The organism is Dysgonomonas sp. UBA7710 (assembly GCF_002482385.1).
GTDB lineage: Bacteria > Bacteroidota > Bacteroidia > Bacteroidales > Dysgonomonadaceae > Dysgonomonas.
The window spans coordinates 57,672-115,342 of record NZ_DLFW01000018.1; the positions used below are offsets into that span (position 1 = coordinate 57,672).

The 57,671-nt window shown below is 42.2% G+C and carries 29 protein-coding genes (2 of these 29 cut by a window edge); 15 read left to right on the top strand and 14 right to left on the bottom strand.

The features are described from left to right. The 9 genes from B3317_RS05690 to B3317_RS05730 all read right to left on the bottom strand — a co-directional run. Positions 1-326, bottom strand: partial view of an ABC transporter ATP-binding protein gene (locus B3317_RS05690; RefSeq protein ID WP_291109492.1) — the start only. 1,504 nt of this gene lie to the left of the window's left edge; the window shows 326 of its 1,830 coding nt (coding positions 1-326); it begins with the start codon at positions 324-326; its stop codon lies beyond the left edge, outside the window. A gap of 599 nt (positions 327-925) precedes the next feature. After that, the gene (locus tag B3317_RS05695; RefSeq protein ID WP_291109494.1) at positions 926-2,980 is read right to left on the bottom strand and encodes a beta-L-arabinofuranosidase domain-containing protein; all 2,055 of its coding nucleotides are present in this window, start codon (positions 2,978-2,980) and stop codon (positions 926-928) included. A gap of 118 nt (positions 2,981-3,098) precedes the next feature. Further along, a complete protein-coding gene (locus B3317_RS05700) occupies positions 3,099-5,576 on the bottom strand; it encodes a glutaminase family protein (RefSeq protein WP_291109496.1) in 2,478 nt (825 codons plus the stop codon). Positions 5,577-5,586: 10 nt separating this feature from the next. Beyond that, positions 5,587-7,389 (bottom strand): glycoside hydrolase family 2 protein, encoded by a 1,803-nt coding sequence (locus B3317_RS05705; protein ID WP_291109498.1) that lies wholly within the window; start codon positions 7,387-7,389, stop codon positions 5,587-5,589. Between the two features lie 509 nt (positions 7,390-7,898). Continuing rightward, a complete protein-coding gene (locus B3317_RS05710) occupies positions 7,899-10,598 on the bottom strand; it encodes a cation-transporting P-type ATPase (protein WP_291109500.1) in 2,700 nt (899 codons plus the stop codon). Between the two features lie 399 nt (positions 10,599-10,997). Next, entirely contained in the window at positions 10,998-12,290 is a 1,293-nt protein-coding gene (gene tyrS, locus B3317_RS05715; protein ID WP_291109502.1) for a tyrosine--tRNA ligase, read from the bottom strand. Positions 12,291-13,377: 1,087 nt separating this feature from the next. After that, the gene (locus B3317_RS05720; RefSeq protein ID WP_291109504.1) at positions 13,378-13,635 is read right to left on the bottom strand and encodes a hypothetical protein; all 258 of its coding nucleotides are present in this window, start codon (positions 13,633-13,635) and stop codon (positions 13,378-13,380) included. A 125-nt stretch (positions 13,636-13,760) separates the two neighbouring features. After that, positions 13,761-17,738 carry a hybrid sensor histidine kinase/response regulator transcription factor gene (locus B3317_RS05725; RefSeq protein WP_291109506.1) on the bottom strand — a complete coding sequence of 1,326 codons (3,978 nt, stop codon included), beginning with the start codon at positions 17,736-17,738 and terminating at the stop codon, positions 13,761-13,763. Between the two features lie 26 nt (positions 17,739-17,764). Continuing rightward, on the bottom strand, positions 17,765-18,898 hold the full coding sequence (locus tag B3317_RS05730; RefSeq protein ID WP_291109508.1) for a glycoside hydrolase family 43 protein: 1,134 nt from the start codon (positions 18,896-18,898) through the stop codon (positions 17,765-17,767). A 276-nt stretch (positions 18,899-19,174) separates the two neighbouring features. Between B3317_RS05730 and B3317_RS05735 the strand changes: the two genes are divergently transcribed. The 5 genes from B3317_RS05735 to B3317_RS05755 all read left to right on the top strand — a co-directional run bounded on the left by B3317_RS05735 (position 19,175) and on the right by B3317_RS05755 (position 25,994). After that, positions 19,175-19,867: an NUDIX hydrolase gene (locus B3317_RS05735; protein ID WP_291109510.1), complete on the top strand. Its 693-nt coding sequence runs from the start codon at positions 19,175-19,177 to the stop codon at positions 19,865-19,867. Positions 19,868-20,051: 184 nt separating this feature from the next. After that, positions 20,052-20,735, top strand: coding sequence for an L-ribulose-5-phosphate 4-epimerase (locus B3317_RS05740; protein ID WP_291109512.1), 684 nt, complete (start codon positions 20,052-20,054; stop codon positions 20,733-20,735). Between the two features lie 67 nt (positions 20,736-20,802). After that, positions 20,803-22,305 carry an L-arabinose isomerase gene (gene araA / locus B3317_RS05745; RefSeq protein WP_291109514.1) on the top strand — a complete coding sequence of 501 codons (1,503 nt, stop codon included), beginning with the start codon at positions 20,803-20,805 and terminating at the stop codon, positions 22,303-22,305. Positions 22,306-22,474: 169 nt separating this feature from the next. Beyond that, the gene (locus B3317_RS05750; protein WP_291109516.1) at positions 22,475-24,142 is read left to right on the top strand and encodes a ribulokinase; all 1,668 of its coding nucleotides are present in this window, start codon (positions 22,475-22,477) and stop codon (positions 24,140-24,142) included. A gap of 106 nt (positions 24,143-24,248) precedes the next feature. Beyond that, positions 24,249-25,994 (top strand): sodium:solute symporter, encoded by a 1,746-nt coding sequence (locus tag B3317_RS05755; RefSeq protein WP_291109518.1) that lies wholly within the window; start codon positions 24,249-24,251, stop codon positions 25,992-25,994. 907 nt (positions 25,995-26,901) lie between these two features. On the opposite strand, the gene B3317_RS05760 is transcribed toward B3317_RS05755, so the two are convergent. The 3 genes from B3317_RS05760 to B3317_RS05770 all read right to left on the bottom strand — a co-directional run bounded on the left by B3317_RS05760 (position 26,902) and on the right by B3317_RS05770 (position 32,463). After that, complete coding sequence (locus B3317_RS05760) at positions 26,902-29,820, bottom strand: calcium-translocating P-type ATPase, PMCA-type (protein ID WP_291109519.1); 2,919 nt, start codon at positions 29,818-29,820, stop codon at positions 26,902-26,904. Positions 29,821-30,014: 194 nt separating this feature from the next. Continuing rightward, the gene (locus B3317_RS05765; protein WP_291109521.1) at positions 30,015-31,862 is read right to left on the bottom strand and encodes a 4-hydroxy-3-methylbut-2-en-1-yl diphosphate synthase; all 1,848 of its coding nucleotides are present in this window, start codon (positions 31,860-31,862) and stop codon (positions 30,015-30,017) included. Positions 31,863-31,989: 127 nt separating this feature from the next. Continuing rightward, positions 31,990-32,463 (bottom strand): PaaI family thioesterase, encoded by a 474-nt coding sequence (locus B3317_RS05770; RefSeq protein WP_291109523.1) that lies wholly within the window; start codon positions 32,461-32,463, stop codon positions 31,990-31,992. A gap of 164 nt (positions 32,464-32,627) precedes the next feature. Between B3317_RS05770 and B3317_RS05775 the strand changes: the two genes are divergently transcribed. Then, positions 32,628-33,815, top strand: a complete 1,188-nt coding sequence (locus B3317_RS05775; protein ID WP_291109525.1) for a class I SAM-dependent rRNA methyltransferase — start codon at positions 32,628-32,630, stop codon at positions 33,813-33,815. A gap of 80 nt (positions 33,816-33,895) precedes the next feature. Here the strand turns inward: B3317_RS05775 and glyA are convergent, their stop codons facing one another. Both glyA and B3317_RS05785 read right to left on the bottom strand, forming a co-directional pair. After that, positions 33,896-35,176 carry a serine hydroxymethyltransferase gene (gene glyA, locus B3317_RS05780; RefSeq protein WP_291109527.1) on the bottom strand — a complete coding sequence of 427 codons (1,281 nt, stop codon included), beginning with the start codon at positions 35,174-35,176 and terminating at the stop codon, positions 33,896-33,898. 629 nt (positions 35,177-35,805) lie between these two features. Next, the gene (locus B3317_RS05785; RefSeq protein ID WP_291109529.1) at positions 35,806-40,035 is read right to left on the bottom strand and encodes a hybrid sensor histidine kinase/response regulator transcription factor; all 4,230 of its coding nucleotides are present in this window, start codon (positions 40,033-40,035) and stop codon (positions 35,806-35,808) included. Between the two features lie 218 nt (positions 40,036-40,253). On the opposite strand from B3317_RS05785, the gene B3317_RS05790 reads away from it, so the two are divergent. From B3317_RS05790 to B3317_RS05830, 9 genes are all read left to right on the top strand, one after another. Continuing rightward, on the top strand, positions 40,254-41,225 hold the full coding sequence (locus B3317_RS05790) for a glycoside hydrolase family 43 protein (protein WP_291109530.1): 972 nt from the start codon (positions 40,254-40,256) through the stop codon (positions 41,223-41,225). Positions 41,226-41,316: 91 nt separating this feature from the next. Next, positions 41,317-42,861 (top strand): alpha-N-arabinofuranosidase, encoded by a 1,545-nt coding sequence (locus B3317_RS05795; RefSeq protein ID WP_291109531.1) that lies wholly within the window; start codon positions 41,317-41,319, stop codon positions 42,859-42,861. Positions 42,862-42,887: 26 nt separating this feature from the next. Next, positions 42,888-44,372: an arabinan endo-1,5-alpha-L-arabinosidase gene (locus B3317_RS05800; protein ID WP_291109533.1), complete on the top strand. Its 1,485-nt coding sequence runs from the start codon at positions 42,888-42,890 to the stop codon at positions 44,370-44,372. Positions 44,373-44,513: 141 nt separating this feature from the next. Then, complete coding sequence (locus B3317_RS05805) at positions 44,514-46,313, top strand: LamG-like jellyroll fold domain-containing protein (RefSeq protein ID WP_291109535.1); 1,800 nt, start codon at positions 44,514-44,516, stop codon at positions 46,311-46,313. 21 nt (positions 46,314-46,334) lie between these two features. Then, positions 46,335-49,481 (top strand): SusC/RagA family TonB-linked outer membrane protein, encoded by a 3,147-nt coding sequence (locus B3317_RS05810; protein WP_291109537.1) that lies wholly within the window; start codon positions 46,335-46,337, stop codon positions 49,479-49,481. Positions 49,482-49,487: 6 nt separating this feature from the next. Further along, a complete protein-coding gene (locus B3317_RS05815; RefSeq protein WP_291109539.1) occupies positions 49,488-51,263 on the top strand; it encodes a RagB/SusD family nutrient uptake outer membrane protein in 1,776 nt (591 codons plus the stop codon). 30 nt (positions 51,264-51,293) lie between these two features. Continuing rightward, positions 51,294-54,515 carry a SusC/RagA family TonB-linked outer membrane protein gene (locus B3317_RS05820; protein WP_414647451.1) on the top strand — a complete coding sequence of 1,074 codons (3,222 nt, stop codon included), beginning with the start codon at positions 51,294-51,296 and terminating at the stop codon, positions 54,513-54,515. A gap of 115 nt (positions 54,516-54,630) precedes the next feature. Further along, complete coding sequence (locus B3317_RS05825; protein ID WP_291109543.1) at positions 54,631-56,424, top strand: RagB/SusD family nutrient uptake outer membrane protein; 1,794 nt, start codon at positions 54,631-54,633, stop codon at positions 56,422-56,424. 41 nt (positions 56,425-56,465) lie between these two features. Continuing rightward, a protein-coding gene (locus B3317_RS05830) for an arabinan endo-1,5-alpha-L-arabinosidase (RefSeq protein WP_291109545.1) crosses the window boundary here: on the top strand, positions 56,466-57,671 show its 5' portion. 684 nt of this gene lie beyond the right edge of the window; the window shows 1,206 of its 1,890 coding nt (coding positions 1-1,206); its start codon is at positions 56,466-56,468; the stop codon falls past the right edge of the window.

The following is a 57,671-nucleotide window of genomic DNA, read 5'->3' on the forward strand; positions in this document are numbered from 1 at the left end:
GTTCCTGTTTTCAAGATAGTCATTATTACCAGAATCAAACCCAGAATAAGCAGGACGGCAGCTCCCGAATGAGTATCCATAGTTTGGGAAAGGTAGTAGTATGCATTGTTTTCTAAAATCTTAAAGTTGAATATACTGGAAGAGTCCATTGGCATATATTCATAGACTTTGTCGTTCACCTTGAACAGGATCTGAAGGATTGGAACAATCAAAGCAAAGGAGAATACATTGAGGAATGCGCTCAGTATATTAAACAAGATATTGAGTCCTACTTGCCTTTTGTATGGCGGAACAAACCGCCTGATCAGTGAAATAAAATCGTTCATCAAAAGATGTTTAGTTAATAAAAAGTATAGCCTCAGGAGAGGCTATTGCAAAAACGGGTGCAAGTTAGCTATAATTCTTCTCTTAATGAATATCTTTTGCCTATTTTCACTAATATGACGAACAATTACAAAGAAAATTAGCAACCTTTTTTACTCTGAAAGGATAATCAGTTCTTTCTATATTTGATGTATAAAAGGCAACACTTTTTTCAGTTAACAGTAAACAGTCATCAGTTAACAACTTTTATCCCGTTTCTTGTCTACACGCGCTCGCGCAGACGTCCCGTCTGTGTGTTGCGTAGCAAACATTTTTGCCCTGTCAACAAGACACGGACTGGAAGTCCGCGCCAGCGGGGGCCCGCATGGCGCAGTAACTTGTAACTCTTAAAAAAGTAACAAAGGTTACAGCTTTTACGCATTTCAATTATTGAATCCTTAAACATTAAATTTTTAAATCCTAAATCCAATACTTCAAAGAACTATCAACTAAAGGCGATCTGCCAAATACATAGATAAAGATTTTTGATAAAGTTAAATAAAAACGGGACTATCTTACTATAGATAGTCCCGTTCCGAATAAAACTCAAATAAATACAAAGTTACTCGTATGATGCCGGGAAAGAAGTTATCCTTAACCGGGCTGTACCCATAGGTACGAGCGTAATATCATCCACCCGGGATGATTTTTCACAGTCTTCGTTGGGCAATACTCCACATAACTTATATTGATCTAATTTCCAAGACGGTACTTGTCTCCCTTTTGCCTTTATTACAAGAGGAGAGTTTTGCTGGGTAAAAGGATAGTTATCCGCAGGCCATGCCCTCTTTTCAACAACAAGGTTGCTGAATGGTTTCTCCGGATCTAAAACCAAGGCGTAATTCCATGCTGTCTTGGGATATATTTCGTATGACGGCCATTTGGACGGGTCGGCACTTTCCTGCCATTTCGAGTCCCAGATGGCGCTTTCTTTACTATCCACTTTCTTGTATTCTTCATCAATATTGAGAGATAAAGTCAAAGGACCGTAATTAACGCTTACGCTATTTTTGTTCACCTGCCATGTTTTCAGCGAGAATTCCATCGGATAGGTAACTTTTACGATATCCCCATTGCTCCATTCACGGTTAATACACGCATATTTACCTGCAACCAGATCGGCAGAGATTTTCTTACCGTTTATTTCCAGTTGTGCATCCTTTGTCCATGACGGGATACGAAGATAGAATGGAAATCTCACCTTCTTCGGTGCGCTTACTTTAAACTGGATTGCTCCGTCAAACGGATATTGCGTATCTTCACCGATAGTGATCTCAGTGCCGTCACCTACTTTTACTTTTGCCTCGCAGGCTGCATAGATGGCTGCTGCAACGCCATTATCAGGAGTAGCAAGAATCAGGTTCTCTATAAAATAAGGCCAGCCTTGCGCGTGATTGTGCTGACAGCAACGGCTGCTGAACGGGTTCATTGCAAGAAAAGGCCCTCCGTTGTCAATACCCGGTTTGTGGTTTTCCGAATCGCTCTGCACATGGTTCGGACAGGTAATATAACGTAAAGATTTCAGGTCGGGCATCATGGACGCGGGATAGGAATTGAACGCGATATTTTCGCAATGTTCCGCCCACAACGGGTCTCCGGTGTACCACAACATCATTTCATCCGAAGCCATTTGTTCTACAAAACCGCATGTTTCCGTACCCTGACGGGGATCTATATACCCCATCCGGGCATTCTCATCTGCGCCGAACATACCCCCCGATACTTGTCCGAATGTGCGGCGTATAAGATCATGTACGTTGTAGGTGGCGTGAAGATGCGCCGGGTCTTTGGTGAGCATATAGTAGGTCGCAGGTTCCCGGAAGCCTTGCGCTATATTTACGTTATGCCAGTTAGGAAGACTGGAATCGAGCATCCAGTTAGCAGTATTGCGGTGTATTTTGTGAACCAGTTCCAAGAGGAAAGAGTCTCCGGTGATATTGTATAGCCAATATACGCTATAAATATTGTCCCCTCCTCTGGAATTTTCCCAGTAGTCTTTCAGGAATTTTTCGTCAGGAACAGTCAGTTGCCATTTGAAATAGTTGGTCATCAGGTCTATTACGCGTTTGTCATTCGAATATTCGTAATAGGATTGCAGGCACCATAACATTATCATGTTGGCCCAAAGCTCCCTCTTCCCGTCTCTTTCATTGACCGGACCGAAATATCCGTCGGCTTGCTGGCTTTTTATGGCTGCTTCTATCCATATTTTCGTTTCGGCAAGCATTTTCGGATCATTAAGAATGTAGGCCATATTGCCATATCCTTTGAGCCAGTAAGGGACTTCTTCCCATCCGTACTCTCCTCCGGCATTGAGCCACGCATTGTTCTTTTTGTTGAGCCATGCGCTGATTTCGCCCAGTTGCCCGGCTAGTCCGTCGCGCTGTAGTTCGAGCATACGTTTTGTCCAGCCTTTAGGTTGTACTTTTCCGACAGGTAATTTTATAAAATTATTAGGTAGTAAAGGAGCCCTGTTACTTGTATAATGACTGTTAAGGGCCTTTACTGAGGGGCGGTTTACGATTGTAACATCAGTGTCACCTCCCGATGCAGAAATACTATTACTGCATAAAAGGAGTATGACTGCGATTAAGCTGTTTAAAAGACCATTTTTCATATGTATTATTTAAAATTTATTTTATATAACCGGTAATGTTTTGCTGAAGAAAAATAATTGTACCGGACTGTCACAGCCCAGTACAATGTAAAAGTATTTATTTAATTACTATAGAAAATTATTTTGTCATTCTGTCGTTCAGCATTTTAATGTAATATCCGCCGACTACCGAGCGGGCTTTGAATCCGACATGTGTTTTACTGTCCGTATTGTACCAGTCGGTCATAGGTACACGGTCGGTCGTTTCATTCATAAATTTATGCAATGGAGTGATAAATTTCAGGAATGTCGCGTTATCATCAGCCAATGTCGCAGTCCAGATGATCCAGTCGGCCTTCGTATAGTTTTTCCTGCTGTCGAGCGGCAAACCGTATTCATTCTGTTTGGTCAGATAATAAGGAAGTTCTTTCTGAGCCACAGATTCAGGGAATATATTCAATTTGAGTATCTTGTTCCATATCAAATTGTATTTCTGGCTCCATGTTCCCGGCTGGTCGAATGTCAGGCGGTAGTGGTCGCCATCATCAGCCATTTTCATCCATTCCTGCGCCATTTCCTTAGCTTTGGCTGTATATTTTTCAGCGATGTCTTTCTTTCCGAGCATATCTGCCAGGTACCCGTAAGAAGCGATACCCATAATTGCTTTCACCGAAAGGTTTACATTGTGGGCGAAGTGACCGGCAAAGTCGTCGGTACAAAGTTGATTTTCCGGATCGAGTCCTTTTTCTACAAGGTAATCTGTCCATGTGGTCAGTACATCCCAGTGTTTTTCAGCATATTTTGCATTTCCTTCCACAGCAGCTATAGCGGCAGTCAGAGCAAGCATGTTACCACCTTCTTCTACAGGCATGTCACCACCGTATGTTTGTCCGTTAGCCCAAGGATATGTGCCAACATCGTGTGCAGGAAACGGTTTAACCCATTTACCACTTTCGCTGTAATAGAAGATATGGTTGAGCAAACCTTTTGCCAGTTCCGGATTGTAGTACAGGAATAACGGAGCGGAAGGATAAGTTACATCTACCGTTCCGATAGATCCGTTACTATTGTTTTCTTTAGATAGAAATAACAGGTCTCCGTTTGGCGCTTCTACAAGCTTATGGGCGGATATGGCCTGACGATAAGCCAGCGCACACAATTCGGCATATTCTTTTCCTCCGGCCTGAGCGGCTTCATTCATCAGTTTGAAGTCGAAGTCGCTGCATTTGTTGCTTAGGCTGGTAAACTCTTTATTGGCTTCAACAAAAGCCTGCTCTATAGATTTGTCGCCTTTCTTATTCCAGTATGGGCGAAGATTTTCTTCAAAATACTGGATAGAATAAATATCGTCGTATCCGATAAGTACTTTTCCTGACGCGGATTTACCGCTACCAAGAGTCTGCGATATAGCCAGGCTGGCATTGTCTTTAGAACTTACATCCCCTGCAAGTTTTCCGTTCTTTACAAAATCGTTTCTCATCTGATAAGGGTCACCTACATTATATGTAGAGTTGTTTTTCTCTCCACTTAGATAGAAATAACCCCAGTCGATACGGATATCGTCACCTCTTTTTCCCAGGACTTTCTGGTTGGTGCTTCCTGTTTTGAGGAACAGCAGCCCGTCTTTTTCAAATCCTTCGGCTTTACTTTCCTGAGATGGAATATTTAATGCCCAGTTTGGTGCGGCTTCGAAATAGATTTGAACGTCATGTTCCTTACCATCCAGTGAATTGATATCATACGAAATATAATTTACCGGACGTGATACGAGATTCAGGTCATCCATGAGCAGTGGTGCAAGGAAAGAGAGTTTCAGTTCCACATTTCCACACTCGAAAGTATAATGGGTCTGGGTTGCCTGTACATCAGCCGATTTCTGTACAGCTGTTGTACTCAGGAATGTTTCAATGTCATCTTCCACATAGATGCCAAAATCCACGAGAGCTCCTCCCATTTTGTTGTGACAATGTGCTGCAATGACATTCTTGCCTGCTTTTAGCGTACTTTTCACTTCATCGCTGAGTGTGATCTGTACATCTTTCCTCCATTCATATCCCGTCTTTACCACCTGTATGCCGTTGATGTACAGTTCGAAGATATCGTCATGTGAATATATAAGGAATACTTTTTTATCGGACAGGTCTTTATCCAGATTTATATTCCGGCGTACCCATATGTCTTTGGTTTCCCATAGCGTGTTTACATTGGTTTCCTCCGGCGTACCGAATGCGGCTTGTCCTTCTTTCCATGCATTATCGTTAAATTCGGCTTTTTCCCAGCCTTTAGCCGGAGCATTGAATGTATATTTGCCTGTCCAGGCTGTTGTTACAGACATGCCTGCTACAGCTTTTATAGGAGTTTGTTCTACGCCCATAAAACGATATGCTTCTCCATCGACACGTATCACCCCTAATAGAGGGAATTCCTTGCCTGTCCAGTGTTTCACTGATTCATCATACAAATTATCGGTTGCCGACCACGCTGAGGTGTAAGGGTCAATCGTTACCAATGGGTAAGCGGGCGCCCGTAAATCGTTTTTAATAATCTGTGCCGGTTCTTTAGTGCCGCCGCAACTGAATAGCCCGGTGAGGCATAAGAGATAAAGTAAATTTTTCATTTATATATATTTATTTCAATGAATTACATATTTCCAGGTTAATTTGTCTTAGTCGGGGTTCTTCCAGTTTGATAACCTTACGGTCGTATGTCATCAATCCGTTTACCTCTCCTTCTACATCGGTTGTCTGGGTATAAACTGCGGCTGTGAATCCTCTTTTGATAAAGCCTTTCAATGCTTCTGCATATTTGATATATTCATCCGTAACTTCTTTCGAATTTTTAAACTGAACATATCCCCAGTTTTTGTCAGTCTGCCAAAGGTGATTTTCGAGAGGTAAGCCGATACCACCGTATTCTCCCAGTACATTCGCTCTTTTGGCATCAAAAAGATACATATCCGGTCCCGGATAGTTGTGCAGGTCTATCATATCTCCTACATGGTAATGATTACCGCCACTGGCAGGATTTACCAGACGGGAAGGGTCGTGATTCTTTGTCCATGCCACAATTTCAGGCGTTTTGAATTGTCCCCATGCTTCATTAAACGGAACCCATGCTACAATTGAAGGATATGAAATCAGATAATCCATTATTTCTCTCCATTCTTTGCGATATATGTTTTCAGACTCGATAGAGCGCTGTACTTCCACGCCATCGAAATATTTTTGGCTTTGCCACTGGGGAGACGGCCCTCCATTAGGCATATCCTGCCATACAAGGATTCCCAGACGGTCGCAATGTGTGTACCAGCGAGCAGGCTCAACCTTTACATGCTTGCGGATCATATTGAATCCGAAATCCTTTGTTTTCTGAATATCATATGCCAGCGCTTCATCGGTAGGAGCAGTATATAGTCCATCAGGCCACCAACCCTGGTCTAACGGGCCGAACTGAAAATAATCTTTGTTATTCAACTGAAAACGGTAGATACCATTGGTGTCTCTTTTCGATGAGATTTTACGCATGGCAGCATAGCTTTTCACTTTATCAGCCGCCTTGCCATTATTGTATAGGGTAACTTCCAAATCATACAGGAACGGGGATTCGGGAGACCAAAGCTTTAAATCGGGAATGTTTATATCAGTAGACTGTCCTGCGGCAAATTTGCTTGTTGCTACAGTTTTCGCTCCGTCTTTTACTGTCACCTCTACTATATCTCCGGTGGTAGTGCCTTCTGTACAGATGTCAATTGATAATTGGTTGTTGTCTATATTTGGAATTGTTTTGATGGCTGCAATGTGCTTTTGCGCCACAGGTTCCATCCATACAGTCTGCCAGATGCCCGATACAGGAGTGTACCAGATGCCATGCGGATTCTTGATTTGTTTTCCCCTGGCCTGGTCGCCGTCATCTGTAGGGTCCCAAACTTTGACTACCAGTTTTTGATTTCCGGAAGTCAGATAAGGTGTGATGTCGAAACTGAACGGAGTATATCCTCCGGTATGGGAACCGATTTTGATGTCATTTATAAACACTTCGGTTTTCCAGTCTACCGCGCCAAAATGCAATAGGATATTCTTTCCTTTCCAATTTGAAGGAACGGTAAAAGTACGTTTATACCATAGTTCTTTTTCTTTACCCAGTTCTTTTTGCACTCCGGACAAACTTGACTCCACAGCAAAAGGAACTAATATCTGTCCGTCGAATTGCTGAGGCTCTTGTTTGCCTACAGGCAGTATAGCATATTCCCATAACCCATTCAGATTCGTCCAGTCTGAGCGCTCCATGATCGGGCGGGGATATTCAGGTAATACATTGTTCGGATTAAGGGTTTCCGCCCACTTGGTTTTAAGTTTATCTCCTACAGGCTTCCATTGAGCAAATAAACTGGTGCTCGATAAGACCAAAGCTAAAATAAGAATCTTCTTCATTTAAATAAGGTGTTTACTTTTAGGTATTATACAATATGATTTTATCATTGAATTAAATTTGATATTACTTACTATAATCTATTATGTTTTCTGATATATGCAGGCATTTACTACTCCTTCGTTTTATGGTTTTACATCAATCCTTTATCTGGATGCTTTATCTATTTTCTCATTTAACTGAATATTACAAATGTACTCTGATGTACCTGAAAAGGCTGAAATTTATTGTTCAAAAAATATAAATATCAGGTCACAACCCCTTTTGAATCGGTTAATTAGCATATAAAAAATGAAAAAGGGGGCATTTTCTTTGTTTTTTAATAAAAATGATATACTTTTGTACCGCCTTTTTAAGGTAATAGGATTGTCTCATGGTGTAATGGTAGCACTGCAGATTTTGGTTCTGCCTGTCTAAGTTCGAATCTTAGTGAGACAACAGGATAAAAAGATAAAACTGTATATTTTGCAATATACAGTTTTATCTTTTTATGTGAGATTGTGGATCTGAATTATTTATGTGTCTTTTTATCCATTAGTCTCATGACCCATTTTTCGCCCTCTACTATGATAAAGATGATAAGTCCAAAAACGAACGGATATATCCAGAAATGTAATGGTAACTTAACGGTACCGAAAACTTGGTTCATAAACGGGATATATGTTATGGATAGTTGCAATAAGATAAGCAACCCCGAGACAACAAATACTGCTTTGTTACCGAAAAAATCTCCATAGAAAGCAGACTTGCGGATGCTACGGCTATTATACAAGTGAAACATCTGGGTGATTACAATTGTCTGTATTGTTACAGTTCTGACAATATCTTCACTTACACCATTATTCAACAGATATAGATTCAATAACAAGGTCCCTCCCCCTATAAGAACAGATACGAACAAAATACGCCATATAAAGTATCCGTTTAATAATGGAGTTTGGGGAGAACGCGGCGGTTGTTTCATTGTATCCGGCTCTAGTTTTTCAAATGCAAGGGCCAGAGAAATAGTCACTGATGTGACCATATTAACCCAAAGTATTTGTATAGGAGTGAGCGGCATAAGCGTTCCGAACAGGATGCTGGCTATAATCAGAAAACTCTCGGCCCCATTAGTAGGCAATATGAACAGGATTGTCTTCTTGAGATTATCATATACCCGTCTTCCTTCCTCTACCGCAGCAGCAATAGTAGAGAAATTGTCATCGGCCAATACCATTTCCGCTGCATCTTTGGTTACCTCTGTACCTTTTATACCCATCGCTATACCTACATCTGCTTTTTTTAACGCCGGGGCATCATTTACTCCGTCTCCCGTCATAGCACATATTATATTACGGGCTTGCAAAGCTTTCACCAAACGCAATTTGTGTTCGGGACTGGTACGTGCAAAAATGTTATATTCGACAGCCGCTGATTCTAATTCTTCATCAGTCATCTGTTCAATGGCTTTCCCTTCCAAAGCCTTGATTCCATCACCAATTCCCATTTCCAGTCCTATCGATTTTGCAGTCTCGATATGGTCTCCGGTTATCATTTTTACGGTTATACCGGCTTCAGAACATTGCTTTATTGCTTCAATAGCTTCCTCTCTGGGTGGGTCAATGATTCCCGCTAGCCCGAGGAATGTGATGCCTTCGTGTAAATCTTCATGCGACAGGTTTTTCTGGTCTTTAGCTACGATTTTGTATGCTCCTCCGATTACACGCTGCCCTTTTCCGGCTAATCCGGTTATTGCATCCTCCCAGCTTTTACGATCAAATAGTTTTTCTCCACTCAAAGACAATTCTTTTCCGGCCATATCCAGAAGACGGTCGGGGGCACCTTTTATGTATATAATATTTTTATCTTCTGCTTCAACCAGAGTTGCCATATACTTATACTCCGAGTCGAACGGAATCGTTGCAATTCTATCTGTTTCGTGATGATCTACAGCCGCTTTCTCATACAAAGTTATAAGAGCGCCTTCCGTCGGATCTCCTTTTATATACCAGTTATCCTCTTCATCTTTACCCAAAGAGGCTTCATTGCATATATAAAAACAGCCTATCAGGCTATCCAGTACCGATTCAGTACTGAAATCAACTATTTCATTGCTCTTCACTACATCTCCAACGGGGGAATATCCTGTGCCTGTTACATCAAACTGATCATCACCGGTTACAAGAGTCTTGACCGTCATCTCATTTTTAGTCAGAGTTCCGGTTTTGTCAGAGCATATGACTGCGACCGAACCCAGCGTCTCTACTGATGGCAATGTCCGGACTATAGCCTTGCGTTTAGCCATATTTTGTACACCTATAGCCAATATTATTGACAAAATAGCAGGAAGTCCTTCAGGAATAGCTGCGATCGCAAGTCCGATTACAGACATTAACAACTCGCCTGTATCATAATGGCGATAAAAATATCCGAAAATAAAAACTACTACTGCAATGGCAATTATTACGAAAGATACGGTTTTGCCAAACTTAGCTGTTTGTCGCAGCAAAGGTGTTGTGATAAGTTTCACCTCGGACATCATACGGTTTATCTTACCAATTTCTGTATTCTGTCCTGTTGCTACAACTATTCCCATTCCTGTTCCCGCACTAACTGTGGTTGTAGAAAAAGCCATATTGTTCCTGTCTCCTAAAGGAGTATCTGCGGATATTGCCCCGACATTTTTCTGTGAAGGTATAGACTCTCCTGTCAACGCAGATTCTTCTATTCTCAGGTTATCTGATTTTATCAATCTGAGGTCGGCCGGAATTTTATCTCCCGGATGTAGAATAACCAAATCTCCTACAGCCAGATGTGATGCTCCTATTTCCAGTCTCTTTCCGTCTCTTACTATTTGTGCCGTATGAGACAACATCTTTTTTATGTCCTCCAAAGCCTTCTCTGCCTTATTTTCCTGAAAATATCCGATGCTGGCATTAACTACGGCTACAATTACGATCACAATCGTATCTACCCAATGGCCTAGAATAGCTGTAACAACTGCGGCTATAAGCAATATGTATATAAGAATATCATTAAAGTGTTTGAAAAAACGTAATAACCTGCTTTCTTTCTTCTTCTCGGGAAGGACATTTTCTCCAAATTGAGCGAGCCGCTCATTAGCATCTTTCTCAGACAAGCCTTTTGTCGCATTAGTAGTTAATATCTCTAAAACTTCGCCGACCTCGAGAGAATGCCAGTTTTTATTATAAAATGTTTTTTCTTTCACCATATAGTTTTTGATTTTGATTTTCCGGAATTGGTATATAAAATACCATCCTATAAAATGAACATTAGCTTTGTACAATTCTTTATTTTAACAATTGAACCTGTAAAAATGTTTCATTTTTTTTCAGAAGAAGAATCCTGCTATTCTTCCCGATAAGCAAATATGAGATTATGGAATATCTTGGGTAAATATCAGATTGTATAGTCTAACCGTTATCCGGATGTGCTGTTCAGAACCATAATAAGAAAAGCCACTGGTTTAGTGACTTTTCTTATTCTTGAATTTTCATTTCTTTGTTGTCTCACTAGGACTCGAACCTAGACAGGCAGAACCAGAATCTGCAGTGCTACCATTACACCATGAGACAATATTACTTTTGCGAGTACAAAAGTAATAATAATTTTATTTAGCCACCAATAGGAAGTAGTTTTTCTTTCCTTTTTGTGCTATAATATATTTTCCGGCGATGAGAAATGATGAATCTATCATGTCATCGAAGTTTTCTACCTTCACTTTATTTACCATTACTCCGCCTGCCTGTACAGTTTTACGCATTTCTCCTTTCGATGGAAATACAGTTGCATTTTCGGTCAGCAAATCTACAGCTTTAATTCCCGCAGTCAGTTCATCTTTGGATATGTCGAATGTGGGTACACCTTCAAATACCTGTAGGAATGTCTCTTCATCCAGCTTTTTCAAAGCATCGGCAGTCGCATTGCCAAATAAGATATTGGAAGCTTCAACAGCCTGATCGTAATCTTCTTCGGAGTGGACCATAACAGTAACTTCCTTTGCCAGACGTTTCTGTAAGGGACGAAGATGTGGGGCCGATTTTTGCTCTGCAACCAATGCTTCTATTTCCTCTTTGCTGAGAGCTGTGAATATTTTGATATATTTTTCTGCATCGTCATCACTTACATTCAGCCAGAACTGGTAAAACTTGTAAGGCGATGTATATTTTCTTTCGAGCCATACGTTACCCGATTCGGTCTTGCCGAACTTAGTTCCGTCTGCTTTTGTTATCAACGGACAAACAAGGGCAAAAGCCTCGCCTGAAGCCTTGCGGCGTATAAGTTCTGTTCCGGTGGTGATGTTTCCCCATTGGTCGGAACCGCCCATCTGAATGCGACAACCTAATGTTTCATATAAGTGGAGATAATCGTATGCCTGCATCAGTTGATATGAAAACTCTGTAAACGACATGCCTTCCGAAGCTTCCCCGCTCAGGCGTTTCTTTACAGAATCCTTGGCCATCATATAGTTTACGGTAATGTGTTTTCCTATGTCGCGGATAAAGTTCAAAAATGAGAAGTCTTTCATCCAGTCATAGTTATTTACCAACAATGCCGCATTCGGTTTGTCAGACTCGAAATCGAGAAACTTAGCCAACTGTTTCTTAATCGATTCCTGATTGTGGCGAAGAGTAGCTTCATCCAGCAGATTACGTTCGGCCGACTTCATAGAGGGGTCTCCGATCATACCTGTTGCTCCGCCTACAAGAGCGATGGGACGATGTCCTGCACGCTGGAAGTGCTTCAATATCATCACACTCACAAGGTGTCCGATATGCAACGAATCGGCAGTAGGGTCAATACCCACATAGCCCGAAGTCAGTTCCTTTTGCAGTTGTTCTTCCGTACCCGGCATGATCTCTTGTATCATACCTCTCCATCTTAGTTCTTCAACAAAATTCATCGAATTAGTTTATTAATTGTAACTTTTTTAGTTAGTGTGCAAAAGTACGACCTTTTTCGAAAAGAAAAAACATATACCTTTATTTTAATGTGTCAATTCGATCAGCAAACTTCGAGATTAGCAGATTTACAAATTGTTTTTACTTACAACTTAGAGCTGATTACTTGTTAAAAGGTAACACTATTTACAGTTAACAGTAAACAGTTAACAACTTGTTTCTTGTCTACTTGTAACTGTCGGCAGGGCGAAATAACTTGTAACTTTTTCAAAAGGTAACAAAGGTAACAGAAATATCAGTAAACAGTAAGTTCTAAGTGAAAAGTGAAAAACTAAGAGTGAAAAATATTTATCACTTATCGCTTTTGGCTCCGCCGATTTTCAATTCGTTCTTCGTTTAAAATATTACTTGTACCTCGTGTCTTGTCTACTCGTATCTCATATAACTTTCAACTTATTACTCAATACTTACTACTTTCAAAAGGTAACAAAAGTAACAGTATTTCTACCTATTACTTTTTACCCTCTCTGTAGCCTCCCCAAGGGGCAGGGCTGTTAAGTTCTGATTTTTTATACCCTCTGTGTCATGTTGAACGGAGTGAATTGAATTGAAAATCGGCGGAGCCAAAATCGCCGAAGCGAAGGCGAGGCAAACATCTCGTTTCTCAGGGTCGGGATCCTTCGTTCCACTTAGGATGACAGCAGAAAATAACAGAACAAAGTAGAGAACTTAACAGCCCTGCCACAAGGGGAGGTTGGAGGGGCCAATCAACACATCAAAGAACTATCAGCTAATAGCCATATCTGTATTTTACTTTTCTTAACTGTATTTAGTTAAAAAGTAACACAAGTAACAACTTTTTCACCTGCCGGCGGGATAAATATAAGCCGGGTTAAAAACTACTACATAGATAAAGTAATTTACATCCGGTGCAGGATTTACCAATATATCCAGACTCTCAATAAACTTTAAATTCCCCTGTTACCACACCAATCTTTCGATTGTTTAATAAGAAAGGCGGGACGATTTTGTAATAAAAAAAGAAGCCTTAAAAAAAAGGCTTCCATGCTTCGTTATAAAATCTTTTTGTCACCGGGAGGCAGCACCGACAAATATTGCGGCAATGGTTCCCCAGAAAATGACAACAAGTATAATACCTATTACCATCCATACTAACTGAGCTTTTGCCCAGTTGGCCTTACTTTCAGGTGTATTGCTCCCAAAGGCCCATACGAACAGCATTATGAAATTTACTACCGGAATGATCATTATAAGCATAGTTATTAGCCATTCTCCCATACTAACCACAGATTTATTGCCCTTAGCATACTGTTCTTGATTTTCCATAATAATGATTTTATAATTAAAAATAGTACAACGAAAACTTCACTAATGAATTGATTTATAGTCTGAGTTTCCGGTGCACTAAGATAAAAATAAAAATGTTCTTTTCTTTTATATAAGCGTTCTTTTTAATTACCCGGATAATCTTTCGGCAATACTCCAAACTGCGCCTTAAAGCACTTTGCAAAATAGGATGAGGAGCTAAAAGCTACTTTTTCGCATATCTCAGAGATAGGTAATTCCCCTTCACGTAACAATTCTGCCGCTTTATTCAGGCGGAACGTCTTCAGGTAATCATTCGGAGATAAGCCTGTGACCCCCTTCATTTTACGATAAAAGCTGGAGCGGCTCATAAACATAGTTTCAGCAATCGTATCGATAGAGAAGTCCGGCTCGGTGATGTGCTTTTCTATTTCGGCATGAAGCTTCTCAATAAATTCCTTATCTTTCTTAGGCATAGCCATGTCGATAGCCGAGGAGGCAGGAGATGTTGTTATTCTTTTTTGGAGAGATAGTCTGAGTTTCAGCAGGTTCTCTATCTGTTTGTGTAATTGCTTGATTGAGAAAGGCTTTTCGAGATACACGTCTGCTCCATATTCCATGCCTTCTATTTTCGCATCAAGTGTTACTTTTGCTGTTAGTAAGACAACGGGTATATGACTGTAGTTAATGTCGGATTTGATAGTTCTGCACAATTCGAATCCGTCCATTTCTGGCATCATCACATCACTTACAATAAGATCAATGCTATTTTCAGATAGTATTTTTAAGGCTTCTTTCCCGTTGCCGGATTTCAATACCGAGAAGAAAGGAGCCAGTGAATCCGCAACCATATCAAGTAGTTCTATATTGTCTTCTACCAATAAAACACTGAAATCTTTGAAAGAAACGGGCGTATTGGTTGCTGTATCCAAGATTTCGGGTGATTCTAAGATTTCCCCTGTTTGAGCAGTTTCTCCGAGAGTCTCCTCGTTATACAATATAGGGATAGACAGAATAAATGATGCCCCTCCCCAAGCATTATCAATCAGGGATAGATTACCCTTATGATTTTCGGTAAGTATTTTAGAGAAGGCCAGCCCTATACCTGTTCCTGTACTGGTATTGCTTTTTGTTTCCGATTGATAAAAAGCATCAAAGACTTTCGCTTTTTCTTCATCGCCGATACCCGGCCCGTCGTCTGTTACACTTATTTCAAAGTGGTCGTCAAAAGATTCCAATCGAAGCTCTATTTTTAACTTTGTGAATTTGATCGCGTTACCTAAAAGATTAACAACGATCTTTGTAATCTTTTCTCTGTCGACCAAAGCGAATATCTCATTTTCCGGTAATGAAATACTAAGTTTGATATCCTTCAACTCTGCCGAATGGGTGAATTGGGTATATATTTCCTGTAAGAGGCTATTTATATTTTCCTCTTTAAGTGTAAGTTGTATATTTTGATTTTCTATTTTTTGGAAATCCAGAAGCTGGTTGACGATGTCGAGTAAATAATTTACGTTCTTGTTGATAACCGTCAGGTAATTAGATGATTTTGCATCTTCCTGCCGTTTCTCCGTCAACTTATCCAAAGGTAACTTTATCAGACTCAACGGGGTTCTTATTTCGTGTATCAGGTTAATAAAAAAACTGATCTTGGATTGATAGACCTCTTTCTCTTTTTCTATGCGGTATTCCTCCATCTGCCGGCTTAGTTTTCTGTCCGACCGGGTGATGAAATATCTGACAATAAGGAAAAGAGACGCAATGATGCATAATGAGTAGAAAATATATGCAGGTACAGACCTCCACCAAGGGGGTAAAATTCTTACTTTGATGCTTGCACCCTGTTCATTCCATTTATTGTCATTATTCGCGCCTTTTACCTTGAAGGTGTATTGCCCGGGAGGCAGGTTCGTGTAAGATGCTATATTTGAATTCTCACTATTTACCCAGTCCTTGTCAAACCCTTCCAGCATATACATATATCTGTTTCTGTTCGGTTCTTCGTAGCTGAGAGCGCCAAACTCAAGGACAATGCTATTATTGTCATAGGGTAGGGCTATTTGTTTTGCCATATATATGGGCTCGGACAAGTTCAGTAATTCTTTGCTCTTACTCTCATCGGTGTTGTACAATCTGATATCCACAATGTAAACGGGTGGTATATAGTTGTTTTCTTTAAACTCGTTCGGGTAAAAGGCATTAAATCCGTTAATGCCACCAAAATAAAGTTTCCCTGTACTGGCTTTCAGGGAGGCTTTATAATTGAACTGATTGCTTTGCAGTCCGTCTTCTTGTGTGAAAAGTTTTCTGATCGCTTTATTTTGGGGATTTACTCTCAGTAATCCGGCATTACTCGATATCCAGAAATCACCCTGATTATCTTCTTCCATGGAGTAAATTACATTGTTGGGTAAAGTCTGATTATGGGGGTCGAAATCGGTAAACGATCCGGTACCGGCATTAAAATAACATAAGCCGCCACCATTCGTGCCAAACCAGATCCTGCCTCCTGTATCTTTGAAGAGGGTGATTATAGCATTGCTTGTAATTGAATTGGATATTTTTTCGTCATGTGTATAATGCTTCCACTGATTGTTTTGAGGGTTATATCGGAATGCACCGGAGTTGGAGGTTGCTATCCACAATTGATTTTCATTATCTTCCAATATGTCCGAAACGGAAGTCATAGTCCCGACAAAATTGAGAGTTTCGAAATTATCTTTTGTCCGGTCATATCTGCAAAGTCCCCAACTGGTACCGATGTATATATCGTTCCTGCTGTCTTTGTAAAGAGACAGGACATCATTGCTGCAGATGGTAACGGACGATTCTCTGGCGTGATAATATTCCGTCATTTTCTTTGTTTCGGGATTATATACTTTCAGCCCTTCGGCATAGGTTCCTATCCATAGGTTTTCGTCATCGAGCAATAAGGAGCGGACATCCAGCTTTTGTATTTTTCCGGGCATTATATGCGTTTCCAGATGCTGTGTCCTGTGATTAAGAAATTTCAAGCCGTCTTGCGCGCCCACCCAGATATTTCTGTCCTTATCCTCACAGAAGCGGCTGATTACTTTGCCCGTACTCAGGGAAGGTATATAGGTGGGACTATAGTATTCGAATACTTTGGTTTGTTGCGGCAGGTAATTTACTCCACCCAGATAAGTGGAAATCCAGAAGCCGCCTTCGACATCCTTTAATATACTGTAGATAGACTGGTCGCTTAGGCTGCGAAGGTCCAGAGGATTGTCGATGCGTATAAATTCATTATGCTGTATATTGAATATATACAAACCATTATCCGAGCCGACAAGAAGCTCCCATTCCGAAAACTGGGAAATAGCCCTTATGGTTCCTATATTCTGGTCGCTGCTATAATAAGATATATGCTTTGTATTACTATTCAGCACTCCCAGGTTATTTGTCCCCACACTGAACCAGACCTTGTCGCCAATGGTTTGTATACAGCTGATTTTCAGGTTGCCTAAATCCTTTTTGTCCGGTAATAACGCTAATGATTCTATATATTTACCGTCTTTATCATAACATATCAATCCTTCCTGCAATGAAGAAGAATAGATACGGGAAGAGCTATCTTCGCATATATCCCATGTAAATGAAGTATGTTGGCTATTTTGGCTTAGAGTATCCGTTTCGGGGTTGTAAATGAAAAGGCCCTGTCCAAGGGTAGCTATCCAGATAAGTCCTTTGCTTGTTTTTATGATTTTCCTGACCTCTCCGCTGATAGAAACACCATATTGTGTCTTTTTGTCGAAATGCCTGAATCTGTCTCCTTTTCTGTCATACACATACATACCGCTACTTGTGCCTATCCAGATATCCCTGTTTTTATCTTCGAATAATGCCTGTACCGAATTGTTGCCTAATGAAAAGCTGTCCTGTATGTCATTTCTGTAGACTTTAAATTTTCTGCCGTCGAACCGGTTAAGTCCGTCACTTGTCCCGAACCACATAAAACCATAGCTGTCTTGCAATATGCACCATGATGAATTGTGAGACAGTCCGTCCTCTACCTGATACTTTTTGAAAAAGAACTGCTGTGCAGGCAGTGTACCAGGTAAAAGGCATATCGACAGGAGAAATATCCAAAGTTTATTCATTATGTTTCTTGATGGGGTAGAGTATCTCACTTTGTTCCGGATGGTTTTTTTATTTTTTCTATTTCAGATAATGCTTCTCCTAAGACCGGAAAACCATCATCCCCCCATTCCATCTTTTGCAACCGGGGCGAACGTGTATCCATATCCCCGGAAGGGAGGGAACCATAAGGTTCTTTATCGATGGCCCGCGCCTGATAAAGAAAATATATTTCCTGTTGGTCAGGAGATGGTATAAAACAAGGGCTACCCGTGCCAAATACCTGGTTTTCGGGATTCTGGACGAAAACAGGCTTTTCCGATTTTGTCCATGACGAGGGATTTAGCAAGTCGCTATTTGCATCGGCGTATAACATGCCTACTGAATAATATGGTGTCCATGTACCGCTGGCCGAATAATAGATAAGAACTTTATCTTTATTTTTTGTGTGGAAATAGTGCGGATCTTCATTTACATAGATCGGATAGCCGGTTTTACTCCCGTCAGGGTTTATCCATTGCCGTTCCCATTCATATTCAGGTTTGGAGATCAGTATTCTGTCCGAAGCCAATGTCCACGGATTCTCCATCCGGGCAATGTAAATACATTGGGTTTCCGCCTCTATCCTTCGCTTTTGCCAGCCGGACCAAATCATATACAGGCCACCATTATGAGAGAATACACTGGGAAGAATAGCCCAATTGTTATCCTTATCCGTTTTTACACGACCTTTCATTATAAACTCACCATCAAAAGGATTCTCCGATGTGTTTTCAATGACATAAATCTGGTGATTGTCCGTATTTCCGTCATCCGCAGCAAAATAGATATACCACTTATTATCTATGCGATGCAGTTCCGGCCCCCAGATATGAAATGAATTATTCTTATCTTTGGGTATCCAGACTTCTTTGCTTGGTGCATTTTTTAAGTCGGTAATCTCTTGTGTCTGCCATAGTATGATCTTATCATCGCTATCCTGGAGGTAATAATAGTTGCCATTATGATATGTGGCCCATGGACGTGCCCCTGTCTGTAATAATGGGTTGGTATATGTTTCGGTGGGGGTGTCGCCGGATTGTTCTGTACTTGCTTCTTTCTTCTTACATGAAGATATTAAGGAGAGTAATACAAGGAGGATGGCCGAAAGCTTCAATATCAGGTTCATGATGATAATATGCATTAAACAAATATACTTGGACTAAGCAATAAGTATTTTTTAGAAAACAGGCTTAAAGTTAAACTTTTTTGCTGGATAAACCTGATTGTGAAATGAGTTCAAGAGAGTTTTCTCCTAATTTTTTCGGGTTGTGATCCGATTCTCTGCTATAAATTAAATTATTTAAAATATTGCAAAAAGAAAAAATATGCTATATTTGCTGGTTGAAAAATAAAACGTATTTAGTACACTTAATAAACTGAAATTATGCGTATATTTGCATAATATAAAAACACATACATGACTCCATTATTTTATAGAGAACAGGAAAAATTTTATGTTTCAGTCGATTGTATAATCCTCGGCTTTAAGGATGGTAAACTATATTTGCTTATTTCAAAGCGTAAATTTGAGCCGCAGGAAGGACAGGATACATTAATGGGAGGGTTCTTACGGTCCGATGAAAGTCTGTCGGAAACAGTATCCCGCGTGGTTTTTGAATATACAGGTATACAAGATGTATATATGGAACAGGTGGGTACCTATGGAGAAATCGGCCGTGACGAGGGAGAGCGGGTTGTGTCAATCGCCTATTATGCGTTGATAGACCTGGAGATGTTCGACGAAAGTGTATGTGAGATTCACAATGCAAGGTGGGAAGAGGTAGAAAAGGTTGGAAAACTCGTATTTGACCATAACCAGATGTTGCGTGATACTATAGAAATATTGAGGAAAAAAACGGCAACGCAGCCTATTGGTTTTAACTTGTTGCCCGAAAAATTTACTTTGCCGCAATTGCAGGCGCTTTACGAAGCTATTTATCAGACTACGTTGGATAAACGTAATTTCCGAAAAAAAATACTGGAGATGGAAATCCTCGAAAAGCAGGATGATAAAGATAAATCGAGTTCGAAGAGAGGAGCCTTTTATTATACTTTTAATAAAGAGAAGTACGATCAGTTGCTCCAAAAAGGATATTACTTTTCATTGTAAAAATAAAATAGTATTTAAACAAGGACTTAAAAGAGAGTATTTTACTCTCTTTTTTTATTAAATATGTTTTACAACATATGATAAATAAGTGTGCATTTGAACACTTATTGCTAATATTGCAAGTGTAAACGCTACACTTATTAAAAAAGAACCTTATAATAGTAATTGAACCATATATACCATTATGTTGGAATCACTTAAAAAAGAAGTATTTGACGCTAATCTCGATCTAGTAAAACACGGATTGGTAATTTTCACTTGGGGAAATGTCAGTGCAATCGACCGCGAAAAGGGATTGGTTGTGATTAAGCCATCAGGTGTATCATACGATACAATGAAGGTTGAAGACATGGTTATTCTCGATTTGGACGGGAATATTCTGGACGGTAAGCTAAAACCATCATCGGATACCGCTACCCATCTTGTATTATACAAAGCTTTTCCAAATATCGGAGGCATAGTACATACTCATTCCACATATGCTACATCGTGGGCCCAGGCGGGATGTGATATTCCTAACATTGGTACTACCCATGCCGACTACTTCAAAGATGAAATTCCGTGTACACGGCAAATGACAAAAGCTGAAGTTGAAGGCAAGTATGAACTTGAAACCGGAAATGTGATTGTGGAGCGTTTTGCAGAACTGAATGCCGATTACACACCGGGAGTGTTGGTGAATAATCACGGCCCTTTCTCTTGGGGTAAGGATGCTCATAATGCCGTTCATAATGCTGTGGTACTGGAGCAGGTGGCAAAAATGGCATATATAGCCTATTCGATTAATCCTCAGCTAAAAATGAATGAGGAACTTATTAAAAAGCACTTTTTCAGAAAACATGGTCCGGGTGCATATTACGGACAGTAAGAGTCAGTTAACAGCTAACAGTAAATACTTATAACTCATAATTTATAACTCATAATTTATTAATATCATGGATTTCAAAGGTTTAGAAGTCTGGTTTGTAACCGGCGCACAATTGTTATATGGTGGAGATGCAGTAGTTGCAGTAGACTCCCATTCTACACAAATGGTAAAGGCTCTGAATGATTCAGGTAAACTTCCTGTAAAGATTGTTTACAAAGGTACGGCCAATTCTTCTCCGGAAGTTGAGAAAGTATTCAAAGAAGCAAATAACGATACAAAATGTGTCGGTGTTATCACTTGGATGCATACGTTCTCGCCTGCTAAAATGTGGATTAAAGGGCTTCAGAATCTGAGAAAACCATTGATGCACCTTCATACACAGTTCAATAAAGAAATTCCTTGGAATGAAATAGATATGGACTTTATGAACCTGAACCAGTCGGCTCATGGAGACCGTGAATTCGGACATATGGTTAGCCGTATGCGCAAAAACCGCAAAGTGGTTGTAGGTCACTGGAGCGAAGAAGGCGTTCAGGCTAAGATAGCAAACTGGATGCGTGTTTGCGCAGGATGGGCAGATTCTCAGGATATGCTTATCATCCGCTTTGGAGACAATATGAACAATGTTGCTGTAACAGACGGAGATAAGGTAGAAGCTGAAATGCGTCTGGGTTATCACGTAGACAATGCTCCGATTGCGACTTTGGTTCCATATGTAGAAGCGGTTACAGATGCTGAAATAGATGCGTTGATTACCGAATACGAAAAGATATATGACTTTGCTGCCGATTGTAAAAAAGGGGCCGAAAAACACCAGTTTGTGCGCGATGCGGCAGCTCAGGAAATAGGTCTTCGTCGTTTCCTTCAGGATAAAGGAGCTAAAGGATTTACGACCAGCTTCAACGAGCTGGCAGGCATGAAACAATTGATGGGATTTGCTTCTCAGCGTCTTATGGCGGAAGGCTACGGATTCGGCGCCGAAGGAGACTGGAAGTCGGCTGCATTGGTTCGCACTATGTGGGTGATGGGACAGGGTCTGCCGGGCGGACAGTCATTCCTTGAAGATTACACATTGAATTTCGACGGTGAGAACAGCACTATTCTGCAATCTCACATGCTCGAGATTAATCCCGATATAACAGGTACAAAACCACGTATCGAAGTTCATTTCTTAGGTATAGGCGATGCCCGCACTTGTGCCCGCCTGGTATTCCAGGCTCATAAGGGTGAAGGTGTAGCTGCGACAATCGTAGATATGGGAAATCGTTTCCGTATGATTGTAAATGAAGTGAAAGTGGTAGAACCTAAACCGCTGCCAAAATTACCAGTGGCCTGTGCATTGTGGAAACCGATGCCTAACCTCGAAGTGGGTGCAGGAGCATGGATTCTGGCCGGAGGTACTCACCATTCAAGTTTCTCATTCTCTGTAACTACCGAGATGTTGGAAGACTATGCCGATATCGCAGGTATCGAACTGGTGACTATCGATGAAAATACAACTATAAACAACTTCAAGTTTGAGTTGAAAGTAAATGAAGTGTACTACTTATTAAATAAATCGTTAAATTAAGGTTCTGGGGTACCGTGAGTAGTGATTATTCTCGGTACCCTATTTTTTAGTCCCCTGTCCCCCGGAGGGGGAGTCAAGAAAAGGGGAAAAATAACAAGAGAAAAAATTAAACTATAGCCTATCCGGCTTCCCCCTTTGGGGGATTGAGGGGGCCTAAACTAATATAAATATGAAATATACAATCGGACTTGATTATGGCTCGGATTCCTGTCGGGCAGTAATCATCGAAGCTCAATCCGGAAAAGAAATAGCTTCGTCTGTAAAATATTATAAGAGATGGATGAAAGGTCTGTATTGCGACCCTCAGGCCAATCAATACAGGCAACATCCGCTCGACTACGTTGAGGCATTGGAAGAATCGGTGAAGGAAGCCTTGAGTAAATCACCTGCAGGAACCGCTGAAGCTGTTGTCGGCATGTCGTTCGATACTACCGGTTCCACTCCTGCCCTGATTGACAAAGACGGACAGATATTGTCATTGTGTCCCGAATTTGCAGAAAATCCGAATGCAATGTTCATCTTATGGAAAGACCACACTGCTATCAAAGAAGCGGCAAAAATCAACGAAGTGGCTAAACGATGGCCTATCGATTATACAGCATATGAAGGCGGTATTTATTCCAGCGAATGGGTTTGGGCAAAAATCGCTCATGTACTGAAAGCTGATAAATCCATTGTAAACGATGCATACAGTTGGGTGGAACATTGCGACTGGATGCCTGCATTAATTACAGGGACTACAAAGCCTGCCGATATAGTAAGAGGCCGTTGTGCTGCCGGACATAAAGCCATGTGGCTGAAAGAATGGGACGGACTTCCTACCGAAGAATTTCTTGTGGAAGTGGCTCCTGAACTGAAAGGTTTCAGAGACAGACTGTTCCACGAAACATATACAAGTGATGTGAAAGTCGGTAACCTTACGCCGGAATGGGCTGAAAGATTAGGCCTGACAACAAATGTAGCGGTAGGTGTCGGGGCTTTCGACTGTCATATGGGTGCAGTAGGAGCGGAGATCGAGCCTAAAACGTTCGTCCGTGTCATCGGGACTTCTACTTGCGATATTATGGTGGCTTCGTATGAAGATATGCATGGTAAACTTGTGCCGGGTATTTGCGGACAGGTAGACGGTTCTGTTATTCCGGGTATGATCGGCCTTGAAGCCGGACAATCGGGTTTCGGAGATATCTACGCGTGGTTTAAGTCTGTGCTGGCATGGCCTTTGGAAAAGATACTGAAAGAATCTACATTGGTCGATCAGGCTACAAAAGATAAACTGATAGAAGAAGTTTTGGATAAGATGATCCCTGCTTTATCGAAAGAAGCGGAGAAAATACCTGTATCGGAAAGCTCGGTACTGGCTATCGACTGGATGAACGGACGCCGCACACCTGATGCCAATCAATTAGTGAAAGGTACCATTACAGGGTTGAACCTTGCCAGTTCTGCGCCGCTTATATTTAAGGCATTAGTAGAAGCTACAGCATTCGGTTCGAAAGCTATTGTAGACCGCTTTCTCGAAAATGGCATCGAAATAAACAGTGTGATCGGAATCGGTGGTATATCTTTGAAGTCGCCGCTTGTTATGCAGACTTTAGCTGATGTGCTGGGTATGCCTATTAAGGTGGCTAAATCGGAGCAGGCTTGCGCGTTCGGTGCCGCTATGTTCGCATCGGTAGCTGCTGGTATTCATCCTGATATTAAGGCCGCGCAAAAAGCAATGGGACAAGGTTTTGCTTTTGAATATAAACCTGATATGGCCAAGCATGAGGTATATATGAAATTATATGCTAAATATCAGAAGCTGGGTAAATTCACAGAAACAGAATTATTTAACTAAATGAAAAATGAAAAGTGAAAAGTGAAAAATTATGCGAAGCGACAATGATTGGGTCTTTATTTTTCATTTTTCACTTTTAGTTTTTCACTTCTAATTATAAAATACTATGAACTGGAATTCACATGAATTTATTTGGCTCGACTGGGTAATTATTGCAGTCGGGATATTAGCGGTGACATGGGCCGTCTGGCGTTCGATACAAAAAGATAAGCGCCTGCAACAAGGTGCCAGTAGCGAAGACTATCTGTTCGGTAAAGGCGAGCCATGGTACATCATCGGTGCGGCTATCTTTGCCGCAAACATTGGTTCGGAGCATCTTGTAGGACTTGCCGGAACAGGAGCAAAAGCAGGTGTGGGTATGGCGCACTGGGAAATGCAAGGCTGGATGATACTTATCTTGGGTTGGCTGTTTGTGCCTTTCTATCAGCTTATGAACAATAAGATGGGTAAAATCATCACAATGCCCGATTTCCTCAAATATCGTTACACCCCGGCTACGGGCTCATGGTTGTCTATCATCACTCTTATTGCATACGTGCTTACCAAAGTGAGCGTAACAGCGTTTACCGGAGGTATCTTCATGGAGAGCCTTCTTGGCTTGCCTTTCTGGTACGGGGCTATCGGCTTAATCGTCTTAACGGGTATCTTTACTGTTCTCGGAGGAATGAAAGGTGTGATGACATTGTCTGCGATTCAGACTCCTATTCTTATAGCAGGTTCATTCCTTGTGCTTTTCCTTGGGTTATCTGCGCTCGGTGGTGGCAGTATCCCTGAAGGTTGGACAGCAATGATAGATTATGCTAAAACGCTGAATGTAGGAGAAGATGGTGTTGCATACGGCACAAACCATATGTTCCATTTCAGTACGGGCGACCCGTTGTATGATGACTATCCCGGCTTTTGGGTATTTATCGGAGCTTCAATCATAGGTTTCTGGTATTGGTGTACCGACCAGCATATCGTTCAGCGTGTACTCGGACAACGCAAAGGTGAAGATAACGATGTAGTGATGAAGCGTGCGCGCAGAGGTACTATCGCTGCCGGTTATTTCAAATTGCTGCCTGTTTTTATGTTCCTGATACCGGGTATGGTAGCTGCGGCATTGGCGGCGCGTCCCGACAGCGGATTTACATTGGACGATCCCGATACAGCTTTCGGGTCGATGGTCAAATTTGTATTGCCTGCCGGAGTGAAAGGTATTGTTACCATAGGTTTTATATCGGCATTGGTCGCTTCTTTGGCAGCATTCTTTAACTCTTGTGCTACATTGTTTACAGAGGACTTTTATAAACCGATGTTCAAAGGCAAGAGCGAGGATACTTATGTTCTGGTAGGTCGTATTGCCACAGTTGTCGTCGTAGTACTCGGTATTGTGTGGATACCTGTTATGATGAGCCTTGGTAGTCTGTACGATTATCTGCAAGGTATTCAATCGCTGCTCGCGCCTGCAATGGTGGCTGTATTCGCACTGGGTATATTCTCTAAAAGGATTACGCCTAAAGCCGGTGAAGTAGGTATGATCGTGGGCTTTATTATCGGTATGGTTCGTTTGCTGACCAATATATTTACAAATACAGGTAAAGACATAATGACCGGCTGGTACTGGGAATGCACCAGCTGGTTCTGGCAAACCAACTGGCTTATCTTTGAGATATGGCTGCTTGTCTTCATCATGTTGCTGATGGTAGTAGTATCGTTCTTCACTGCGAAGCCAACCGCACAACAGATAGAGGCTATCACTTTCACCGACGACTACAAGAAAGTTATCGGAAAGAGCTGGAACAAATGGGATGTTATTGCATCGCTCGGGGTTGTCGCTCTTTGTGTGGCATTCTATATGTATTTCTGGTAAAAAAGACTATTTATAATAAATACTTAAATAAAAGCAAGTGTATTGAAAAATGCACTTGCTTTTTTGTTTTTGTCTTTTTCGTCCTGTTATGAAAATGTTAAAAGGTAACAGATATGTCAGTAAACAGTAAGCAGTCAACAGTTAACAATTAGAACTCCTTTATACTTATTACTCAATACTTACTACTTGGGAAAGGTAACAAAGGTAACACTATTTACAGTCATCAGTCATCAGTCAACAACAGGTAAGATGTAAAAACTTTGCGCCTTAGCGTCTTTGCGTGAAACAAAATAAAGTGTCTTGTAAGTCGTAACTTAAAAAACTTGACTTACCACTTAGTACTTAAAATTTACTATTTGTTAAAAGGTAACAAAGGTAACAGTCTTTTCAGCTTTTTTATTTTTCACTCTTCATTCTTTCTTTCCCCCTTTGGCAAGGCAGTTAAGTTCTGAATTCTACTACCCTCTTTGTCATGTTGAACAGCGTGAAACATCTCGTTTCTCAGAGTCGGGATTCTTCACTTCGTTCAGAAACAACGTTCGGCAGAGCGAAGCGGGGCCACCCGCTCGCGCAGACGTCCCGTCTGTGTGTTGCGTAGCAAACATTTTTGCCCTGCGCCTTTGCGTCTTTGCGTGAAACAAAACAGGGCGCCAGCCAACCCGTAACTTGTAACTGCCCGAAGGGCGCAGAAATAACATTCGCCGAAGCGAAGGCGAGGCAAACTCGTAACTCTTAAAAAAGTAACAAAGGTAACACTTTTTCTACCTATTACTTTTTACCCTCTTTGTAGCCTCCCCTTGGGGAGTTTGGAGGGGCCAATCAACATATCAAAGAACCCTGTAAACTGATTGTAATTACAATCAGTTTACAGGGTATAGATAAAGTTATTCTTTAATATTCCGTATTCTTACTTCTTTTTGAATAAGCGAACCAATTCTCCTATCCAAAGCACAAACGAAGTGCCGCCTATTATAATACCCCAGTCCTGTATAGTCAAAGGCATGGTACGGAATACTTCACCGCCAAAAGTTACTATTAATATCTGGCCTATAAGTATTATCAGGGCTACCATCTCAAATCCGGCGCTTTTATTTAAACCTGCAAAAGCAGATTTGCCTGTGGCGTATGCTTTTGCATTAAACATATTCCAGAATTGTAACAATACAAATACAGTGAAGAAATAGGATAAGAAATATCCGTTTCTGTCCGCTTCAGGTACATAACTAAAGAATGAATTGAGATGTTCGGGAGAAGAAAAATAATACATCATTCCCAACAACAGTATGACAAACAGGATGCCTGTGGTCAGAATATGTTTCCCGATAGAACTGGTTATAATAAAATCACTGTTCTTTCTTGGTTTACTGTTCATTACATTCGGGTCGGGCGGAAGGGAGGCCAGAGCTCCGGCAGCGAATGTATCCATTATCAGATTCACCCAGAGCATCTGTGTTACAGTCAGCGGTAATTCCTGACCGAATATAGAACCCAGGAATACGATTAATAAGGCAGCCACATTGATTGTCAACTGGAACAATATAAACCGCTGGATATTTTTGTAGAGCGAACGCCCCCACATTACGGCTGTAGCAATACTGCTGAACGAGTCGTCGAGAAGGGTTATATCGCTTGCCTCTTTGGCTACGGATGTTCCCGAACCCATCGACAGGCCTACATCAGCATAGTTGAGGGCGGGAGCATCGTTTGTTCCGTCGCCGGTAACAGCGACAATCTCGTTTCTTTGTTTCAGTAAATGAACGAGACGTTGTTTATCCGTAGGACGGGCACGGCACATTATTTTCAGGTCTTTTACCCTTTCATATGCTTCGTCATCGGAAAGATTTTCGAAATCGATACCGCCTATTATATTCAGGTCTGTATCCTCCTCATCTTTCCAGATTCCGATCTGACGCCCTATTTCTTTTGCGGTGCCATAAGTATCCCCTGTCACTATCTTAACTCCGATACCCGCATTCAGACAGCGCTCTACAGCTCCCGGCACATCGGTACGCACAGGGTCGGAAATACCCGCGATACCCAAGAATATTAAATCGCCTGAAGCCAGTTCTTCAACAGACTTATTGTTTCCTTCTTCGATATATTTATATGCAAACCCAAGGGTACGCATAGCCTGATTTTGGTATTGGAGTAACTGTTCGTCTACAATATCCTTGAATTCACCGGCAGGAGCCTCTCCGTTTATACCTGCTACATGTTTACTTTTTGCAAAGACAACTTCCGGTGCGCCTTTTACATAAAGTACTTTTCGTTTCAGCTTCGGGGAATCGACAAGGGTTGCCATATACTTACGTTCGGTAGAGAACGGTAACTGATCCAGTACCTCTTCCTTATTACGGATATTGCTATATAATATCTTACTTTTGTTCAGCCATAATAACAGAGCCCCTTCGGTGGGATTACCCAATGCTGAAACCTTCTCCTTATTTGAGAAGTCCAGAAATGCTGTAGAATTTACCGAAATATTGCCTATTACCAGTCTGCTCACTTCACTGTCTGTCAGGTTTTGATCTGCAACTCCGTAGAAGTTTGTATTTGCTACCTGCATCTGGTTCTGGGTGAGTGTCCCTGTTTTATCAGTACAGATAACAGTAGTGGCTCCCATCGTTTCCACGGCATGCATTTTACGCACAAGGTTGTTCATCTTCAACATACGGCGCATGCTCAATGCCAGACTGAGCGTAACACTCATCGGCAGACCTTCCGGCACGGCCACTACAACCAGTGTAACAGCCACCATAAATGCCTGGAGTATATTCGCGGCCACATCGATACTTATCCAGGAATCATCATCCAAAGGGTTTACCCCGAAGATATATCCCGAAAAAGCTAAAACGACAGTAACCAATGCCCCTGTAAGCAGCCACCTCAGCCAACTGCCTTCGGCTACGGCTTTCGGCAGTTTAATATCTTTTCCTGCAAGTTCAAGGCCGTCATATATAATAGGCAACCATACTTTTACCATTGCTATGGCTACACCTATCATAACTGCTCCGAGGAGGCCGAGTTCGCCAAGTGAAACATATACAGTAGGATCGTTGAATATATTTTTTATAAAGAGGACGGCAAAGGTAAGCATAGCCAATATAAGCCCTATAACCCCTATAAATTTGGCAAGGGAATCCAGTTGCCGGTTCAGAGGTGTTTCTCCTTCTACCTTTTCAGTAGACTTTTCTGCAACCTTACCGAACTCGGTAGCATCACCCACACGGGCGACTTCGAAAACTCCGTGTCCGTTTATTACTTTCGTGCCACGGAGTACCCAGTTGGATGGATAAGCCACACCCTCTTCGAAATGGTCGGGATCTATGGTTTTGTCGATACTAAGCTCTCCTGTAAGGCAGGATTCGTCTATCTGCATGGATACGGCGTCGAACAGTTCTCCGTCGGCAGGAACTTCATTTCCCATCTCCAGGAACACAATGTCGCCTACCACAATATCTTTTTTAGGTACCTGCCGGATATTGCCGTTACGCATCACGGTTATCATGTCCTCATCATTTACCTGATTGAGTACGTCGAATTTTTTATTGGCATCCATCTCGAACCAGAAGGATACTCCGGTAGCCAGCAGGATGGCACAGAATATACCGATGGTTTCGATATATTCGTTGTGTATGATGGATATTCCCAGAGAGAGAAACGCTGCTATAAGTAGGATGCGGATAATAGGGTCTTCAAACTTTTGCAGAAAAAGCTTCCATAGAGGTTCTTTCTTAGGAGGGGTGAGTATATTCGCTCCGTGCTTTTGCCTGCTTTCTTTTACCTGACTGTCTGTAAGCCCTGTATAATTCTTTTTTCCTTCCATTATTCTATTAATAAATATACTTCTTTAACAATAAGTCGTTTGTACTTGTTTAAAAAAAGAGATAAAGTTAATGTTATCAGAGTACAAATATAATGCCGGTCTGTTAATTAATTGTTACGATTATTAAGGTGTTTTTAAGAAAGTAAAGGAGCAGGTTTTTCTGAAATCCTGCTCCTTTAAATGCTTTATAACGATTAATTCTCCGGCTCCATCCAGTCACCATTATCTTTAATGAGCTGGACAAGCCTTTCCACAGCCTCTTCCGAAGCAATATTCTTTTCTATCAGATGTTTCTTTTTATAAAGAGAAATTTTCCCTTTCTCAGCCCCTACATAACCGTAATCGGCATCCGCCATCTCTCCCGGTCCGTTAACGATGCAGCCCATAACACCTATTTTTAAGTGTTTAAGATGTGAGGTCGCTCCTTTAACCAATGCGACAGTTGTTTGCAGGTCGAATAATGTACGTCCGCAGCTAGGACAGGATATATATTCGGTTTTACTTGTACGGATGCGCGATGCCTGTAAGATTCCGAACATGTACGCATCTATATTTTTCAATGAAATGTTTCCTTTGTTTTCGAGCATAATACCGTTGCCGAAGCCGTCGAGATAAAGAGTACCGAAATCGGTTGCTGCTTTTATCTGAAGATCTTCCGTTTCATTCTCTTCATATCTGCGGTTGGGTATTACGGGAGTATCACAGTCATTATTCATCAGGGTATGTATAAATGCGCGCTGTTCTCCTACACCGTTGATATGATTAGTCGTGAGAATAATAACAATGGATTTGTCTGCTTTCAGCAAAGAGATGATATTGTTATCCAGTTCTGGATATGAGAGGCGCAGGAACTTGATTGCCGCATCATTGCCCCTTATCTTTTCCCAATTCGGTTTATCGAACAGAGGATATGTATTCTTTTCCCCTTTCCATCCGTCTAAATCTATAATAGAAGGTATTGCACGTGGAGCGCTAAGGGGTAACTCTTTCCCGACATACAGATAATCGGGCAGGAAGTGGACGTTAAATTCAAAGTTGCCTTGCGAACGGTCTGAAATAACAACAGGCAGGCTATCGCCTCCGATATTCCCTACTGTATATGTTTCCCTGCGGTCGGTAGAGAACGGAGAGAATCTGTCACAGGCTTCCGCTACTATCTCCGGATGATCCTCCTTCCGGCCGATATAAGCGACCAGCTTACGCGCCACAGGTACCTCATATTCCGGATCTTCGCTCAGGGACACACGGATGGTATCGCCGATACCGTCGGAAAGAAGTGAACCGATACCTACAGCCGATTTTATGCGCCCGTCTTCACCATCTCCCGCTTCGGTTACTCCTAGATGCAGAGGAAAGTTGAGATCTTCTTTTTCCATACGGGCAATAAGTAAGCGGACAGCTTTTGACATGACTACCGTATTGGAAGTCTTCATGGAAATTACAATATCCCTGAATCCTTCGGCGATGCAAATATGAAGGAACTCCATGCATGACTCCACCATGCCTTCAGGAGTGTCGCCATAACGGCTCATAATACGGTCGGATAATGAACCGTGATTTACCCCGATACGGATAGCTGTTTTGTGTTCTTTACATATATCAAGCAGAGGAATGAGTTTCGCCCGTATTTTCTCTATTTCCTGTGCATATTCTTCATCTGTATATTCGAATGTTTCGAAAGTTTTTACCCTGTCAACAAAATTTCCCGGATTGATTCGCACTTTCTCTACAATCTTTGCGGCCGCTTCAGCTGCACGCGGATTGAAATGTATATCGGCAATCAGAGGTGTGTTGTATCCCTGCGCCCTTACCACTTCTTTTATATTCCTGAGATTCTCGGCTTCGCGTACTCCCTGTGCAGTGAGGCGTACATAGTCCGCTCCGGCCTTTACGATTCTTATAACTTGTTCTGCACTGGCTTCGGTATCGTTGGTGTTAGTGTTCGTCATCGATTGAATCCGTACAGGATTGCTGCCTCCGAGCGGAGTGTCGCCGATCCTGGTTTCGGAAGACAAGCGCCTTTTATAATTGAAATAATTCATATCTGAATTTTTTTAGTTGTAATCAAAAAATATAACAAAGATAGAGTTTTTTTGTTGTGTTAAATCTGATAGCTGCTGCATTGACCAATACTATAATAAACTAAAACTATAAAAGTGATTAAAGCCGTCATTCATCCTCCGTCTTGCATCCGCAAAAATGAAATTGCTCCAGGGCCTGTTCTTGGCTCACAATGAAATAGACCATGTCGGCACGCGCGCATAATTCGTTTTGTGAGTTATATATTTCAGCTTCGAGGAAAATGGCATTTCGTTTCTGGTCTTTTATTCTTCCGCGGATTGTCAACAAGGGTTCATTGGTCGGGATGCTTTTTATAAATCTGGCTTCAAGACGGGAAGTCACTCCTGTCGTTTGTAATTTACGGATGATAATCCATCCGCCGATTTCATCCATCAGGGTGCTTTGTATTCCTCCATGAAGAGTGTTTAGCCAACCTTGCATATACTCGTTTGGCGTCCAATGTGCAACTATATCATCGCCGTCTTCATAGAATTCCATATGGAGTCCCGACGGGTTAGCGGGCGAACAGGCAAAGCACATATAACCGTCCAGCCCTTCCCAAGGATTTATTATCTTTTTCATAAACACAAAGGAAATGATTCGGAATGTAGATAACAAGAAAAGATTGCATAAAAAGCTCTAAAGAGTCGGCCTGTCTTCTGATATATACAATACAGATAAACTTTATCTTTGAAAATAAAGTTGTAATTTTGTGCCACTTCAACTCATCGCTGGAGTATCATAATATGGATTATAAGATAATAAAGCTAAAACCCAAAAAAGAAGAATCTTTAAGACGCTTTCACCCGTGGATATTTTCGGGAGCAGTACAACAAAAAGATAACAACCTGACCGAAGGAGAGGTAGTTGCCGTCTATACAGCCAGTAACGAATTTATTGCCGTAGGGCATTATCAGGTCGGAAGTATCGAGGTCCGCGTCCTGTCTTTCGAAGAGGAAGAGATCAATCCGGATTTCTGGAAAAAGCGATTGAACTCCGCTTTAGAACTAAGGAAGTCGATAGGATTGCTGTCAGCAGATAATAATTCATACCGTCTTGTTCATGGCGAGGGTGATGGGCTTCCCGGGCTGATTATAGATATATATGCCGAGACTGCTGTCATACAATCGCACTCTGTAGGTATGCACGAATCGCGGATGATGATTTGTGACGCGCTAAAGGCCGTAATGGGAGCCACATTGAAGAATATATACTATAAGTCTGAAACGACATTACCATATAAAGCCAATCTGGGAGCGGAAAACGAATATCTGTTCGGAGGTAAGGATGTCGCCGAAATTGCTTCTGAAAACGGTTTGAAATTCTATCCTGACTGGGTAAAGGGACAAAAAACCGGTTTCTTTGTCGATCAGCGGGATAACAGGGCATTACTGGAGCGCTATGCCAGAGACCGTTCGGTACTGAATATGTTTTGTTATACAGGTGGATTTTCGTTCTATGCCATGCGTGGAAAAGCAAAGCTGGTACATTCCGTCGATAGTTCCTCCAAAGCGGTGATGCTGACAAATAAGAATGTGGAGATTAACTTTCCTGATGATAAGCGGCACGAGGCTTTCGCAGAAGATGCATTCAAATATCTCGGCAACATAAATAAAGGCGATTACGACCTGATAATACTCGATCCTCCTGCCTTTGCAAAACACCGTGGAGCTATCAAGAACGCATTGCAGGGATATAAACGCTTGAATGCCGTCGCCTTTGATAAAATAGCCCCGGGGGGAATTATCTTTACCTTCTCCTGCTCGCAGGTAATAACCAAAGAGGCGTTTCGCCTGGCTGTATTCAGTGCGGCAGCTATGTCAGGCAGGAAAGTGCGGATACTACACCAGTTGAGTCAACCTGCCGATCATCCGATTAATATTTATCATCCGGAAGGGGAATATCTCAAAGGTTTGGTATTGTATGTGGAATAAATGATGACAAGACGATATAAGAAATATAAAGGAGCCTGTTATTATAGCAGGCTCCTTTTTGTATGAGGTGGTTTTTTTGATTACCAGGCGAATAGTGGATATTCTTTCATAATTGAATTTACTTTCTCACGAACAGCCTTTACTGTCTGCCCGTTTTCCGGATTTGAAAGAACAGTATCTATCATTTCCACGATCTCAGCCATCAGCGGTTCTTTTGCACCGCGTGTAGTGATGGCAGGTGTTCCGAAACGAAGCCCCGAAGTAAGGAAAGGACTACGGCTATCGAACGGAACCATATTCTTATTCGTTGTGATATCCGCTTCTACAAGCGCTTTTTCAGCCAGCTTACCGGTCAGCTCGGGGAATTTAGGACGAAGGTCTATTAGCATAGAGTGATTATCCGTACCACCCGATACTACCTTATAGCCTTTATCTATAAATGCCTGAGCCATAGCGGCAGCGTTTTTCTTCACCTGTGTCTGATATACTTTATATGAAGGGTCGAGTGCTTCTGCAAACGAAACGGCTTTAGCGGCAATAACGTGTTCCAGCGGGCCTCCCTGTATTCCCGGGAATACGGCAGAGTCCAGCAAAGCGGACATCATACGCACTTCGCCTTTAGGCGTTTTCTTACCCCATGGGTTTTCAAAATCTTTACCCAGCATGATTGCTCCCCCACGAGGCCCACGAAGAGTCTTGTGAGTGGTGGTAGTCACTATATGGGCATGAGGCAGCGGATTATTCAGTAATCCGGCGGCAACAAGCCCGGCAGGATGTGCCATATCTACCATAAAGATTGCGCCTACTTCATCAGCTATTTTACGGATTCGCGCATAATCCCAGTCGCGGGAATAAGCCGAAGCTCCGGCGATGATTACTTTCGGTTTTTCGGTACGCGCAACCTGCTCCATTTGTTCGTAGTCTACCTGTTCCGTATCCTGACGCACATTGTATTCAAGGGCGTGGAACATCAGTCCGGAAAAGTTTACGGGTGAACCGTGCGAAAGGTGACCTCCATGTGACAGGTTCAGTCCCAGAAACTTATCTCCGGCCTGCATACAGGCAAGAAAAACAGCCGCATTGGCCTGCGCTCCCGAGTGAGGTTGTACATTCGCCCATTCCGCGCCGAATATTTCTTTTAAACGGTCGATGGCAAGTTGTTCACTAAGGTCTACAATTTCACATCCCCCATAATATCTTTTCCCCGGATAGCCTTCCGCATATTTGTTGGTAAGGCATGAACCCATAGCCTCCATTACCTGTTGGCTGACAAAGTTTTCCGATGCGATCAGTTCGATTCCTTTCAGTTGTCGTTGATACTCTCTTTCGATAATATCAAAAATGGCTGTGTCTCTTTTCATAAGCAAATGAAATTTTTATGAGGTGAAAAAATTAAGGTCGCAGACCTGTTTATATTTTTGTTAGCGCGGGAATAATTCCGAAATAATTCCCGTAATTATGGTTTATAGTTTTTTACGATCACAAAGGTAACAAAGGTTACACAAAAAACAATTAATAATTAATAATGAAAAATTAATAATCAGCTTTTATCAATTAACAGAGACCAATGACTTATTACTTAAAACTCATTACTTGCTAAAAGGTAACAAAGGTAACACTTGATTCAGTTAACAGTCAACAGTTAGCAGTTAACAACTTGTATCCCGTTTCTTATCTACCCGTAACTTGTAACTTTCTCAAAAGGTAACAAAGGTTACATTTTTTTCTCTATTTTCTATCTGCCAACTTTTACCCTCTCCCAAAGGGGTAGGGCTGTTAAGTTCTGATTTTTATAGCCTCTGTGTCATGTTGAACGGAGTGAAACATCTCGTTCCTCAGGGTCGGGATCTTTCGTTACACTCAGGATGACAGCAGAAAATAACGGAGCAAAGTAGAGAACTTAACAGCCTTGCCCCATAGGGAGGTTGGAGGGGACGATCAATACTTCAAAGAGCTATACATAGATAAATTTCCTGTGAATAATCACATCCTAGTCCGTATCTTTCGACATAGCGCTGGGTGCAATACCAAAATGTTTGGTAAAACAACGGGTAAAATATTTCGGATCATTAAAGCCTACTTCATAAGCTATTTCCGAAATAGTTTTGTTGCCTTTACTTTTCAGAATCAATTCTCTGGCAATAGATAGCCGGAAATCACGGATAAAGTGGCTCGGGGGTTGCCCCGTAAGCATTTGCATCTTTTTATTGAGCAGGCTTTTACTTACCCCCATATCATTGACAAAGTCGCTCACGTCATACTCTGTATTTGTATAATTCTCTTTTATGATTTCCATTGCTTTCTTGAGAAACTTTTCGTCGTTCGAGTCTTCTGTGATATTCAGTTCTTCCACATTCATATACAGACTGAATTTACGTTGATATAGTTTGCGTATTTCCAGGATATTATTGATTCTTGTAAGTAGTAATTCTTCATCAAAAGGCTTGGTGAGAAATTCGTCTGCACCCATTTTATAGCTGCCGATCCGGGTTTCGATTGACGTTTTTGCTGTTAACATCAGAAATGGAATATGGGAAGTAGATAAGTCGGACTTAACCTTCTGTGATAATTCGAGCCCGTCCATAACAGGCATCATGAGGTCGCTGATGATAAAATCTATAGATGTTGCTTTCAATATCTTTAATGCTTCCACCCCGTTTTCGGCTTCTACTACTTTATAATAATCGGATAATATGGAACTGATATATTTACGCATGTCCGTATTATCCTCTACAACAAGTATTGTCAATCGTTGCTCTTTTTGCTCTGTTGCAGGAGTATATTCCCTGTTGTCGGCTACGGGAGGGATATAATTTTCTGCGAATAACTGTTGCTCAGCAGCAGACGCGGGAATGAGAGGCAATAGTATCCGGAACGATGCTCCCTTTGTATGGTTGTTCTTGGCTACAATGCTTCCTTCGAGCAAGTTGACAATGTTTTTGCACAGATAGAGCCCTATGCCTGTACCACTTTGTCCGTAAATGGGGTATTTGGTACGTGCATCCGACTGGTAAAAGCGGTTAAAAATACGGTTGAGGTCTTCATCCTTAATTCCTATACCCGAATCTCGTACACAGATATATAATTTATCTTCTCCGTTACTTCCTGTAATAGAACTTACATACAAGGTTGCATTGCCATTGTCAGGGGTAAATTTGATGGAGTTGGCCAGCAGGTTGGTAACTAGTTTCCGTATGGCTTCTTCGTCAAACATTATACGGGGTTGTGGCATCCTGTACACTCTTCTTATTTTTATGCCTCGCTCATTTGCAAACGATTCGAATGGTATCAGGAGTTCATCAAGGAAATTAATGAGATTCCCCGCAGTCGGATTTACACTCATGCTGTCCGATTCTACTTTCCTGAAGTCCATCAGTTGATTGACCAGCGAGAGGAGATGTTTCGAATTACGAGACACATATTGTAATTGTTCCACCACTTTAGGATTGGTACTCAACTTTAAAGCCCTTTCTATAGGTCCTATAATAAGAGTAATAGGTGTGCGGAATTCATGGGTGATATTCGTAAAGAAAGACATTCTGTCGGCCATGGCTTCTTGTACTTTTTTCGACATTCCTATCAATTGTTTCCGTTGATAAGAGATTTTCTCATTCTGGTCTACAAGGATGGTATTCTGTAATTTTAGTTCTACCGCCTGTTCTTCCAGCAGTTTTTTCTGCTTTTCGAGTGCATGTGTCCGTTCCTCTACCTTTATATGTAATATTTCGCGTTGTTTCTTTAATGAATTTATACGCCATTTATACAACTGGATACCCAGTACCAGCAGTAATATAATGCATAAGCTGATAAACCATACTGTTTTATAGAAAAACGGATGGACTTCTATTTCCAGTTCTGTTATGTTTTCAGACCAGTCCGAGGCTTTGGTCATGCACCTTACCTGAAGTTTGTAAGTGCCGGGGCTGAGATTTGTATAACTTACAAAGCGGCGGTTAGAAGGTACGTCTATCCATTTGTCGTCAAACCCTAAAAGCCTGTATGAATAGGCTACAGTCGACGGGTTATCATAATCGAGAGCCGAGAATTCTATCGAGAAAGATTTATCCTGTTCATGCAGGTCAAGCCTTTTTGCATAGCTGATATCCTCTCTTATGTAATTGCCGCTATTGTACCATACAGTCTGATTTAGTATTTGCAGTTTGGTAAATGTTACACTTCTCTGCTCTTTCGATGCATAACGGGAATTACCTTGTAGTTCGGTGAGCCCTGTCATACTCCCGAAATACAGGTTTTTGCTGACAGGTGATTTAAAAGAGGCATTCCAGTAAAACTGATGATTGGCAAGTCCGTCGTCTTTGGTATAGTTTACAAATCTTTCAGTCTGCGGATTGAATGATGACATGCCCCGTCCCGTACTTATCCAGAGAAGCCCCTGTTCGTCTTCGAGTATTCCGAATACGGCATTGTTAACCAAACCTTGTACCATAGTATATGTGCGGGTGACATATTTGCCGTTTATTTCTTCTATTTTGCATATTCCATATCCGTTACTGCCTACCCATATTGTATTGTCGTGTGTCTGAAAGATGCATGTAATATTTTTCAGAAACAGTTTGTTGACTTCCTGTTCATTCAGAGAAACAAACCGTGCTGCGAATTTTTTAGCCGGCTTATCATATGTGTTGAGGTCTACTTGTATCAAACCTTCGGAGCAGCCCAGCCAGAGCCTGTTTTTTGTATCTATGGCACTGCCCAGTGTTCCCCATATATTTTGGTTCATATTGTCGGGTAATGGACTTATGAGGTTGTTATTCTGTATGTCATACCAATAGATCGCCCTGTTGGTTCCTATCCACATTCCATTATTCACAGGGTCATATTTGAGGATTCCAATAAAACTGGAATTGGGTGTTATATATTTATAGGATACGGTTGGGAGTTTGTTTTCATTCAGAATGCTTATTGCCCCGCCCCAGGTCCCTATCCATAAATTTCCCTCGTTATCCTCTTCCAGTACACTTACGGTATTATGACTGAGTAATCCCGGACCGGCCATATAGTGAGTAAAAGATGATTCCCCTTTTTTCATCAGGTTCAAACCTCCTTCCACGCTTCCTACCCATAAGTTGCCATTACGGGTTTCCAGAATCGCGTTGACAGGGTTAGGCGATATACTGCCCTTATCGGAATTGCTATGAATATAATTTTTTACGGCCAGTTTGCGTAAAGTCATTTTATTGATACCTCCCGATTCTGTTCCTATCCAGAGATTATCGCCATCAGCAAGCAGACAATTTATAAAGTCACTGTTTAGTGATTCTGCGGTACTATTGTGAGTGATATGCTCGAATCCGTCAGTAACAGGATTATAAATGTTTAACCCCCTAAGCGTTCCTGCTATGATAGACCCGTTTACAATGTTTAGGTCTGTAACCATATTCTGAGAAATGGAATATTGGTTCAGAGCATTATGAAGGTAATGTGCCGGAGGCTGATTTATATCATTGTATCTGAACAGTCCGTCTTCTGTGGTCATCCATATTGTGTTATCCTTTTTCAGAATACTTGAGATAAAAAGATTGGGTGATATGCTGAAATGTGTGGAAACGAGTTGTAAATTCAGCTTTTCACTTTGGCCTTCCGTTATTTTATAGACAGCACCGTCGTTTCCGGCCCATATTTCATTGTCTATTTCACTGATGCAGGTAAATCTATAAGGAGAGCCTTTTTGCACGGTTGTGTATATGCGCTGTATATTTCCTTTGGCATCGAATTCCAGTTTGTACATGTTTTCCGTCGAAACCACCCATATACCACCTTTCCTGTCTTTAAATATTGTAATAGCCGGGGTATCTAATACAGTATCGAGTAAATTATCTTTGTGCGAAATAGTCGCCTTCTTCATGGTTTTGAGATCTATAATGTCTATACCATTATTGGATGTTGTCCATAATCGGTTGAAATTGTCTTCCACTACCTTCCGTATAAAATTACTTTTAAGAAAGAGAGGAGAACTGTTTACATTGAAATTTATGAATTCGTAACCATCATATCGCGACAAGCCCCCTCCCTGAGTAGCCACCCAGATAAATCCGTGACTGTCCTTGAATATGTCATCTACAAAATTTACAGGAAGTCCTTCATCTATGCTGATGGTACTGAATATGTATTTTGATGATATATTATTTTGTCCGTTAGCTGTCGGTATGAATAATAAAAATAGAATGATACTGCTTATAATTATAAGTGTATTTTTCATAATAACTGATTTTTGGTTGAGTAAAGTTAGTAATAAAAATTAAAAAATGTATTTTTTACACTTAAATACTGTTTTGTCCACCTTTAATATTTTTTTGTCCACCATTCTTAGCTCTGCACATGTATATATTTGTCAAAGAAATAAAGGCGAGTGATTAAAAGTTAACCTGATTCCAACCAGAGAATCTTTCTTCTTTGAGAAATAAAGTATTAAAAACCATGAAAATATTAAAACTTATCTTTCTTTTTTGCATTGTCGTGTCTAATATACATGGATCGGTACAGGACTCGATTTTCCGGATAACCGGCAATCCTGTTTTTACTCATAAATACACAGCCGATCCTGCAGCGCTGGTACATAACGACAGACTATACATATATGCGGGCCACGACGAATGTCCCCCTCCCCATAATCATTATGAACTGAATGAGTGGCTTGTATTCTCGTCGGATGATATGGTAAACTGGACAGAACACGCAGTCCCGCTGCGGGCAAAAGATTTTGCATGGGCAAAAGGTGAAGCGTGGGCTTCACAGGTTATCGGGCGCGACGGTAAATTTTATTGGTATGTAACCGTAGAGCATGGTACTATACCCGGCAAGTCTATAGGTGTGGCGGTCGCTGACAATCCGCTCGGGCCGTTTAAGGATGCCAGAGGTTCAGCGCTGATAACTAACGATATGACTACAGCCTACACCTCGATAGGATGGGACGATATAGACCCTACGGTATGGATCGACGATGATGGCCAGGCATACTTGTTCTGGGGGAACACACAATGCTACTATGCAAAACTGAAGGAAAACATGATTGAACTGGATAGCCCGGTAATGACTGTCGATTTGCCAAACTTTACAGAAGCGCCATGGATACACAAATACAACGGATGGTATTACCTGTCATACGCACAGTACTTTCCCGAAAAACTGGGATATGCTATGAGCCGGAATATAAACGGACCTTGGGAGTATAAAGGCATACTGAATGAGATAGCAGGCAATTCCAATACCAATCATCAGGCAATAATCGAATTTAAAGGGCAGTGGTATTTCATATATCACAACGGGGCAATACCGACACAAGGAGGGAGTTTCCGCCGTTCGGTCTGTATCGATCGTCTGTATTATAATGAAGATAATACTATAAAACGGATACAAATGACATCAGAAGGGGTTTTAGGCGTTAAATAAGGTGGTGAGGATAAAGCCTGTATGGGCTTGTCCTCACTTTTGGATACCTCTCCTTTCTAAAAAACTAATAAATCACAACTTATAACTTATCATGAAAAAAAATCTACTGTTTTATTTATCTCTTTTTGTTTGTATAACGGTATTCTCACAGCAAAAGGCGGAGATAGTCGTTAAAACGAATTCCGGAAAATACAAGATCGACAAACATATTTACGGTCATTTTTCTGAGCATCTCGGACGTTGTATTTATGATGGGCTCTGGGTAGGTGAGGATTCTCATATACCTAATGTGAACGGTGTGCGCAAGGATATTATCGATGCGTTAAAACATATTAAAATACCAAACCTTCGCTGGCCGGGAGGATGCTTTGCCGACGAGTATCACTGGATGGACGGAATAGGTGCAAGAGCAGACCGCCCTAAAATGGTGAATACTCACTGGGGTGGGATAGTAGAAGACAATAGTTTTGGTACGCACGAATTCCTTAATCTGTGTGAAGCACTGGGAACAGAACCATATATCTGTGGAAATATGGGAAGCGGCACGGTAGAAGAAATGTCTAAATGGGTGGAGTATATCACTTTTGACGGGGAGAGCCCTATGTCGAACCTTCGTAAGAAGAACGGACGCGAGAAACCATGGAAAGTAACTCTGTGGGGCGTTGGTAATGAAAACTGGGGCTGCGGAGGAAATATGACTCCGGAAGGCTATGCCGAAAATTACCGCAGGTATGCTACTTATTGCCGCAACTACGGTGAAAACAGATTGTACAAAGTTGCCGGAGGCCCTAATGTAGACGATTACCGCTGGATGGAAGTGATGATGAAAAACATACCGCATCACATGATGTCGGGTGTATCGGTTCACAATTATACATTTACCTACAGATGGGAGGATAAAGGAAACGCGCTTGGCTTCAATGAAGATGAGTACTTCTCGTTACTGGAGCATGGTATGCGTATGGACGAGATAGTGACAAAACATGCTGCCATAATGGATAAATACGATCCTGAGAAGAAAATAGCCATGATAGTAGACGAATGGGGTGCATGGTACAATGTGGAGCCGGGAACAAATCCGGGATTCCTGTATCAGCAAAATACCCTGCGCGACGCTTTACTGGCAGGAACTATTCTGAACATTTTTCACAAGCATGCCGACAGGGTGCGTATCGCTAATATTGCACAGTTGGTCAACGTGCTACAGGCCTTGTTCCTTACAGAAGGTGATAAAATGTTGCTGACTCCTACTTACCATGTATTTGATATGTATAAAGTACATCAGGATGCAACCATGCTACCGCTCGATATTATAAGTCCTTCATACAGCCGTCTGGGTAAGGAAATCAATTCGGTATCGACTTCGGCATCGAAAGATAGCAACGGAAAAATACATGTATCAATTGTGAATATCGATCCTAACCAATCGGTGGATATAACATGTACTATTAAAGACCTGAAAAACGGCCGTTTCGTTTCAGGTAATATAATTACTGCACCCAAAACAGATTCTCACAATACATTCGAAAAGCCAAACGAAGTAGAGTTGAAGGATTTCAAAGATGCAGCGGTGAAGAATGATGTATTAACGGTGAAGATTCCGGCTAAGTCAGTGGTAACAATAGAATTGAATTAACTCACAAACTTGCGGTTAAATTAACTATGAAAACAATTTTCAATATCCTGCTTTTAGGATGCTGTACTTTCATTGTATCCTGTGCTCAGAAACCGTTTGAGCCGAAAGCCAATGTTAATCCGTGGGTTGACGATTATTCCGGCATCTCCCGGATGAAGGATTATAAACAATGGGGTACCTACAATGTACACGATCCGTCGTGCCTGCTGATAGGGGATACATATTATATGTATTCTACCGACGCTATTTATAAAGAAGACAGCGCGGCAATGAAGAAAGATAATCTGCCTTTTGGTTATATACAAGTCCGTAAATCGAAAGATCTTGTCAACTGGGAATTTTCCGGATGGGCCTTTAAGGAAATTCCACAGGAAGCCAAAGACTGGGTTTTGAATAATAACAACGGTAAAGGCGCAACCAATATATGGGCACCCTACATTGTAGAATATAAAGGGAAATACCGCTTATATTACAGCGTTTCGGCTTTTGCCAAACAGGTGTCTTATATAGGTATGGCTGAATCCGTATCGCCCGAAGGCCCCTGGGAACTAAAAGGCTGTGTGGTGAAAACGAAGACAGGCGATGTAATGAATGCCATCGATCCGAGTATTGTTACCAATCTTGAAAATGGGGAGCAATGGATGCATTACGGCTCTTATTTCGGCGGGCTGCATTGCGTGCAACTGAATCCCGAAACAGGACTTACGCTTAACGACGGGGATCAGGGACATCTTACCGCCCGTCGTTTCGACGGTAAGAAGAACAATATAGAAGCACCGGAAATAATCTATAACCCCGGGCTGAAGAAATACTTCCTGTTTGTTTCCTATGACCCGTTAATGACCACTTATAACGTGCGTGTAGGCCGCTCCGATAAGCCCGAAGGCCCTTTCACGGATTTCTTCGGAGTTGATATGCGCGAAGAGACAGATAACTTCCCTATACTGACTTATCCTTATCAGTTCCGCAACCATATAGGCTGGGCCGGCACTGCTCATTGCTGTGTATTCACGGATAAAAACGGGCAATATTATATGGCTCATCAGGCACGCCTGCGTCCCGAAAACCATATGATGGATCTTCATGTCAGGGATATGTACTGGACTGCCGACGGCTGGCCGGTAGTGTCTCCTCAAAGATATGCGGCTACCCCGCAACAGAAAATACAGGAGGACGATCTTGTAGGCGACTGGGAAATGCTTGTTATACAAGGCGATGCGCCTGCCCGCGACTTGTTTGCGGGACAAGTATTGTGGGGTGAAAACCATCTTAAAGAAGGGGAAGAAAACAGATCCGATGTAATTACGTTAAATAAAGATTTGTCACTGAGTGGCGGTTTGTCAGGAAAGTGGTCTTTCGATAGGAATGGTGTATTGAGTTTCAGTATATCGGATTCTGTCAGCAATCTACAGGTGTTTATGGGACAGGACTGGGAAAACCAGACTCAGACTATTTTGTTTACGGGACTCAATTCCAAAGGATATTCCATTTGGGGAAAAAGAATAAAATAAGAAATAAAAATTAGAAAAATAATCTTACGCCTTTGTGACTTTAAATCTATTGAAAAACAGTAATATACTGTGTTAACCGAAATGTTTTCTGAGCAGTATATACTGCGCAAAAAAGAATTATTAATCATTAATCTAAGTTATATGCAAAAAGTAAAAAAATGGGCGCCGTTGATTATGGCAGCATTTACAATCCTTTTGTGTGCTTCATGTCAGGATTGGGGTGAAACAGATCCCCCTTCAGGCAATCAGGTTTATCCTAAACTGGAAAAGATAGTTACTTATTCCTTCGAGGAGGAAATTGACCCTGCAATTATTCAACTCTATGCTTATAGTGATGGAAACACGCCCGCGCTGGCAAACGATGAAGAACGCAAGAGTAGTGTGCTTCATCTGAATGGTGGATATGCACATATTAATAATCCGCTCAACAGTGTGAAAGTTCAAAATGGAGTTTCACTCACTTTCTGGATGAAACAAGCTGTTCAGACAGGTGAAAATTCCGCGCAGGATTTGGAAGGAGCGCTTTTCTCTTTTCAAAACGAAAATGGCACGCAGAAATTCTTTTTCACAGCCAATGGTTGGTTAAGTTATGATGGCGTTGACGGAAAATACGAGGACAACAATCCTTCAGGGTATAAAACCGGATTGCTGACAGCCGGTGAATGGCATTACGTCGCTATGACAATCCGTGATAACGGATATGTTGTATATGTAGACGGACAAAAGAAAATAGATAAGGAAGTCACCGGATTTGATTTCTCTAAAATCGTTCAGTTCATGGCTTCCGTACCTTCTTTATATCTGGGTTATGGCTCAGGCGCTGAAACTCAGGAATGGATGCTGGACGACCTCACTATCTACCGTAATCAGATTACCGACAGTCAGATAAAAGTACCGGGAACAGGTGGTGAAGAGGAAGAAAATAATTACATCATTGTTGGTAACGAAGATATGTCTACCCCTTGGTGGTCGGCTTTCTCCGATCTTGTAACAATGCAGGGTGACCAGACTATGCATTTCGGTTTCTATAACTACACCAGTGGTACTGATAACTGGAAGAACTGGTTGGTGGTTCTCACCAATGGAAAGAATAGGGATGAAGCCGGTTATGCGGAATATTTCGTATTGCGTGCCGATGCTTACGGATGGGGAGATAGCAAGTATGTAGGAGGTAATATATCTCATAACTTTAATTTTGATGATGGCAGCTTTGTCAATGATATGAAAGGCGCTTATGTAGATCTGACTATCAAACGTACAGGCAACCGGATAGATATTAAGGCTGTAGTTACCTCAACCGCGGGTACAGTATATAATTATACCTTCTTCTATGAGGGAAGTCTTGCTGATAATATCGGTGCATTCCTGACCTGTGAAGGCTCATATCTGGCAATCGATCCCGAAACGGTATATGTAGGCCAGCAATATGCACCGGATACCTATCTGGTTGGTCCGGCAGATTTAAGCGCGGGCTGGTGGTCGTATTTCTCCAATTTCTCCCTGATTAAGACTAATCCTTTTGTTTATACATTTATCAACAATACCAGTGGTGCCGCAAACTGGAACAACTGGCTACTGGTTGTTACCAATGGTAAAGACAGAGGTGAAGCCGGCTATGCGGAATATTTCGTATTACGGGCCGATGCTTTCGGATGGGGAGACGGCAACTATGCAGGAGGCAATATCTCTGCAAGTTATGATTGGGATAGTTTTACCACGCAAATGAAAGGAGCATATTGTATGATAATACTGAGACGCAGTGGTGACCGTCTGGATATGACAGCTAAAGTAACGACAGCCAATGGAGAGAAGCTGGGTGACTATACATTCTTCTATGAGGGAATTACAACTACCGATGTCGGCGCATTCCTTACTGTAGAGGGAGCCAGCCTGAATATGCGTACGGTAGGATACTATCCGTTCCTGAATGCTGCTGAATAATAAATCAATAAAATACTGTATATGAAAAATAAACGGACAAATGGAAAAGCACCGTGGAGCAATTTGCTCCTGCGGTTGCTGCCAATACTTGTTTTGATGCTGGTTGGACAAAATGCATGGGCGCAGTCCAGACAGGTGACAGGTGTCGTAAAAGATATTACCGGAGAGACTGTTATCGGTGCCAGTGTCGTTGAAAAAGGAACTACTAATGGTACAATTACGGATGATGATGGCAGCTTTAGCCTGAGAGTAAGCAGTGATAATGCTATATTGGTGATATCATTCATCGGTTTTCAGGCTCAGGAAATTAGTGTAAAAGGCAAGACGATAATAAATGTGACAATGAGGGAAGACTCCGAATTGTTGAGTGAAGTTGTCGTAGTCGGCTATGGATCACAGAAAAAAGAGAGTGTTATAGGTGCTATTTCGCAGTTAAATACTAAAGATATACTTCAGTCGCCTTCTGCTAACGTTTCACAAGCCATTGCCGGTAAGATTAGCGGTGTTGTCACTTCGCAGACTTCGGGTGCGCCGGGTGCGGATGATACGCAAATCTATATCCGCGGACGTGCTACCTTTGCGGGCGATGCACAGCCGCTTATCCTTGTGGATGGTATTGAACGTCCGTTCTCACAAATTGCACCGGATGATATCGAAACTATTTCCGTGCTGAAAGATGCCTCTGCCACAGCCGTATACGGTGTGCGCGGTGCAAATGGTGTTATGTTGATTACTACCAAAAGAGGTAAGGAGCAAAAACCGGAAGTAAGTTTGACTGCTAACTGGCAGATACAAAGCCCTACACGCAAAAATACTTATCTGAACTCTTATGAGTCGGTGACATTACTCGAAGAAGCGTTGGCCAATGACGGGCTACCCTCTCAGTTCTCTGCCAGCGATATTGAAATGTACCGTAAATCGAGTGCCGGTCAATTGAATGGATTGGATGCCATGCTTTATCCAAATGTAGACTGGTATGACGAAGTATTGAAAAGTACAGCTCCCGCACAGCGTTACAATGTAAGTGTACGTGGAGGTACCAAGCGCATGCGTTACTACGCATCAGGCGAGTTTTACGATCAGTCGTCTTTGGTTAAGAATTTAAGTAACAATGTATATGGTAATAGCTCAAGCCCTCATTACCGCCGTTACTCTTTCCGGGCCAATACCGACTTCTTTCTGACCAGGGATTTGACTTTTTCGGTAAATTTCGGTACCCGTTTCGAAGAACGTAAAGGTTCCAATACCGAAGAACGGAATGATTATAGCGAAACATTTTACGAACTGAATCATACTCCGGGCTGGCTCTTCCCTGTATCATATACGGTACAGAACGGTGAAGATACCAAAACCCTTTATGGAGGAAGCTCACAGTACCAGAACAACATAGTAGCCGCACTGGCCGAGGGTGGTTACTACCGTGCGGTAAATACCATCAACGAAACCAATTTTATCGTCGACTATAAACTGGGCTGGCTGACCGAAGGATTGAGCGCCAAAGCAATGCTTTCGTTCGACTATGAAAATTACCATACGAATCTTTATTCCGCAGGGTTTGCTACTTACGAGCTGAACGACCGCGACAACTATACATCTATCGATGCTTATAATCAGTTTAATAAAGATACCGAATTGGCGTTTACAGAGGAAGGGAGTTTGAGAGACTCGCAAAAGTTTAAATCTATCTATAAACTCTACATGGAGGCTCAGTTGAATTATGCCCGCAAGTTCGGAAAGCATGATGTGACTGCCATGATGCTCTATATGCAGAATGACTATCGTTATAAGTCGGATCTGGCACAGCGTTACCAGGGTTTGGTGGGCCGCGTCACCTATGGTTATGACGATCGTTATCTTGCCGAATTTAATGCCGGATACAACGGTTCCGAAAACTTTATGCGTGGCAAACGCTTTGGCTTTTTCCCGTCTTTTTCATTAGGATGGCGTATTGCCAACGAAGAATTTATGAAGGGTACAGAGAATTGGTTGGATAACCTGAAGCTTCGTGCTTCTTACGGGCAGGTAGGTAATGATATATATCAGATCAACGGTGTAAGACAGCGTTTCTTATATGAACAAAAGTGGTCGCAGATCGCAAATGACTATTATTTCGGAACTACCGGGAAAAGTGGTGTCTACGAATCTCAGTATCCTAACTACGGCGTTACTTGGGAACGCGCGCACAAATACAACCTTGGACTTGAGTTTGGCTTGTTTGGCAGCAGGCTGAACGGCAATATAGATGTTTTCTATGAAAAACGTAACGATATATTGACAGAATACCTCATCCGTCCGCAGTGGGTAGGTGTTGCAATGGCTGCCGGGAATTTAGGTAAAACAAAGAATAGCGGTTACGAGCTTGAACTGAAATATAACGACCGTATAGGTAAAGATATTCATTATTCTGTCGGTCTGACATACTCTCATGCCCGTAATGAAATTCTTGATATGGATGAACCCAGCCTGAAAACCGAATACCGTAAACGGGAAGGTCATCCTATCAACCAATACTTCGGACTGATGTGTGACGGATTCGTTACACAAGCCGATATTGACAGTGGCGATCTTCCGGTTTCGACCTTTGGCAATGTGCAGGTCGGTGATTTGAAATATCGTGATATGAATGGAGACGGCTTTATTGACGAGAGGGATGAAACCTTTATCGGCAGAAGCGATATTCCTGAAAATATATATGCGCTGACATTGGGTATCAACTGGAAAAACTGGGGCTTCAGTGTTATGTTCCAGGGGGTTGATAATGTGAGCCGTTATTATGATGCTGAGGCCATGTTCGCTTTTGTAAACGGGGGTAAGGTGAAGGAGCATCACCTCGATCGCTGGAATCCGTCACAAAGTGAAGCCTATAATCTGGCAAATGCCAAATATCCATTATTGCACTATAATAATTATGGTGACCATAATCAGCGTCAAAACTCATTCTTCTTGAAAAACGGAGCATTTGTCCGCTTGAAGAATATCGAGTTAAGTTATACTCTGCCAACCAACTGGGCGCGGAAAGTAGGAATGAGCGACTGCCGGCTGTTCTTTAATGCCAATAACCTGATAACATGGGATGATCTGGATGGCCTGACCGACCCGGAAAGCAATGGATCTAACCGTTACCCGATTATGAAGACTCTGAATTTTGGTGTAAATATTAAATTCTGATAGAACATGAAGAAAACAATTATATATAGCTTATTTGCTGTGTGCATCGCTGCTTTCATACTGACTTCATGCGAGGACGCCTTCGGTGATTTTCTGGACAAGCAGCCCAGTAACGAACTGACGGAAGAGGAAGTGTTTAGCGACTGGGAGATGATGGTGAAATTCCACTATGATACTTATAATTTTTTACGCCACGGGGCTAGTCGTATTAAAGATTCCTGGTTGGATTCGGCTACGGATTTAGCAGAAACCAGTTATTCTACAGGTGGTGTGAGAACTACTTTTAATATTGGAAACTATTATGGTTCGGCTGGCGAAGCGGAACTTACAGGTACATGGGAACATTATTATCGTGCTATCCGTAAATGTAACATGATTATTACCCGTATCGAAAGTGTCCCGAAGGAGCCTTCTCTGAGCGATACTCAATACAAGCAGGATAAATTGAACTATACATCGGAAGCCCGTTTCCTGCGTGCCTATTTTTATTGGGAGTTGTTCCTGCGTTATGGGGCCATTCCAATTGTAACCGAAGTTCTCGATCCGGATGGTGATTTGCTGAGTAATTATATTAATCGCCCGACAGTGAAGGAGTATGTTGTAGACTTTATCTTGAAAGAACTGAAAGAATGCGAAGCCGGATTGCTGGTCTATGACGAAGCTTGGGATTCGAGTCAGGCCGGACGCATCGGCCAGCCTATGGCACGGGCCCTGTATTCACGCATAATGCTTTATATGGCTAGTCCGCGTTTCAGTACCGAATCGGGTATCACATGGCAGCAGGCCGCTGATGCAGCCAAAAGTTTTATTGATGATTACGGCGCGAACTTCAGTCTGTTTACGACTACTGATGCCGATGGGAATGCTTTGGGTGTGGAGGCTTATACCAATGCACTGTTGAGGACTGCCTATTCGGGAAATAACAAGGAAGTGATTTTTTATCGCAATGATGTAGTTATAAGGTGGGATGCGATCAAGAATGATACTCCTGTCGGCGAAGGTGGTAACGGAGGACTTTGTCCGTCGCAAAACTTAGTGGATATGTACGATATGGCAGATGGCTCTTCTCCTTTTGCTCAGTATGATAAAACAGGTGCTCCGGTATATACTAATAATACTCCGGCTATAAATACCGCCAGCGGATATGATGAAGCCAAACCTTGGGCGAACCGTGACCCGCGTCTGGCTGCAACCGTCCTCTGCAATGGAGTGAAGTGGGGTAATGGTACTATCAATGTGGTACTGGGCCAGAGGGACAATCCTATTGGTAATACGAATGCAACTCCGACAGGTTACTATGTGCGCAAGTATATTCCTGAAACTATCCTGAGCGCAGAACATTCTCAGAGCGCTTACCGCCTGTGGACTATCATACGTTACGCTGAAATCCTGCTCAACTATGCCGAAGCGTTGAACGAGGCGCAAGGCCCGGGAACGGAAGTATATAATATGCTCGATAAAATCCGTCACCGCGCAGGCATTAGCGGTAAGATAGCAGACCGTAGCGATTTGACGTCTTCTAAGGATAATATGCGCAACTTCATTCATAAAGAACGTACTGTGGAACTTGCTTTCGAGGAACATCGCGCATGGGATGTCCGCCGCTGGAATGTTGCTGTAGAAGCATTGTCGCGTCCTATCTATGGCGTAAATGTAAGTGCAGACGGAACCATTACGCGTAAGGTGGCCCAGAGCCGGGTGTTCGAGAACAAGATGTATCTCTATCCGATACCTGAAGGGGAAGTTTGGAAAACAGGAATTGAAAATAATCCGGGTTGGTAATCCTTAAATTGAATACATATGTATACAAGCATGAATAATATAAAAAACAAGTTGGCAGGAATAAGTAAATTCCTGTTGATGGGGGTACTGATATTCGTAACCTGCAATACTTGGGCACAAGAAGAACAGGTATTGAGAGGCCGTATCGTGGATTCCGAAGGCAAACCTATTGCCGGAGCTGTGGTAAATGTGGCGGAGCAGAGCCGCATAGCACTGTCCGGTGAAGATGGGTATTTCAGTCTGAAGAATGTAAAGCCGGACGATGAATTGTGTGTCAGCAGTATTGGTTATAAAAATGCTACCGGTACAGCCGAATTTAGCGGCGCTTTCCAAATTGTAATGGAACCGGATTTAGATGAATATTTACATACTATGCCTGTTCCTTTCGGCCGCAAGCCGAAGAAATTTATGACGGAAGCCACTTCGGTAGTAACTGGTGAAGAATTGCAAAAGCACCCTATTTCAGTGCTTCAGAATGCTTTCACTTCTACTCTTTCCGGAGTGGAAACCTACGAATGGTCGAGTGAGCCGGGATGGACGGAAACAACCATGTATGTCCGCGGCTTGCGTACAATGAATAAGAATGCCCGTAGTCCGCTGATAATTGTAGATAATGTAGAACGTGACCTCTCATTTCTGGATGCGTTTCCTATCGAGAATATCACTGTCCTGAAAGATGCCGCAGCGACAGCTATTTACGGTATGCGTGGAGCTAATGGAGTGATTATGGTGATGACCAAACGTGGTTTAGCAGGAAAAACGAAGATAGACTTTACACAGGAAATAGGTTTTCAGATGCTGAGCAATAAGTTTGAAACACAGAACTCTTACAATATGGCGCTGACCCGCAATCAGGTGAGATATCTCGATGGCCTTGACCCTATGTACACAAATGCTCAGGTAGAGATGTACCGCCGTGTATCATCAGGTGAGAAGCTGACAGGTATCGACCAGTACAAGTATTTCAATACAAACTGGTTTGAAGAACTGTATCGCGAAACAGCTCCGTTATATAAGACCAATATGCAGATCAGTGGCGGTAATGCCCGTGCACGTTATTATGTATCGTTCTCTTATCTTCGTCAGGAGGGTATGTGGAATGACAAATGGACGGGCTATAACGAAGGTTATAATACTTCTCATACGCTGAACCGCTATAACCTGCGCTCGAATCTGGATATAGATGTGAATAAGTATTTGAACGTATCATTGGATTTAGGGGGACGTATCGATAATATTACGCAACCCACAACAGGTGTATTCAGCCTCGTGACCTTCGGTGCGGTGGAAGCCAATCCTATGGAACCGATATATACTCCGGGAGGACAGATATATTCATCCAATACGGCTAATAACCCGGCACGATTGCTGGCTTCATCAGGTCAGGAAAAGAACCGTCGCCGTAACCTGTATTCGACCGTAAATGTGACAGGCGATCTGGGAGAACTGGTTCCCGGCCTGAAAGCAAATGCAATGGTGAGTTTCGATGCTTACGACGTATTTGAATCTACACAGACCAATAGTATCAATTCTTACTATTACGATTATTCAAATGCTTCGGTTACCGATCCGTCAGAGTTTACCCTGTCAAAAATGACCTCTTACTCGGCCTTGTCGGACCCGACGGCTAACGAACGCGGTAACTATTACAATCTCAATTTCAATGCAGGATTTTCTTACGATAAGACTTTTGGTAAACACAATGTCGGAGCACGAGCCTTCTTCCGTACCTATCAGAATGCAGTGAACCGGATTGAGAGTACCAACTATGCCAATCAGTCTTCCAACCGTTTCATGTCCTACAACGGACAGGCTACTTATGTGTATGACAGCAGGTATATTTTCTCAGGTAACCTTTCTCATATGGGTTGTGACAATTTTGCTCCTGACGATCGTTGGGGTACTTTCTGGGGAACATCCATCGGTTGGGTAGCCTCGGAAGAATCATGGCTGAAAAACAAGAATATTAATTTGCTGAAGCTCCGCGCATCATATGGTACTTCCGGGCAGTCTACCACAGGAGCCAACCGTTATCCATATCAAAGCACTTATGGCTCAGGTACCGGTTATAACTTTGGTACTTCCAGTTCAAGCATCGGTGGTATTTATGAAAGTCTGGCAGGCAGCAATAACAACAAGTGGGAACTTTCTGAAATGCTAAATGTGGGCCTAGACTTCGATTTCTGGAATAAGAAGCTTTACGGTTCGTTCGATGCATTCAAAGAGTGGCGTTCGAATATTCTGATAGACCGTTCTACTATCCCTAGTATAGTAGGTGTGTCGGTGGCTCAGGACTCTTACGGAAAAGTTGAATCCAAAGGATTCGAATTATCTATTGGTCATCGTGGTAATATAGGTAAGGTGAATTATTTTGTCGAAGGTATGCTGTCTTACAATACCAATAAGATTACCGAAATGGATGAGACAGAGCCGAATGTGCCTTGGCAGCGCAAAACAGGTGACCGTATCCGTGATTATACTTCAGTTGCGGAACTTTACGAAATACCGTTTAATAACAGTATCGGAGGCTGGAATATTTACAAATTTGAGGGTTGGGCAAGCGATCCAAACCTGATTGCCTCCAGTCAGCAGGATGCTATAGATAATCCGGAGAAATATCCGTACAATACGGCTTCGAATGGTTCTCAACAATTAGGTACTGCCGTATTTAAAGATTTGAACGGCGACCGTCAGATTGACTCTAATGATATGGTTCCCGATACTTATACCATTATTCCGGAATTGATTCCATCTATGACTTTCGGTTTCGAATATGCAGGTTTCGATGCCCGTGCCATACTCACGGCTTACCTCAACCGTTCGGTATTCCTGTCTCCTGCTGTCAGCTATTCGGGCTGGAGTAACATGGGTACCCATGAAGTGACCAAGGCATGGGGATATTATAATGACGATCCTACCGATCCGCGTAACATCAACGCTACTTATCCGCGTCCTACTTATGGCGGATTCAACGCTATTGACAGTGACCGCAGTACAGGCACATATCAGAATGATATATGGATCGTAAACGGGGATTACCTGTCGCTGCGGAATATCGAAGTCGGCTATTCCCTTCCTAAGAAGCTTATAGCTAAGGCTAACCTTACCAAATGCCGTATCTATTTCAGCGGATACAATTTATATACCTGGAGCCATTTGCCGAAAGGCCTGGACCCGGAGAAGCCGATGAGCTATTGCTGGTGGTATCCGAAAACCCGTTCGTTCTCATTTGGTATAAACATTGGCTTCTAAGTAAGGTAAAATATTTAAAGCATTGTTTTCAGACATAATATATTATTGCTATTATACATACAAAAGCAATAAAAAGGTCTGAGACCTTAATTCAAGAATAAACAAGGAATATAAAATGAAAAAGATTGCAATATATATAACCACAGTACTGTTGCTATTAAGTAATCATTCATGTAGTGATTATCTGGGCAAAGAAGTGGACTTGTCCCTGTCGGACGAACAGGTATTCAGTAGCTTTGAGAATACGCGGGGTTTCCTTGCAAATATTTATACTTATTTGCCTGATGCCTTCGCAGGATATAATAATGGACAATTTCTGGCCGCGTCGCGCGACTGTATGACCGACAATTCTTTGTCTTTCTGGGATGTGCATTATTATCATAGTGTACTTACCGACAGTTACTCGGCTGCAGATCATCCGTTTGCCAGGGATTTCTGGCCGAAGAACTTCAAAGGTATCCGGGCGGCAAACCAGTTTATGAAGAACGCCCGTTCGTCAGTGATTGGTAATTCGGAAAAAACAGGAGACGATAATCATCTGTACGATCGTAATATAGCCGAGGCACGTCTGCTTCGCGCTATCTTCCATTTCGACATAGCCTGCTGGTTTGGTGATGTACCTGTTATCGGCAATGATGAGAATGGAATACCTATCGTATTCGATCCGAGCGACACAGAGGCTATGAACAGGGCGCGTACGAACTGTGCGGACGCATTGAAATGGATTGCCGACGAGTGTGACGCCATAAAAAATCAATTACCGTACCGTTATAGCAATGAGGATGAAAACTGGGGCCGTGTGAATGGGGCCGCTGCTTATGCTTTAAAGTCAAGAGCTTTATTGTACAGGGCATCCGCGCTCCATAATCCGGACAATAAGGCTGAATACTGGCAGGAAGCTGCTACAGCAGCATTGGATTTAATTACAGAAAATGCGAAGCACAGTAACCGCTATAAGTTATATACGACAAGTGATAATAATCCGAATAAAAATTATTACGAATGTTTTGTGACCACTCCGTACTATAATGACGAATACATTCTGACCCGTTCGGTATGGAATACCTATCAGATAGAGTTGTTCCTGGCACCTTGCGGTTTCAGTGGTACAGCAAGTTCCACAGGACGTACCAATCCGACTCAGAATCTGGTAGATAGTTATGAAACCATCAATGGTCTGCCTATCGATCAGGACCCTACTTATAACGACCAGAATCCGTATGCGAACCGCGACCCGCGTCTGGAACAGACCATTCTGCACAACGGGTCCATCTGGGGTGATCCTTTGCAGGAAGAACAACGTGCAGTAGATGTATCATATCCTGACGGAAAAGACTATCAACAATTGCATGGCGGTACACTGACCGGATATTATACAAAGAAGTTCCTGAACAATATGTCGTTCAAAAGCCCTTCTACATACAACCATGCCTGTCCTATCTTCCGGTATGCAGAAATCTTGTTGAATGCGGCGGAAGCGATAAATGAGGCTTCGGGGCCCGATCAGGCTTATCAGTATGTAAATCAGGTGCGTGCCCGTGTAGGTATGCCGCCTTATAAAGGTATGACAAAGGAACAGCTTCGTGAGCGTATCCGTAACGAACGCCGCATAGAATTTTGTTTCGAAGACCATCGCTTCTTTGATGAGCGTCGCTGGAAATTGTTCGAGGGCCAGACTGTCAGCAGTGAAAAGAGCCTGCCGCGTTACAAGCAGGTGTACAATATTTATGGTGTAACTGTTACTCCTGAACTTTCAACCGTTTACACATACGGTGGAGCTCAGAAACATCCTACCCGAGCATTCAACAGCCCGAAAAACTATTACTTCCCGTTGCCTGATACAGAAGTGAAGAAGGCTCCGAATCTTAGGCAAAATCCGGGTTGGGAATTATCTGTGGCATCTGAATAGAAGGATATGTAAAGGTTGAAAACTTTAAAAACGAAAAATGTATGAAATACTATAAATGGTTTAGCTTATTAGTTATCTGCTCGCTCCTTCTTGGGGCGTGCAGTGACGATGATAAGGATTTTGGGAAACTAGGCGTAATCATTGAAACGCCTGTTGTGTCGGAAATAACCTATTCGTCGGTGCAGTTACAGGCAACATTGTCTTCTGCAAATAGTGTAATATTGTCGAAACGTGGTTTTTGCTATAGCACTAAAGCCAACCCGGATATTTACGATGCAACGGTTGTGGCTACGGGCAATGAGTCTTTTACAGCTACGCTTACAGGTTTACAGGGCAATACCACCTATTATGTACGCGCCTTTGTAAGCATCTATAACGGGGGAGTAGCTTATTCACCCGAAATAGAGGTATCGACCGGCGAAGGGACACTCGATGAACAACTGGCTCAGTATAAGGCTCCTGCCTATGCAGATAATTATGCAAGTATTGCCGCTTGGGACAACCGTAGCCAGTGGAATCTGGCCAATGTGCACGATCCTTCGGTGGTGTTGGCCAAAGACGGTTATTATTATATGTACCAGACGGATGCTTCATACGGAAATGCGCATGCCGGACATGGACATTTTCATGTCCGCCGTTCCAAAGACCTTGTGTATTGGGAATATCTCGGTGGAACTATGAAAGAACTACCGGGGTGGGTTATTCCTAAACTGAATGAAATCCGGAAGGAGATGGGGCTGGGAGAAACTACCAGTACCAGTGAAAGTGAGTTCGGATATTGGGCGCCTAGTGTGCATAAGGTAAATGACGATTTGTACCGCATGTATTACTCGATTGTTTGTCCGGGGCTGCTTAATGGCGAGGGTACTTGGGGCGAACGTGCCTTTATCGGCATGATGGAAAACACCGATCCGGCAAATAATGATGGCTGGGTAGACAAAGGATATGTAGTCACCAATGCTTCGGATAAAGGACTTAATTTTAATGTGCAGGCAAACGACTGGGCAAATTGCTACTACAAATGGAATGCTATCGACCCTTCATATATAGTCACTCCTGAGGGAGCGCACTGGCTTATCTACGGTTCATGGCACAGTGGTATTGTAGCTATGGAATTGAATGCTGCAGATGGCATGCCAAAACAAAATTTAGGAGTTCCATGGGCTGATACCAGCGCCCCTGCCGGATACGGACAATTGATATACACACGTCAGGCAGGTAATCGCTGGCAGGCTAGTGAAGGCCCG

Bases quoted from the DNA above. Each gene is read 5' to 3' on its own strand.
- B3317_RS05750 (WP_291109516.1), top strand. From the start codon at position 22,475: ATGAAATATACAATCGGACTTGATTATGGCTCGGATTCCTGTCGGGCA.
- B3317_RS05735 (WP_291109510.1), top strand. From the start codon at position 19,175: ATGACTCCATTATTTTATAGAGAACAGGAAAAATTTTATGTTTCAGTC.
- B3317_RS05755 (WP_291109518.1), top strand. From the start codon at position 24,249: ATGAACTGGAATTCACATGAATTTATTTGGCTCGACTGGGTAATTATT.
- B3317_RS05770 (WP_291109523.1), bottom strand. From the start codon at position 32,463: ATGAAAAAGATAATAAATCCTTGGGAAGGGCTGGACGGTTATATGTGC.
- B3317_RS05785 (WP_291109529.1), bottom strand. From the start codon at position 40,035: ATGAAAAATACACTTATAATTATAAGCAGTATCATTCTATTTTTATTA.
- B3317_RS05795 (WP_291109531.1), top strand. From the start codon at position 41,317: ATGAAAAAAAATCTACTGTTTTATTTATCTCTTTTTGTTTGTATAACG.
- B3317_RS05695 (WP_291109494.1), bottom strand. From the start codon at position 2,980: ATGAAAAATGGTCTTTTAAACAGCTTAATCGCAGTCATACTCCTTTTA.
- B3317_RS05810 (WP_291109537.1), top strand. From the start codon at position 46,335: ATGAAAAATAAACGGACAAATGGAAAAGCACCGTGGAGCAATTTGCTC.
- B3317_RS05725 (WP_291109506.1), bottom strand. From the start codon at position 17,738: ATGAATAAACTTTGGATATTTCTCCTGTCGATATGCCTTTTACCTGGT.
- glyA (WP_291109527.1), bottom strand. From the start codon at position 35,176: ATGAAAAGAGACACAGCCATTTTTGATATTATCGAAAGAGAGTATCAA.
- B3317_RS05765 (WP_291109521.1), bottom strand. From the start codon at position 31,862: ATGAATTATTTCAATTATAAAAGGCGCTTGTCTTCCGAAACCAGGATC.
- B3317_RS05710 (WP_291109500.1), bottom strand. From the start codon at position 10,598: ATGGTGAAAGAAAAAACATTTTATAATAAAAACTGGCATTCTCTCGAG.
- B3317_RS05820 (WP_414647451.1), top strand. From the start codon at position 51,294: ATGAATAATATAAAAAACAAGTTGGCAGGAATAAGTAAATTCCTGTTG.
- B3317_RS05790 (WP_291109530.1), top strand. From the start codon at position 40,254: ATGAAAATATTAAAACTTATCTTTCTTTTTTGCATTGTCGTGTCTAAT.
- araA (WP_291109514.1), top strand. From the start codon at position 20,803: ATGGATTTCAAAGGTTTAGAAGTCTGGTTTGTAACCGGCGCACAATTG.
- tyrS (WP_291109502.1), bottom strand. From the start codon at position 12,290: ATGAATTTTGTTGAAGAACTAAGATGGAGAGGTATGATACAAGAGATC.
- B3317_RS05800 (WP_291109533.1), top strand. From the start codon at position 42,888: ATGAAAACAATTTTCAATATCCTGCTTTTAGGATGCTGTACTTTCATT.
- B3317_RS05815 (WP_291109539.1), top strand. From the start codon at position 49,488: ATGAAGAAAACAATTATATATAGCTTATTTGCTGTGTGCATCGCTGCT.
- B3317_RS05825 (WP_291109543.1), top strand. From the start codon at position 54,631: ATGAAAAAGATTGCAATATATATAACCACAGTACTGTTGCTATTAAGT.
- B3317_RS05720 (WP_291109504.1), bottom strand. From the start codon at position 13,635: ATGGAAAATCAAGAACAGTATGCTAAGGGCAATAAATCTGTGGTTAGT.
- B3317_RS05760 (WP_291109519.1), bottom strand. From the start codon at position 29,820: ATGGAAGGAAAAAAGAATTATACAGGGCTTACAGACAGTCAGGTAAAA.
- B3317_RS05805 (WP_291109535.1), top strand. From the start codon at position 44,514: ATGCAAAAAGTAAAAAAATGGGCGCCGTTGATTATGGCAGCATTTACA.
- B3317_RS05775 (WP_291109525.1), top strand. From the start codon at position 32,628: ATGGATTATAAGATAATAAAGCTAAAACCCAAAAAAGAAGAATCTTTA.
- B3317_RS05740 (WP_291109512.1), top strand. From the start codon at position 20,052: ATGTTGGAATCACTTAAAAAAGAAGTATTTGACGCTAATCTCGATCTA.
- B3317_RS05730 (WP_291109508.1), bottom strand. From the start codon at position 18,898: ATGCATATTATCATCATGAACCTGATATTGAAGCTTTCGGCCATCCTC.
- B3317_RS05705 (WP_291109498.1), bottom strand. From the start codon at position 7,389: ATGAAGAAGATTCTTATTTTAGCTTTGGTCTTATCGAGCACCAGTTTA.
- B3317_RS05700 (WP_291109496.1), bottom strand. From the start codon at position 5,576: ATGAAAAATTTACTTTATCTCTTATGCCTCACCGGGCTATTCAGTTGC.